We start from the raw sequence: 57,671 nt of genomic DNA on the forward strand, positions 1-57,671 counted from the left end.
CGGATCGGAATCGGTAGCGAGCATGGGAATCGGACGAATCGGGTAAGCAGACAGTGAATGGTGCGCCCGCGCAACAGTTGCGGGCATCGAGACGCCGGCATTGTAGCGTGCCGGCCCGCAGGCCACCGGACGCGTCATCGGTTTCGAACTCGCCCGAATTTATCCCGACGGAGCTAAGTCGAGTATCAATCCCGGACAGCCGTGTACTGTCCATTTCGGACGAGTATGCCCGTCAGAGCGGCCCAACACCGGGGCCCCCAATTCCGCCGTATGCTCCGCGACAGGTTGAGATTCATCCGAATAGGCTATGTTTAGCCTATATGGTTGTCTGAGACGCGTCGGTGAAATTGCACAATCACTCCATGCCGACACCCGAAGAAAAAGCAGCGTTCTCGGAACGCCTGAAATTCGCCTTGCGGCGCAGCCCGGAGAAGGTCACCGGTGCGACGGAGCTCGCGAACCGATTCAATCTGCGTCACCGTGGTGCGCAGCCGGTTTCGCCGCAAACCGCCCACAAATGGCTGACGGGCCGCACGATTCCGACGCCGGACAAACTCGACACGCTCGCCGAGTGGTTGCGCGTCGAACTGCACTGGCTGCACTATGGCCCGTCGCCGAGCGTGATCGAGCACACGACGCCGCAACCGTTGCCGCGTGACGAACGCTATCCGCCGACGCCCGAGACGATCGAACTCGCGTCGAAGATCGAGGCGCTGCCGCCGCATCAGCGTTACCTCGTCCAGGAACTGATCGAGCAGTTCTACGGCGGTGACGCGAAAATCGAAGCAAAGAAGGCCTGAACGGCGGCGGCCAACATACGCACGCGCCGCCGCGCCACCCGCCGGAAATGAAAAAGCCGCATGGATCGCACCATGCGGCTTTTTTACGTGCATCGCGAGCGGCTCACCGCCCGCGTGTGTCACGAGCGTCAGGCCGGCTTCTTCTTGACGCCGCCGAGCTTGCGCGTGATGTAGTACTGCTGTGCGATCGACAGCACGTTGTTCACGACGTAGTACAGCACCAGGCCGGCCGGGAAGAAGAAGAACATCACCGAGAATGCGATCGGCATGAACTTCATCATCTTCGCCTGGACCGGGTCCGGCGGGGTCGGGTTCAGGCTCGTCTGCACGAACATCGACACGGCCATCAGCACCGGCAGGATAAAGAACGGATCGCGCTGCGACAGGTCGTGGATCCACAGAATCCACGGCGCGCCGCGCATTTCGACCGACGCGAGCAGCACCCAGTACAGCGAGATGAACACCGGGATCTGGATCACGACCGGCAGGCAGCCGCCGAACGGATTGACCTTCTCGGTCTTGTACAGCTCCATCAGCGCGGCGTTCATCTTCTGCGGATCGCTCTTGAAGCGTTCGCGCAGCGCCTGCATGCGCGGCGTGATTTCCTTCATGCGCGCCATCGACTTGTAGCTCGCGGCCGACAGCGGGAAGAACACGGCCTTGATCAGCACCGTGAGCAGCACGATCGCCCAGCCCCAGTTGCCGACGAGCCCATGGATCTTCTCGAGCAGCCAGAACAGCGGCTTCGCGATGATCGTCACCCAGCCGTAGTCCTTCACGAGCTCCAGGCCCGGCGCGATGCCTTCGAGCATGCGCTCCTCTTCCGGACCGGCGAACAGGCGCGCCTGCACGTCGGCCGACTGGCCCGGCGCGATCGCGGCGACCGGCTGCTTCACGCCGACGCGATACAGCGTCGGATCGATCTTTTCAGCGTAGATGTCGCGCTTCGCACCCTGCTGCGGAATCCAGGCCGACGCGAAGTAGTGCTGCACCATCGCGACCCAGCCGTTGTCGGCGGAGGTCACGTAGTCGGCCTTGTTCTTGTCGAGATCGCTGAAGTTGATCTTCTGGAAGTGCTTCGCGTCCGTATAGACCGCCGGCCCGAGGAACGTATGCGAGAACATCGGCGTTTCGACGGCCGTGTTGTCGCGCACCAGTTCCATGTAGACCGTCGGCGTGACCGGTGCCGTGCCGACGTTGTCGATCTTGGTGTCGACGCCGATCACGTAGCTGCCGCGCGTGAACGTGTAGGTCTTCACGACCTTCACGCCGCCCTTCACCGGCGACTCGAACGACAGCTTCAGCGTGTTCTGGTCGCCCGTCAGCGACGTCGGGCCCGCATTGACCTGCGTGTAGACGTCGTTGTGGTTCGGGAAGTCGCCGCCGAGCAAGCCCGAGCGTGCGAGGTACGTGTGGCCGGCCGTGTGGTCGAACAGCGTGATGTACAGGTCGGGCTGCTTGCCGTCGCCCTGCTTCTTCAGCGTCAGCTTCGCGAGCGTGCCGCCGCGCGTGTCGATTTCGCCGTCATACACGTCGGTCGAGAACTTCACGAGCTGCGCCTGTGCGGCCGGTGCCGTCGTCGACGGTGCGGCGCCCGCTGCGGCGGCAGGCACTTCACCTGCGGTCGTCGTCGTCGCGCCCGTGCCCGATGCACCGCCGGCAGCCGCGGGGGCCGTCTGCGTTGCGCTCGGGAAGAACATCGACGGGCGTCCATGGGACCGCTGCCAGTTGTCGTACAGCATGACAGCTGACATGAAGAAGATCACCCATAGGACGGTGCGTTTGATATCCATGCGTTGTCTCAGAGTCGATGGGACCGCGCGTCGGCTTCGCCGCGAGCGCGAGTGTCGGAGTTGGGCGGCGGGACGAGGTCGATGCCGCCCGCGGAAAACGGATGGCATCGGCACACGCGCCTGACGGCGAGATACGTGCCGCGCGCGGCGCCATGATACTGGATTGCCTCGCGCGCGTAATCCGAACAGGAAGGATAAAAACGGCAACGGTTGCCGAGCATAGGGCTCACGGCAACCTTGTAGAAGCGCAGCAAGGCGATCAATACCGTTTCCATACCTTGGGCGGCGCCGTTCGACGCCGCGTCAAAACCGGCCGGGCGGGCGCGAACGCCGCACCGGGCACGGATGCGTCACTCGGACGCGGGCTTCGACGCCCGGCGGGCGATCTCCCGGACCGCCCTGTCGAGCAGTTCGCGGATTTCGGCCGCACACATCGCCGCGAGCGGGGCGGAAGCCGCGCTCGGCAGCGCTTTCTTGTCGAAGCGCGTGTGCTGCCGCAGCAGCAAGTCGTAACCGGCGAATTCGGCCCGGCGCAAGCGAAACGCGTCGCGCGCCAGCCGCTTCACGAGATTACGGGTTACTGCACGCGGCGCATACTTCTTGCCGACGACGAGCCCCAGGCGGGCAGGCTGGCCGGTCGGCTTGCCGTAGATCACGAAGTGCGCGGAGCGCCGCCAGGGGCGCAAACGAAAAACGGATGAAAATTCATCCGTTTTCAGAAGTCGCGCAGCTTTCGGGAAGGCGGCTTTCGTCTGCGACGGATTCGCACCCGGCTCGACGGTACCTTCCGCAGGACTGCGGACGGCGGACACAGCGCGCAACCTGCCTTAGATGGCGAGGCGCTTGCGGCCCTTCGCGCGGCGAGCGTTGATGACCTTGCGGCCACCTGCCGTCTTCATGCGGACACGGAAGCCATGGGTGCGCTTGCGGCGCGTCACGGACGGTTGGTAAGTACGTTTCATGATGTTCTCACTTGTTCGAGAATGTCGAAATTCAGGGGACCGCGTGCCCTTAACCGGAGGCATTCGGGCGAACGCAATCGCCGGGAATACAGGATTGGTTTTCGCGGAACCCGCTATTTAAACCGTTTTTCCGTTGACGGTCAATACTTTAGGAGTCGATCGCCTGTGCCGGCCCACTCCGATCCGGCCCCGCGACCCACAATCACAGCCTGTGGATAAGTCCCGCTGTGGCCGCGTTTGGCGTTAGAATCTCGCCTTATCTCCAAGAATCCCGCACGCCGCTTCGGCGCTCGCCTGCCTTTGCACGACTGTGACGCAGGCGTCCGAGGCACGCTCGCACGACCGCTTCGGGCCTTGTTGCGCAACCGCGACAAGGGCGCCGGCGAGCCGCACTGTGCACGCAAAAAACGACAGTTACTTGATGAACGAATTCTGGCAACACTGTTCCGCACTGCTGGAGCGCGAGCTGACGCCCCAACAGTACGTGACGTGGATCAAACCCTTGGCCCCGGTGGCCTTCGATGCGTCGGCGAACACGCTGTCCATCGCCGCGCCGAACCGCTTCAAGCTGGACTGGGTCAAGAGCCAGTTTTCGGGTCGGATCTCGGATCTGGCCCGAGAATTCTGGAACACGCCGATCGAAGTCCAGTTCGTCCTCGATCCGAAGGCCGGCATGCGCAGCGCCGCCGCCGGGGCAGCATCGGCCGCCCCGCGCGCGCCGCTGGTCCCGACCGGCCCGGCCGCGACGGTGGCTGCGATCGCCGCCAACCTGACCGCGAATGCTTCGGCTGCGCCCGCCGCGCCGGCTGACGTGCCCATGACGCCGTCGGCGGCCGCCGCGCACCACCTGAACGCCGACGACGCCGACATCGACCTGCCGAGCCTGCCCGCGCACGAAGCGGCCGCCGGCCGCCGCACCTGGCGCCCGGGCCCCGGTGCCGCGCCCGCGAACGGCGGCGAAGCCGATTCGATGTACGAACGCTCGAAGCTGAACCCCGTGCTCACGTTCGACAACTTCGTGACCGGTAAAGCGAACCAGCTTGCACGCGCCGCCGCGATCCAGGTCGCGGACAACCCCGGCATCTCGTACAACCCGCTGTTCCTGTACGGCGGCGTCGGCCTCGGCAAGACCCACCTGATTCACGCGATCGGCAACCAGTTGCTGCTCGACAAGGCCGGCGCGCGGATCCGCTATATCCACGCCGAGCAATACGTGTCCGACGTGGTGAAGGCGTACCAGCGCAAGGCGTTCGACGACTTCAAGCGCTACTACCACTCGCTCGACCTGCTGCTGATCGACGATATCCAGTTCTTCTCGGGCAAGTCGCGCACGCAAGAGGAATTCTTCTACGCGTTCGAGGCACTCGTCGCGAACAAGGCGCAGGTGATCATCACCAGCGACACGTATCCGAAGGAAATCTCGGGCATCGACGATCGCCTGATCTCGCGCTTCGACTCCGGCCTCACCGTCGCGATCGAGCCGCCCGAGCTGGAAATGCGCGTCGCGATCCTGATGCGCAAGGCGCAGTCGGAAGGCGTGAACCTGTCGGAGGACGTCGCGTTCTTCGTCGCGAAGCACCTGCGCTCGAACGTGCGCGAGCTCGAAGGCGCGCTGCGCAAGATCCTCGCGTATTCGAAGTTCCACGGCCGCGAGATCTCGATCGAGCTGACCAAGGAAGCGCTGAAGGATCTGCTGACCGTGCAGAACCGGCAGATTTCGGTCGAGAACATCCAGAAGACCGTCGCCGACTTCTACAACATCAAGGTCGCCGACATGTATTCGAAGAAGCGCCCCGCGAACATCGCGCGGCCGCGGCAGATTGCGATGTACCTGGCGAAGGAACTCACGCAGAAGAGCCTGCCCGAGATCGGCGAACTGTTCGGCGGGCGCGATCACACCACCGTGCTGCACGCCGTGCGCAAGATCGCCGACGAGCGCAGCAAGGACGCGCAGCTCAACCACGAGCTGCACGTGCTGGAACAGACGCTCAAGGGCTGAGCGCGCGAGGCGCGCTTGATAATTCGGCCTCCGCCCCAATTTAAGGGGGGCGGTTCGGTTTTAAGGCACAATACAGGTTTGACCGCCCCGGTGCGGCGGGCCAAGAGCCCGGCCGGCGGGGCGCTGCGAGGCTGCTGCGCTGCAGGCCGTTACTCAACGAAGGAACTCTATGCAACTGGTCAAGACCGAACGAGACACACTCCTCAGGCCGCTGCAAACGGTCAGCGGCATCGTCGAACGCCGCCATACGTTGCCGATCCTCGCCAACCTGCTGATCACCAAGAACGGCCCGGACGTTTCATTCCTGTCGACCGACCTGGAGCTGCAGATCACCACGCGCGCCGATTTCGGCGTCGGCGGCGACCAGGTGGCCACCACCGTCGCGGCCCGCAAGCTGCTCGACATCCTGCGCGCGATGCCTGACGGCCAGGTTACGCTGTCGCTCGCCGACAAGCGCCTCACCGTTCAATCGGGCAAGAGCCGCTTCGCACTGCAGACGCTCGCGGCCGACGAGTTCCCGACCGTCGCGCAGGCCAAGGATTTCGGCGCGACCCTGACCGTCCCGCAGAAGTCGTTCCGCCAGTTGCTCGGCATGGTGCACTTCGCGATGGCGCAGCAGGACATCCGCTACTACCTGAACGGCATGCTGCTCGTCGTCGACGGCGACCAGCTGATGGCCGTGGCCACCGACGGCCACCGCCTCGCGTTCTCGTCGATGAAGCTCGAAGGCGGCACGTTCGGCCGCCAGGAAGTCATCGTGCCGCGCAAGACGATTCTCGAGCTGCAGCGCCTGCTCGAGGACATCGACGACACCGTCACCATCGACATCGCGCAGACCCAGGCCAAGTTCACGTTCGGCCAGGTCGAGCTCGTGTCGAAACTCGTCGAGGGCAAGTTCCCCGACTTCCAGCGCGTGATCCCGAAGGCGCACAAGAACACGTTCGAGATCGGCCGTGAAGAGCTGCAGCGTTCGCTGCAGCGTGCGGCAATCCTGACCTCGGACAAGTTCAAGGGCGTGCGCTGCATCATTGCGCCGGGCCAGCTGAAGATCATGTCGACCAACGCCGATCAGGAAGAGGCGCAGGAAGAACTCGAAATCGCGTACCAGGGCGATACCGTCGACATCGGCTTCAACGTCACGTATCTGCTCGACGTGCTCGCGAACCTGAAGGTCGACACCGTGCAGGTGAGCCTCGGCGACGCCAGCTCGAGCGCGCTGATCACCGTGCCCGAGAACGACGAGTTCAAGTATGTCGTGATGCCGATGCGCATCTGACGCGCTCGACATCACAACACACACCAGGGGGCGGCAAGCCCCTTTGGCGTTTTTATGGCGAACTGACAACCCGTCCCTTTGGCGCCTTTTCGGCGCTTCGGGCAGGCCAGGAAACTGGAGCGGCCGGCGATTTCCCTCGCTGAAACGCACCGCGCCGCCACGAGAGTGGCCTCGCAGAACCGGAAGATATCCATGAGTGAACAGCACAATTCGCAACCCGATAACAGCAGCTACGGCGCCTCGTCGATCCAGATCCTCGAAGGTCTGGAAGCGGTGCGCAAGCGCCCCGGGATGTACATCGGCGACACGTCGGACGGCACCGGTCTGCACCACCTCGTGTTCGAGGTGCTCGACAACTCGATCGACGAAGCGCTGGCCGGGTACTGCAACGACATCCACGTGACGATTCACGCCGACAACTCGATTTCCGTGATCGACAACGGCCGCGGGATTCCGACCGACGTGAAGATGAACGACAAGCACGAGCCGAAGCGTAGTGCTGCTGAAATCGTGATGACGGAGCTGCATGCGGGAGGCAAGTTCGACCAGAACAGCTACAAGGTTTCCGGTGGTCTGCACGGCGTGGGCGTGTCGTGCGTGAACGCGCTGTCGAGCTGGCTGCGCCTCACCGTGCGCCGTGACGGCAAGAAGCGGTTCATGGAGTTCCATCGTGGCGTCGCGCAGGATCGCGTGCTTGAGATGGTGGACGGCGTGGAAGTGTCGCCGATGCTGGTGACGGGTGACACCGAGAACCGCGGCACCGAAGTGCACTTCATGGCCGATCCGACGATTTTCGGCACGGTCGAGTATCACTACGACATCCTCGCGAAGCGGATGCGCGAGCTTTCGTTCCTGAACAACGGCGTGCGGATTCGCCTCACCGATCTGCGCTCGGGCAAGGAAGACGATTTCGCGTTCGCCGGCGGTGTGAAGGGCTTCGTCGAGTACATCAACAAGACGAAGACCAACCTGCACCCGACCGTTTTCTTCGCCAACGGCGAGAAGGATGGCGTGGGTGTGGAAGTCGCGATGCAGTGGAACGACAGCTACAACGAGAACGTGCTGTGCTTCACCAACAACATTCCGCAGCGCGACGGCGGCACGCACCTGACCGGCCTGCGCGCCGCGATGACGCGTGTCATCAACAAGTACATCACCGATAACGAAATCGCGAAGAAGGCGAAGGTCGAAACGACCGGCGACGACATGCGCGAAGGGCTGTCGTGCGTGCTTTCCGTGAAGGTGCCGGAGCCGAAGTTCAGCTCGCAGACGAAGGACAAGCTGGTGTCGTCCGAAGTGCGCGCGCCGGTTGAAGAAGTCGTCGCGAAGGCGCTGGAAGAGTTCCTGCTCGAAACGCCGATCGACGCGAAGATCATTTGCGGGAAGATCGTCGAAGCCGCGCGTGCGCGTGACGCAGCACGGAAGGCGCGTGAGATGACGCGCCGCAAGGGTGTGCTCGACGGCGTTGGTCTGCCGGGCAAGCTCGCGGACTGCCAGGAGAAAGACCCGGCGAAGTGCGAAATCTACATCGTCGAGGGTGACTCGGCAGGTGGGTCGGCGAAGCAAGGGCGTGACCGGAAGTTCCAGGCAATCCTGCCGCTGCGCGGCAAGGTGCTGAACGTCGAGAAGGCACGCTACGACAAGCTGCTGTCGTCAGAGCAGATCGTCACGCTCGTGACCGCGCTTGGGTGCGGCATCGGCAAGGAAGACTACAACCTCGACAAGCTCCGCTATCACCGCATCATCATCATGACCGACGCGGACGTCGACGGTGCGCACATCCGGACGCTGCTGCTCACGTTCCTCTATCGCCAAATGCCGGACATGATCGAGCGCGGGTACGTGTATATCGCGCAGCCGCCGCTTTACAAGATCAAGGCGGGCAAGGACGAGCGGTATCTGAAGGACGACGTGGAGCTCAACGCGCATATGCTGCGGTTGGCGCTGCAAGGGTCGGAGCTGATGCCTGGTGAGAATGCGGCGGCGATTTCCGGCGATGCGCTTGGGGAGCTGGCGCGGTCGTATCTGCTGTCGCAGAGCGTGATCGAACGGTTGAGCCGGTTGTATGACCCGGCCGCGCTGGAAGCGGTCATGGACGGCGTGGTGATCGACCTCTCCAACGAGGCTTCGACGGAGGCTTCGGCGAAGGCGCTGCACGCTGCGTTGCACGACGAGGCTTTGAAGAACGAAGTTCGTGTCGTGCCTTCGTATGACCCGGTTCGCGAACAGCGGTCGCTGCATGTCGAGCGTACGCATCACGGCAATGTACGGGTTTCGGTCATCGACCAGGAATTCCAGCACACGGCGGATTATCAGCAGCTCGTGACCACCGCGAATACGTTCAAGGGGCTCATCGGCGAAGGTGCGGTCATCAAGCGTGGTGAGCGCAGCATAGCTGTGAACGACTTCAAGAGCGCGATGAAGTGGCTGCTTGCTGATGCGGAGCGGAACGTCTCGAAACAGCGGTATAAGGGGCTGGGAGAGATGAACCCCGAGCAGCTGTGGGAAACAACGATGGATCCGGCTGTGCGGCGCCTGCTGCGCGTGCAGATCGAAGATGCGATTGCTGCGGATGGGATCTTTACTACCCTCATGGGGGATGATGTGGAGCCGCGGCGGGCGTTTATCGAGAGCAATGCTCTGCGGGCCGGCAATATTGATGTCTAACGCAGTCTGCTTCTAATCGTATAGATATAAAAAATGAGGCCCATGAGTTAAAAAACTCATGGGTCTTTTCTATTAATAAATGAGTTTCACGATAAAACCTGAACACCCATCCCAATGGGATGGTCAGCTTAGTGAGGGGAAATTAAATTACTTCCACCGATTCAAATTTTTGATACAAAGAAGCAAGATCCTTTACCCCATCGGCTTATACACAACGCTGTCCGTCGCTCAAGCGTTCGGAGCAAGCCGTTTGAGATCAATGAGATGGGCCTGGGCTTGTAAACTTTCGGCGCGTCGCGTTTACTCTCGCTTTTTGCGGTGCGACACGTGTCGCCGTCAGCCACGCGTCAAGCGGCATGCTGTAGGCGGTAAAGCTCGTTTTTGCCTTGTCACGCGCTACGGTCGCAAGATGGACCCGGGGTGGTCTCAAGAATCAAGTGCAACGTTTAGCCAATCCGGCGGCAGTCAATTCCATCGCCATAGCCTCTTCAGGGGTTTTCCAGTTGAGGGTTTGGCGAGGGCGGCCGTTCATCAGTTTGGCAATGTCGTTCAATTGCATCTGGGTGACGCCTGACAGGTCGGCCCCCTTGGGCAGAAACTGGCGCAGCAGGCCGTTGGTATTTTCGTTGCTGCCCCGTTGCCAAGGGGCGTAGGGATCTGCGAACCAGATGTCCAGATTCAGTCGTTCAGCCAGCTCGACATGACAAGTCATTTCCGATCCACGATCGTACGTCAGGCTCTCACGCAGAAAGGCCGGGAGCTTCTTCATCTGGCGCGTGAACCCCTCCAGTGCGTCCTGGGCCGTACACCCATCCATGCGGCACAGCACGACGAACCGGGTCTTGCGCTCGACCAAGGTACCGACGCAGGAGCGATTGAAGGCGCCTTTGATGAGATCGCCTTCCCAATGACCGGGCCATTGGCGCGTTTCGATTGCCTCGGGTCGATGGATGATGCGCAGTTCTTCCGGTACAAAGCTCTTGCGGGCCAACGTCTTGCGCGCGTTGCCGCGCACCGGCTTGTTCTGGCGCAGGGCCTCGATCATCGCCTGCTTCAAGCCGCCGCGGGGATGGGTATAAATCGCCGCGTAGATCGTTTCATGACTGACGCGTTGCTCGGGATTATCTGGATGCATCTCGCGAAGTTTGGCAGCAATTTGCTGCGGCGACCAGCGCCGATAAACCAGGTCGTGATGCACTTGCCAGTACAGCGCGCTTCCTGTTGCCAGCTTCGCCGGACGCCGACTTCGCTCGCGGCGCGCCCGGTAGGCTCTAGCCGCGCTCGTGGCGTCATAACAGCGAGACGATTCCGTACGATTGCGTGCCAGTTCTCGCGTGATCGTCGACGCGCTGCGACCAAGCAGCCTTGCAATCGCCCTGACGCTCGTGTTTCTGGTCCTCTCGATCATGATCGCCGCGCGCTCTTCGGCGCTCAGATGCTGGTATTTCGTCATTGCAACACCCTACCTCATCCAAGGTGTTGCACTTGAAACTAGAGTCTAAGCTGTCCCAGTCTGGTCCGGCGAATCCGTAGCCCGGGGACTAAAAGAAGGGATAGCGGGTGGCAAGGCGGAAGGAGTACAGATCGCATTCGATCAGAGGGGCTTCGGTCATCAAGAATGTTTCAAGCATCCTTGGGCCAGATGGGCCACGTTGTACAGCATCGTCAAGATCACAAAGCATATCGGGACGCAGACATGAGTGCATCGATTCGATCCAGAAAAGCACTTCTTATTCAAATAGCGACATTTTCTCTAGGTTTGAGCGCTTGCACAAAGAATAATTTTTCGGAGTACGTTATGAATATCCCCGGGATGAATGATACCCGTCCATGGTGCATCGGCCGATTTGCTCTAGATCTTCCCAGAAATATCGATATATATAACCAGCAGTTCAAGTACATGGATTATACAATTGAGACTACCCGAGACGTACAGAAACAGTCATTTGCACAACAAGTTGATGCCAGGGAGAAGGAACTGAGAACGTCGCTTCGAATGGATATGACCGATGTTCCGAACACAACAAATAACGTCTGGCTTAAGGAGACGATTCGACCGAGCGACGATACGCGGCTCTTCATTTTCAGAAATGCAGACACACCCTCCATCGATCTTCCGTACAAAGCTGAGGGATATGCCTGGTCCAGCGATACCCTGTTCACTCTGAAGACCCTCATCGGTGCTCGATACGACGACGAGAACCTGCAAGTTGCTGGTCAGATTCTTCGTCACATCACCCCGCGGCGGGACTGGGAAGTCCCCGCAGACGGAGCGTTCTGCTTCAATGGAGGTGCGATCGGCGGCAAACCATTCCGAGGCTTCGACGCCACTTTATCAGTCGCACTCGTGCCGGGTACCGCATCCGTTTTCGTCGTTAAACTGCGCGAGTCAGTCGATGTCGATCGGCAAGCATCGCTGCTTGATGGGCTCCCCGCATTCGAGATCCAACTGAAATCGCTGACGGGTCGCTACAAGATCCTGCGAAAAGGCAAACGCCAGTTCGCCGGTATGCAGGCAGAGGAACTGCTGATGGCAATCAGCGAAGACGGCGTGCAGAAATATCACTTCTATCTGCTCGCTCCTGGCGTCGAACGCGACCTCTCGAAACCTCACACGGCGATTCAGCTGCTTTTCGGTGCAGCGCCCGATTCGATTACATCGGCGTCGGAGGCCACCTCTCCCGTCAACGAAGCGCAAGCGATTCAAGCATGGGACACGGTGCTGAACAGCTTCCACTATCGTGGCCCCTCGACCAAGTGAATCGGAGGCCTCCAAGTGAAGCGCTATGACATCCTGAAGGGCGACACCACGACGGCGGGCGGCTTGATCGAGGGCGGCGATGACAACGACCTGATCGGCGCCCGAGAACAGGCTTACGAGGGCGATCCAGTCTCGTGTCCTGCATGTCAGACGGTAGGCAAGATCGCATGTGATGGGCCACGCATCCGCACCAGCGGACCGGACGGACGCCAGGCGGCGCTAAGTGATGACTTATGCGTCTGCCAGTGTTCACCGGCGCCGCGTCTGATTGCTTCGCAGATCTCGTCGTTCATCGAAGTCTAAACCCGCCCGACAGATTTCCTGCGGCAGAAAATCCGAGCCACAAATGCAAAAACCCCCGCCTGTTCGGGCGGGGGTTTCTGGCTTAGGGAGCCTGACGATTACCTACTTTCACACGGGAATCCGCACTATCATCGGCGTAGAGTCGTTTCACGGTCCTGTTCGGGATGGGAAGGGGTGGGACCGACTCGCTATGGTCATCAGGCAAAGAGGGTTGTTGCGCTGCTTCGCAGCACAACCAATCTTGGAAGAAGCAGTAATTCAGGTTGTGTGTATCACACACGAGAATCCAACTTGTCCGACGCGCTCTCTAGCGCGAAACAGACTTGTTATAGGATCAAGCCTTACGGGCAATTAGTATCAGTTAGCTGAACGCATTACTGCGCTTACACACCTGACCTATCAACGTCCTGGTCTCGAACGACCCTTCAAGGGGATCTAGTCCCCAGGGATATCTCATCTTAAGGCGAGTTTCCCGCTTAGATGCTTTCAGCGGTTATCTCTTCCGAACATAGCTACCCGGCGATGCCACTGGCGTGACAACCGGTACACCAGAGGTTCGTCCACTCCGGTCCTCTCGTACTAGGAGCAGCCCCCTTCAAATATCCAACGCCCACGGCAGATAGGGACCAAACTGTCTCACGACGTTTTAAACCCAGCTCACGTACCTCTTTAAATGGCGAACAGCCATACCCTTGGGACCGGCTACAGCCCCAGGATGAGATGAGCCGACATCGAGGTGCCAAACACCGCCGTCGATATGAACTCTTGGGCGGTATCAGCCTGTTATCCCCAGAGTACCTTTTATCCGTTGAGCGATGGCCCTTCCATACAGAACCACCGGATCACTATGACCTGCTTTCGCACCTGCTCGACTTGTCGGTCTCGCAGTTAAGCACGCTTATGCCATTGCACTATCAGCACGATTTCCGACCGTACCTAGCGTACCTTCGTACTCCTCCGTTACGCTTTGGGAGGAGACCGCCCCAGTCAAACTGCCTACCATGCACTGTCCCCGACCCGGATCACGGGCCAAGGTTAGAACCTCAAACAAACCAGGGTGGTATTTCAAGGACGGCTCCACCGAAACTAGCGTTCCGGTTTCATAGCCTCCCACCTATCCTACACAGATCGGTTCAAAGTCCAATGCAAAGCTACAGTAAAGGTTCATGGGGTCTTTCCGTCTAGCCGCGGGTAGATTGCATCATCACAAACACTTCAACTTCGCTGAGTCTCGGGAGGAGACAGTGTGGCCATCGTTACGCCATTCGTGCAGGTCGGAACTTACCCGACAAGGAATTTCGCTACCTTAGGACCGTTATAGTTACGGCCGCCGTTTACCGGGACTTCAATCAAGAGCTTGCACCCCATCATTTAATCTTCCGGCACCGGGCAGGCGTCACACCCTATACGTCCACTTTCGTGTTTGCAGAGTGCTGTGTTTTTATTAAACAGTCGCAGCCACCAGTTTATTGCAACCCCTTCACCCTCTGCGCGCAGGCGCATCAAGCTACAAGGGCGTACCTTATCCCGAAGTTACGGTACCAATTTGCCGAGTTCCTTCTCCCGAGTTCTCTCAAGCGCCTTAGAATACTCATCTCGCCCACCTGTGTCGGTTTGCGGTACGGTCATCGTTAGACTGAAGCTTAGAGGCTTTTCTTGGAACCACTTCCAATTGCTTCGCTCCCTAAGGAGCTCGCGCCACACCCTTGAATTACGCACCCGGATTTGCCTAAGTGCCTTCTCCAATGCAGCGACCGGGACTTCCAACACCCGGACAACCTTCCGCGATCCGTCCCCCCATCGCATCTAACAATGGTGCAGGAATATTGACCTGCTTCCCATCAGCTACGCATTTCTGCCTCGCCTTAGGGGCCGACTCACCCTACGCCGATGAACGTTGCGTAGGAAACCTTGGGCTTACGGCGAGGGGGCCTTTCACCCCCTTTATCGCTACTCATGTCAGCATTCGCACTTCCGATACCTCCAGCACCCTTTACAAGGCACCTTCGCAGGCTTACGGAACGCTCTCCTACCATGCGAGCAAAGCTCGCATCCGCAGCTTCGGTATATAGCTTAGCCCCGTTACATCTTCCGCGCAGGACGACTCGATCAGTGAGCTATTACGCTTTCTTTAAAGGGTGGCTGCTTCTAAGCCAACCTCCTGACTGTTTTAGCCTTCCCACTTCGTTTCCCACTTAGCTATATTTGGGGACCTTAGCTGGCGGTCTGGGTTGTTTCCCTCTTGACACCGGACGTTAGCACCCGATGTCTGTCTCCCGTGATTGCACTCTTCGGTATTCGGAGTTTGCTATGGCGGGGTAATCTGCAATAGACCCCCCAACCATGACAGTGCTCTACCCCCGAAGGTGAGACACGAGGCACTACCTAAATAGTTTTCGGAGAGAACCAGCTATTTCCAGGTTTGTTTAGCCTTTCACCCCTATCCACAGCTCATCCCCTAACTTTTCAACGTTAGTGGGTTCGGACCTCCAGTACGTGTTACCGCACCTTCATCCTGGCCATGGATAGATCACCTGGTTTCGGGTCTACGCCCAGCAACTGAACGCCCTATTCGGACTCGCTTTCGCTACGCCTGCCCTATACGGTTAAGCTTGCTACTGAACGTAAGTCGCTGACCCATTATACAAAAGGTACGCCGTCACCCCTTACGAGGCTCCGACTGTTTGTATGCATGCGGTTTCAGGATCTATTTCACTCCCCTCCCGGGGTTCTTTTCGCCTTTCCCTCACGGTACTGGTTCACTATCGGTCGATCACGAGTATTTAGCCTTGGAGGATGGTCCCCCCATCTTCAGACAGGATTTCACGTGTCCCGCCCTACTTGTCGCACACCTAGTTCTTTCATACTGTTTTCGCCTACAGGGCTATCACCTGCTATGGCCGCACTTTCCAGAGCGTTCGGCTAACAATACAAATAAAGAGTGCAAGGCTCATCCCATTTCGCTCGCCACTACTTTGGGAATCTCGGTTGATTTCTTTTCCTGCGGTTACTTAGATGTTTCAGTTCACCGCGTTCGCTTCACATGGCCTATGTATTCAGCCATGGATACTCCAAAAGGAGTGGGTTTCCCCATTCGGACATCTACGGATCAAAGCTCGTTTGCCAGCTCCCCGTAGCTTTTCGCAGGCTACCGCGTCCTTCATCGCCTGTGATCGCCAAGGCATCCACCACATGCACTTGTTCGCTTGACCCTATAACGAGTCTGTCTTGCGACAGTCGCTACAGGTTGAGTTCTCGCGTTGTGCCGTATTCCAATTGAGTCAAACATAGAGTTCGAATCATCTTGAGATACATCGATACAATCACAACCCGGATAACTTCCACGTCCATCTCAAGACGCTTCCGCTATCCAAATTACTTACTTCTTCCAGATTGTTAAAGAACGACAGCCGATACATACTACGTATCCTCTGACTGGCTCAATCGCCAATGACAAGGACTCGAACAACGCTTCGTTCGAACGCTTGTCATTGAAGATTGGTGGAGGCAGACGGGATCGAACCGACGACCCCCTGCTTGCAAAGCAGGTGCTCTCCCAGCTGAGCTATGCCCCCATGAGTACAGATTGCCTCAGGGTGTACCGCCGGCTAAGACGGTGGTGGGTCTGGTTGGATTCGAACCAACGACCCCCGCCTTATCAAGACGGTGCTCTAACCGACTGAGCTACAGACCCCTGAGTCTGTCTTTAAATTTACAGCCGATAAGCGTGAGCGCTCAACTTGTGCGAGAAGCTCTGGAAAGGAGGTGATCCAGCCGCACCTTCCGATACGGCTACCTTGTTACGACTTCACCCCAGTCATGAATCCTACCGTGGTGACCGTCCTCCTTGCGGTTAGACTAGCCACTTCTGGTAAAACCCACTCCCATGGTGTGACGGGCGGTGTGTACAAGACCCGGGAACGTATTCACCGCGGCATGCTGATCCGCGATTACTAGCGATTCCAGCTTCATGCACTCGAGTTGCAGAGTGCAATCCGGACTACGATCGGTTTTCTGGGATTAGCTCCCCCTCGCGGGTTGGCAACCCTCTGTTCCGACCATTGTATGACGTGTGAAGCCCTACCCATAAGGGCCATGAGGACTTGACGTCATCCCCACCTTCCTCCGGTTTGTCACCGGCAGTCTCCTTAGAGTGCTCTTGCGTAGCAACTAAGGACAAGGGTTGCGCTCGTTGCGGGACTTAACCCAACATCTCACGACACGAGCTGACGACAGCCATGCAGCACCTGTGCGCCGGTTCTCTTTCGAGCACTCCCGCCTCTCAGCAGGATTCCGACCATGTCAAGGGTAGGTAAGGTTTTTCGCGTTGCATCGAATTAATCCACATCATCCACCGCTTGTGCGGGTCCCCGTCAATTCCTTTGAGTTTTAATCTTGCGACCGTACTCCCCAGGCGGTCAACTTCACGCGTTAGCTACGTTACTAAGGAAATGAATCCCCAACAACTAGTTGACATCGTTTAGGGCGTGGACTACCAGGGTATCTAATCCTGTTTGCTCCCCACGCTTTCGTGCATGAGCGTCAGTATTGGCCCAGGGGGCTGCCTTCGCCATCGGTATTCCTCCACATCTCTACGCATTTCACTGCTACACGTGGAATTCTACCCCCCTCTGCCATACTCTAGCCTGCCAGTCACCAATGCAGTTCCCAGGTTGAGCCCGGGGATTTCACATCGGTCTTAGCAAACCGCCTGCGCACGCTTTACGCCCAGTAATTCCGATTAACGCTTGCACCCTACGTATTACCGCGGCTGCTGGCACGTAGTTAGCCGGTGCTTATTCTTCCGGTACCGTCATCCCCCGGCTATATTAGAACCAAGGATTTCTTTCCGGACAAAAGTGCTTTACAACCCGAAGGCCTTCTTCACACACGCGGCATTGCTGGATCAGGCTTTCGCCCATTGTCCAAAATTCCCCACTGCTGCCTCCCGTAGGAGTCTGGGCCGTGTCTCAGTCCCAGTGTGGCTGGTCGTCCTCTCAGACCAGCTACTGATCGTCGCCTTGGTAGGCCTTTACCCCACCAACTAGCTAATCAGCCATCGGCCAACCCTATAGCGCGAGGCCCGAAGGTCCCCCGCTTTCATCCATAGATCGTATGCGGTATTAATCCGGCTTTCGCCGGGCTATCCCCCACTACAGGACATGTTCCGATGTATTACTCACCCGTTCGCCACTCGCCACCAGGTGCAAGCACCCGTGCTGCCGTTCGACTTGCATGTGTAAGGCATGCCGCCAGCGTTCAATCTGAGCCAGGATCAAACTCTTCAGTTTAAACCTGTTACTGTTTTCGGTTCTTTCGAACCGGTCGCTCACTCAAAGCTGACAGGTATATGAATCACTTCATAAACCTGACTTACTTTAGTGTGAGACTCTTGATACTTTCGCTATCTGATCCGAGGATCAGCTCGCGGCCATCAAGCGCCCACACTTATCGGCTGTTAATTTTTAAAGAGCGTTTCTGCGAGGAACTTCGTGTTTCTCAGCAGCGCTGCGTTTTCAGCAGCAGAGAAGCGAGATTATGAACCGTGTTTCTCAGTTCGTCAACAACTTTTTTAACTGCTTCGTTGCGACGGCTGGGGTTCAACTCCGTGTGCGCCGGGGCTCTACAACCCGCCCTCAACCGCACCGCTTCCCTTCTTCTCCCGCGCTGCGTTTCCGTTAGCGCGAAAGAGGCGTGATTCTAAGCACCCCACCCCGTCTCCGCAACCCCCTTTGTGAAATTTTTTTGACGCGCGGTGCCGGGGGCCGCTGAGCCTCGCCAATGGTCATATATAAGCGACACGGCAAGCGCAGCCTCGGTCGCCCGAGAACAGCTCCGCCGCAGCGAACGCAACCTCCCGTCGATTACCGCCCCACCATCGCCCTCACCACGCCGTCCCGCCGAATCAGCCCGTGATACAGCGCCGCGGCAAAGTGCGCGAGGAACGTCGCGAAGAACAGATAGGCCAGCACGCGATGCGCGACCCTGAGCCAGGCGAACGTCACCGGATCCGCGGAAACAATCGCCGGCAGTTGCACGCCGCTGCCCAGCGTCACCGGATACCCGCCCGCCGACAGCATCGCCCACCCGATCAGCGGCATCGCAAGCATCAGCGCATACAGCATGAGATGCGACCCGTGCGCGGCAACCTTCTGCCACCACGGCAGATCATCGGGCAACGCTGGCGGCTTCGACAGAATCCGCACCACGATCCGCACACACACCAGCACCAGTACGGCAATACCTAGCGGCTTGTGAATCGCCACCAGAACCTCATGCCGCTCAGAAACAGACGCCACCATCCCCACCCCGATGAACAACATCGTGATGATCATCGCGGCCATCACCCAATGCAGCACCCGCGCCGGCAAGCTAAACATCGTCGAAGCCTTCATCACCGTCCCTCCCCACTCATACGCGCCACGCCTGCCACGCCGGCCTCTTCACTCGTCCTGCGCAGATACGAATCCGCATAGGCAGCCGACCGCGCCGCCAGCAACGGATCCCCCGACACCTGAATCCCCTGCGGCAGCACCGTCGGGTCGTAATTCACATCTCGGCACGGCCCGCTGTCCTGCGCCTCCACGCGATCGAGCACGAGCGTCCCCGCGTCGATCGTCGTGCGCTGAGCGGGCCAGACCTTCGTCGCGTCGTCCACCGGATCGCCGGGTTCAGCCAGCGTGACCAGCAGCTTCCATTTCTGCGCGCCGTCCGCGATGCGCCGCGTCAGGTCCTGCTGCAACACGTTCGGATCCGCAGCCGTCGCGACATCCCCGGCGCCGGCCGTCTGCTCCGGCACGACGCGCCATCGCACCGCCTGACGCTTGCCCGCCGCGTCGACGAAGTAAAACGCGTTCAGCCCGTAATAGCTTTCGGTGACGTAGCTCGCGCTCGGCTTCGCACCCTTCACCCATGCGCGGAACGCGGCCGTCTCCGGATGCGCGCCGAAAAATGCTTTCACCTTCGCCGGATCGGGCTTGCCCGTCGCCGGATCCGGTAGGGTCGCCAGCAACTGCGCGTAGAACGCCTTCGGCGTCGCCACCGGAAACACCGGCATCGCGTTCATCCCGGTCCGCCATTGCTGGCCGTCCGGCGCTGTAAGCTTCAGCGCGAGGCTGCGGATCGGCACGCTGCTGTCGGGCGCGTACGGATTCCCGCCCGGCAGCGCGAACCGCCCGACCACCGGCGTGCGCACGGCCTTGAAGAACGGCGCGACCGAATACGCGCTCGCGGCGCCGTTGCCTTCGAAGTAACCGGTCACGCACACGCCCTTCGCATGATTGCGCCGGAAGCCCGGGTGAATGCCGCCGCCGGCCGTCTGCAGCGCATCGACGAGCCGGTGCGGGGTCAGACGCGCCGGCGCGAGCCATCCGCCGACATACCCGAACGCGACGGCCACGCCGGCCACCGCACCGCCGATCACGGCCCAGCGCCACCACCCGCGCCCGGGCTCCCGCGGCGGCGAAGAAGAAGATTGCTTCATGGATGCACTCCCGATCGTCAGATCATTGTCGAACGGGCGTAGGACGCCGCCCGCGCTGCTTTATTCCATGAAGAAATTTTTTGTATGCTGACGGAATAGGCGGCGCCGACCGGCGTCCTACGCGGCATCTCCACGCTTATCGGCTAGCGCCAGGCCATGCCCCCAAACGCCCTCGACGACGACGCGTTGCGCGAACTCATCCCCAGGCTGCGACGCTTCGCGCTCTGGCTGGCGCGCGACGTCCACGCGGCCGACGATCTCGTCCAGTCGACGCTCGAGCGCGCGCTGTCGCGCTGGACGAGCCGCCGCGACGACGCATCGCTGCGCAGCTGGCTCTTCACGATCCTGTACCGGCAGTTTCTCGACGGCAAACGCAGCGCGAAACGCTACGCGTGGCTGCTCGGCCGGATCCGCACGGACGACGAGCCGCACTGGCCTTCCGCCGAGCGCGAGGTAGCCGCGCGTGCGACGCTCGAAGCATTCGGCCATCTGTCCGACGAGCAGCGCAGCCTGCTGCTGCTCGTCGCGGTCGAGGGCTTCACGTATCAGGAAGTCGCCGACCTGCTCGACGTGCCGATCGGCACCGTGATGTCGCGGCTCTCCCGCGCGCGCAAGGCGCTGCGCCAGCTCAGCGACGGCGAGCTTCCCGCTCCTTCTCTCCGCTTGATGAAATGAACAACCTCCGTCCCGACGAACACGATCTCCAGGCCTATGTCGACGGCCAGCTCGACGACGATGCGCGCGCCGCGGTCGAGCGATATCTCGCGCTGCATCCGGAGAGTGCGGAACAGGTGAAGCAATGGCAGCAGGATGCGCAGCGGTTGCGGGCCGCGCTGGAAAGCGTGCGGATGCCGGGCGAGAACCCCGAGCTCGATCCTGCGGCGATTCGTGCGCGGCGGGCGGAGCGCTCGCGGATGCGGTTCGCGATGGCCGCTTCGTTCGTGTTCTGTATCGGGCTCGGGACCTTCGGAGGGTGGCAGGCGCGCGGGTGGAACGCGCCGCCGGCGGTGGCGCCGATGAGCGATGCGGTCGAGGCTTACCGGATGATGGTGGTCGATCAAACCGCGAAGGTGGATTACCGGCCGACGCGTGCGGGAGATTTGCAGGGGTGGCTCACCCGGCGCGTCGGCGCGTCGGCGAAGCTGCCGGATTTGAGCGCGGCGGGATTCAGGCCGATCGGCGGGCGGTTGTTTACGACGGACAGCGGGGCCACGGCTGCGATGGTGCTCTACGAGGACGATGGCGGGCGAACGCTGAGCTTCTATCTGCGGCCCGCGGAATCGCAACATCGGCTGCTGCCGGCCGGGCAACGCGTGGATGGCGCGTTGCTGGCGCGGTATGGTTCGGTGAACGGGCTCAACTATGCGGTGGTCGGGCCAGCCGGGAGCCTCGGGGAGAAAGCGGTCGTGCAGGCGCTCGATCAGCAGACTTGAGTGATGCGATGCGCGGCCTCACAGGCCCGGCATTTCCGATGCGGCCGTCCAAGTAGCTGATCATGCGGGCAGCACAATCATCGGTGCATCCGCACACCGTTCAAGCGCACAGCGATTGGAGTCTGTTCGGAGCCTGTTATCTACATCGGACGGAGGACTCGATGTCTTGATCGAACATCGCCGCCCTCGCCTTCGTCGTTCACAGCATTTCGAGTAACTTCCGGGTTGGATGTCCACATCCAGTGCGGGTGCTTGCGCTCACCGGTGCGGCGCACAGCGTTTCGAGTGAGTTTACCTTCGGGATATCCACATCCTGAACGTTAGTGCTATCGTTTTCCCGCCTGTCAATCGACCCAACGCCTCGAAACGCTCAAAGCCCCGTCACCAAAGCCTCGCAGCGTGATGGGATCATCCATCGACGGAGCGCTCACTCTTTCATTGCACAGCATTTCGATTGATTCCGGCGCGGGATTATCAACAAGCTTTTCAACATGACGCGCAGCTCGGACAACTGAACGCGTCGAGTCTGCACGTATCGTGAAACGCGCTACGCACGCGGGCCACGAGTGTGCCACGGCGTTTTCGATCTGGTTTGCGGTAATTGCCCACATCCATTGCTGCGCGCTCGAGATCCTCCATTCCTGCCTATTCTTCAGCGCTTCGGCTGCTTCGTCTTCCCCGCCACCAGCAAATGTCCGTGCCGCTCGCAGAAACACTCGTCATGCCATCCGTAATGCGGATCGGTGCAGACCGAGTGCCGCACATGCGGCAGCAGCGTGAGCGCGTGCAGATGAAGATCGTCGCGCAATGCCGCGAATATGCCACCCTTCGTCGGCCAGTCGGCACGCACGGGAGACTCCGGCAAGACATTGCCAAGCCGCAACTCGTCGCGAATGATCGCATCGAGGTCTTCGCATAACAACGCCGGCTGCATGAACGCCATGATCGATTTGCTCCGTTCACATCAGTTCGGTTCGATCACGTACTGATCGGGACCGTGCCACGCAATCGACCGGTGACGACGACAGCGACGTTCCCGGCGATATCCTTCACCAGCGTTTCATTGGCAGGCTATTCATTGCAGGCGTCCTTCGCCGAACCTCATCTCTAAACTCAAATCTCCTTGCCTGGGATCGTAGCGAAACTCCGCTCCCCCTTGAACACGGCTCGACTCGAGCCTCTGTGGGATGCCCGCTCACCACAGCCAGCTCAGACCACTTTGCGATCGTCCGAACGATCTTCGACTTTGTGATGCTGACGTCGAGAAGGTGAATCGCATCGTGAACGCAGGCGATTCTACAGACCTGCCGTTCGCACATTGGCCGAAGGCCTCACAGCCTGCCGATTCAGGTATCCCGCCACCGTATGCAGTGCATATCCTGCTCGAATCACAGTCGGCGGACTGTGCTTATCCAAAGGTGTTAACAGAGTTCGTATACATACGTAGTGATAGTTAACAAGCGCGCCGCCTCACAGTGGATAACCTCCGTAACGTCCTGAATTTACAGCGTGAAGCGGAATGCATAACCACAGGCAATGCACACGAAAAGCTCTGTGCAGCACAGAACAACTTTTCGTCGATTCACGGCCGCGCCAACATATCCTCAATCGTTCCACTGTGAATCCAGAGGCTTGTCGGACGGTTATCCATAGAGGGCTGTGGATAAGTTTCGTCGCAAGTCGGTCCGCTATCGAACCACGGCAGTCAGGTACAGCCCGCCGAGGATCATCGCGACGCCTCCCCATTGCGCATACGACACACGTTCGCCGAAGAATACGATTCCGGCCAGAAAGACGAGCACGAACGTGAGCGCGGTAAACGGATACACGACGGTGAGCCCTGCCTTGCTCAGTGCGAAGATCCAGAGCACCGTGCCCGCGCCGTAGCAGAGCAGCCCGAGTGCGACCCACGCATTGATGAATTCAGCCAATGCGTGGCGGCCGTCGGCACCGACCTTGAACGCGATCTGGCCGGTTGCAGCCAGGAACACGCCGGTGAGAATGAGAAGGTAGACGGACAGTTTCACCGGTCTTCCTCAGTGCGCTTCAATCGGTTGGCGACCATGCGGCTCTTCAGAATCGCGATGCCGGTCTTCACGCGCACCGGCAGCCAGCGCAGCATGAACTTTCGCACCTTGTAGCCGGGCGGCGACACGTCCGGTACGCCCGAACTGCCGTCGACGCGGTGTTGTCTGATGGCGTCCGGCAGCCGTTCCACTTCGTCGGCGGCAACAAAAAAGAGCAGGTTGTAGCGGTACCAAGGTTCGATGCGGGTGTCCGCGGCGATCAGCGGCCGTACGAAATCGAACAGCAGGTAGCCGCGCTGCGCGAACAGGTCGCGCCAGAACCCGTAGCCCTGTTCGTTGATGTGGTTTTCGCCGCCTTGGCCGGGTACCGCGGCGGAAAACAGCACATGCTTGCCATGCCGGACGAGATTGTCGACGAGCATCTCGCTGGATGCCTTCGGCACGTGCTCGCCGACTTCGAGGCACTGGACGAGGTCGAACGACCGCTCGAGATCGAAGCGCTTCGAAATATCGGCCGGCACGAAGTGGGCGTGATCGAACAGCAATACCGAACGATCGACATAGTCGCCGTCGATGCCGGTCACGTCCTGCACGCCGAGCTCGCGGTGCACGCTGAGCCACGCTCCGGCGCCGCAACCGACGTCGAGGATGCTCGCGGGCCTCAGCATTGCATTGATGCTTGGCAGTACGCCGCGCGCGGACCGTACCGATCCTTCGCGCTGGTACCGGTAGAACGTCTCGTCATACGGCCGCGGCGTATCGTCCGCGATGAATCCAGGTGGCATCGCAATCTCCCGATGGCGCGATCGGTGCATGACGTGGCGCGACGCAACGCACCTCATGCGGCGGCACTGCAATCAATCGCCCCGACAAGCCTGCTTCTCATACACCGACCATTCGCCTGCCGTCTTCACGCGCACGACGCGACAGTCCGGATTGGCGAAAAACGCATCCGGCAGCGGTGTTTCGGCGCGGACGAAGAAATACCGGTACAGGCGCCCCTGGTGCCGCTGCCAGTTGAAGTGCCGGTACAGCTGCTGCGGCGAGACGTCGGATGGCCCGACACCGGGCAGCCGGTCGAGCCGAAAGCGGACGATCTGCGGCGGGAACCGCGCGGCATTGAAATCGACGAAACCACGATGCTCGGCCTGATACCAGACCGCAAAGTTCTCGTAGACGAACGGATTATCCGCAGCCACGCTCGCCCGGTCGACGATGATCGCGAGGCCGCGCTGCGCCGGTTCGATCGCGTTGGCGACCCGGTCGAAATCAGCGCTCTCGTCGGCGAAGCGCAGCACACGCACGCCTTGCTGCGCGATGAAGCCGATGCAGATTCCGGCAAGGATCAACTGCGCCATCAGCGAGAGCCATGGCGTCTCCCCTCGACCGGGTTCCGCCGGCATGGGTGCCTGGAACATCAATGCATAGAACGGAAACAGGAACAGTGCGAAGCGCGGAAACAGGAAGAACGTATTGATCGCGAACAGCGGCACGCCGAACCAGACAACGGCCATGACGATCGCCGGTACATAGGTGGTAACGTGTCGGTTTGCCTTCGACGCCATCAGGAGCGGTGCGGCGGCGATCAGCAGGGACGCCAGCAGTGCACTGTCGTCGGCGGTAGTACCCCAGGGATACATCGCGGCCGCAAACATTCGGAACAGTGGATTGATGGTCCAGATCACGGTGAACGGATACATCGGTGCCAGATCGACATCGCGATGCAAGAGCGCGTACAGCACCGTGACAAGAGCGAGCACCGCATACGGCCACGCGGCGAGCAGTGCGCGCGGAAACATGCGGGGCCGGCGCACGAGCAGGAACAACCCGCCGATCGCGTTCGCGAACACGAAGATCAGCCCGTGCGAGAAAAACAGCGCAAGATTGACGAGCGCCAGTACAGTGCCGCGGCGAGAGGTCGGCTGCTCGGCATAGTCGAGCGCAAGCGTAAGGAAGATCATCGCGATCGGCGCGGCGACCAGGTACGAATAGAGGCCGAATTCATACGCGAAGCCGAAGAACCCGGGCACGCACAGCCAGTCGAGGCGCGGGTCGGTACTGAGACGCCGGCGCAGCGCGATATACGCGGCGACGAATCCGTAGAACGACAGGGTCAGCATGACCTTGAACGCGGCAGTGACCGGCATCACGAACGACAGTGCTGCCGCCGCGCCATAGCCGAGCAGGTAGGGTGTAAACAGGTTGATCCGCAGCAGTGGCGCCCAGGGCGACTGGCCGAGCAGCATGTCGTGCAGCGTTGCGACCTGTGCCGCGTGCTGCGGAAGATCGACCATTGGCGGGTGCGGTGCGAGCCAGAACAGCAGGCCGGCCGCCGCGACCGTCGCAACGAACAATGCACGCAACGCGCGATCCACCGCGCGACGTGGCCACGCGCGCGGCAGGCGGCCGCTTACCGTGCTGTCATCCATCGCGCGAGTCCCCCGTGTGAGATACCGATGCCGCTAGCCTCGTGCCGGATCGTTGCGGCACAGGACCGATTGCCCGTCATAGCGTCTTCTCGACGATGAAGCGCGGGCGCTGCTTCGTCTCCGCATAGATCTTCGCGACATAGCCGCCGATCACGCCGAGGAACAGCAACTGCAGGCCGCCGAGAAAGTACATCGGGATCACCGTGGACGCCCAACCGGGCACCGAGCGGTCGGTGAACAGCCGGATCGACAGCGCCCAGATGCCGAACACGGTCGAGGCCAGCGCGAGCAGGGCGCCAACGTACGCGCTCCATTGCAGCGGCTTGGTCGAAAACGACGCGACGCCGTCCGATGCGAGCAAGATCATCCTTGCCAATGGATATTTGCTTTCGCCGGCGAAGCGCGGTTGCCGGTCGTACCGGACGATCGCGGTACGGAAGCCCAGCAGCGGCACGATGCCGCGCAGGAACAGGTTGACCTCGCGGAAGCCGCGCAATTCTTCGATTGCCCGGCGGCTCATCAGGCGGAAATCCGCGTGATCCGGCAAGATGTCCACGCCGAAGCGGCGCAGCAGCCGGTAGTAGCCGCGCGCGCTGACGCGCTTGAAGAAGCCGTCGCTGTCGCGACGCTGCCGCACGCCGAATACGATCTCGGCGCCGGATTGGTATTCGCCCAGCATGCGCGGAATCGCGTCGAGGTCGTCCTGGAGATCGGCGTCGAGACTGATCAGCACGTCGCCGTTCACTTTCATGAGGCCGGCAAGCAACGCATTCTGGTGCCCGTGGTTGCGCGACAGCTTGAGGCCATGGATCCGTGGATCGGCGGCATGGAAGCCTTCGATCAACGACCAGGTCCCGTCGTGCGAACCGTCGTCGACGAATGTCACGCCGCTCGAGCCGTCGACGATACCGTCGCCGGCAAGCCGGTCGAGCAGGATCGTAAGCCTGCGTACGGTTTCCGGCAACACGGCTTCTTCGTTAAAGCAGGGAATCACCAGATTGAGCGCGACCATACCCACCCCGATATCGTTACGCGTATGTTGCGGCTTGTCGTCGTCACGAGAAGCTACCGGTCCGTGCAATATGTCGGGCAGGTCGTGCATCATGCGCGCCTGTTCCCGGTGACCGGGTCGAGCCGGTTCCTGCTCTTGATTATCGTTCGCAACCCCGGACCCGGATTCGCGACGAATCCATTATGACTTAACGTGGTCCGGGCCGGTGAGACGTCGCAGTGAGGATGAACCCGCATGCGATCGCCGTTTGCCTCAAGCACCGCGCAATCCCGAACGCATCCCCCCGATTCAAAAAATTTTCACGAAGGGGCTTGTGCTCCTCGAAAACCCTCTCTATAATTCGCGGCTTCTTAGGCTCGTAGCTCAGTTGGTTAGAGCACCACCTTGACATGGTGGGGGTCGTTGGTTCGAATCCAATCGAGCCTACCAACGAACAAAATGAAGGGGTCCGGCAGCGCGAATTGCCTACAGGCAATCCGGCTCGCCAAACATACGAACGCCACGCGGCAACATCGCGTGGCGTTTTTATTTTTGCGGCCGAAACTGCGCATGCATGTGCACGGTGCGTCGTGCGATACACGCATCGCAATCAGCCGGCGACAGGCAAAGCAGGGCGCGGAGAAGGGGCAGCAGGCGCAATGTGCCTACCGGCCACCCTCAGTGCAGATGCTTCAACTTGTCAGGATTCCGCACGACATAGATCGCGACGATCTTCCCATCCTCGATCTCGAGCGCGGTAGTCTGCAGCTCGCCGTCGGCTTCCAGCGTGACGAAACCCGGCAACCCGTTGATGAACCCGGCCCGCACGAACTTCGACGCATGCGTGGTGAACAGCTCGGCCAGGTACTCGTGCACCTTCATCACACGTTCGAAGCCGATCACCGGCTTGCCCGCGGCCGCGCGCTTGCCGCCGCCGTCGGAATGCAGGCTCACGTCCTCGGCGAGCATCGCGCCGAGCGCGCGCATGTCGCCGCTGCGTGACGCCGCGAAGAACGCCTCGGCCAGCTCGATCCCGCGCTGCTTCTCGACATGGAACCGAGGCCGCGCCTCGCGCACATGCGTACGTGCGCGCGCCGCAAGCTGCCGGCATGCGGCCGGGTCGCGCTGGATCGTCGTCGCGATCTCGTCGAACTCGAGGCCGAACACGTCGTGCAGCAGGAACGCCGCGCGCTCCAGCGGCGACAGCCGTTCGAGCGCGAGCATCAGCGGCAGCGTGACGTCTTCCTGTGCATCTTCCTCGACGACCGGCTCGGGCAGCCACGGGCCGATATAGGTCTCGCGCTGGTGCCGCGCGGACTTCAGCTGGTCGAGGCACATGCGCATCACCATGCGGCGCAGGAACGCCTCGGGCACGCGCACCTCGGTGCGATCGACGTCCATCCAGCGGATGAACGCCTCCTGCACCATGTCCTCGGCATCCGCGACGGAACCGAGCATCCGGTACGCGACGCGGATCAGTGTGCGACGCAGCGGGTCGAAGCTCGCTGCTGCGTCAGCCCGGTCTTCGGCACTGCGCGCGGCCGGATCGAGGTTCGTCATCAGGCCACCATCTTCGCCGCCGCAGCCTTCGCTTCGGCCGGATCGACCCACAGCCCGAAGCCGACGGCAAGCCGGTTCCAGCCATTGATCACGTTGATCATCAGCGTGAGTTTCACCTGTTCCTCCTGGCTGAAGTGATCGTTCAGCGCCGCATACGCGGCCTCGTGCGCGGCGTGGCCCTCCGACAGCCGCGTGAGCGCGTCGGTCCAGCCGAGCGCCGCGCGTTCGCGGTCGGTGTAGCAGGGCGCTTCGCGCCACGCGGCCAGCAGGTTGATGCGCTGCTCGGTCTCGCCTTGCTCGCGCGCCTCGACGGTGTGCATGTTAAGACAGTTCGCGCACGCGTTGATCTGCGATGCGCGGATCTTCACCAGCTCGATCAGCGTCGGCTCGAGGCTCCCGGCCGCTGCGACCGATACGGTCATCCAGCTCTTCATCAGCGCGGGGGCGGCGGCAAACGGATTGAGTTTCGCAGTCATGGTCCTTCTCCTTTCGTATGGGTTCCATTGATATGACGAGCGAGCCCCCAGGGCGTGTGACATCGATGCGAAAAATTTTTCAAAAACCGGGAAACGTGCGAAGGCATGAGCCGCTGACAATCGGGCGGGCGGCCGCGATACCAACGCGCGGATCGAGACCGATATCGTCTCGGTCGTCCCGCACACCGGACATTCGACCAGCCGCATGGCGCCGTTGCTCCGGCGAACCCGAGCCATCGACCTTTCATCGGAGCAGCGCGGCTGTCATGAGGCGTCGGTAGTGCGCACGTGCAGGCATGCACATTGCGTTCCTTCCTCCTTCCGTTACCGAGCCTCGCCATGACGGGCATCGACGGTTCGTCACGCCGACGATCGGCGCATGGCGAATGCTTTCATTTTTCTTTCGTGTTGGTTTCGTCCGAAATCCGATTCGCGACGTTCACATTTCTGGCCCATACTGTTCTGCATGGGCAGATGGAGTGACGCCGCATCAGCGGCCCGGCGCGCGCGCCGGCTGCCCGACGACGCAGCAACGAAGGTCGCACGTCAGCCGCGCGCATCCGAGCGCAAGGCTTTCCCTTTTCCGGCAACGCAACGCAGCGAATCGCGACGTGGACGGTAAACCGATGAGCCTCCCTGCATCCCAGCTTCAGCGCCGTTACCAGGACGTGCGCGCCCATAGCGTCGCATTGACCGCGACGCTGTCCGCCGAAGACCAGGCCGTGCAGTCGATGCCCGACGCGAGCCCGGTGAAATGGCATCTCGCGCATACGACCTGGTTCTTCGAAACCGTCGTGCTGATGCGCCGCGTGCCGGGCTACGCGCCGTTCGACGACACGTTCCAGTTCCTCTTCAATTCCTATTACGAAGCGCTCGGCCCGCGCCATCCGCGGCCGCAGCGCGGGTTGCTTACGCGTCCGTCGCTCGACGAGGTGCATGCGTACCGGCAGTACGTCGACGAAGCGATGCTGCGCGCGCTCGATGGAGCCGACCCGGCGTTGCTCGCGGCGATCGCGCCCGAGATCGAGCTGGGCCTGCATCACGAGCAGCAGCATCAGGAGCTGATCGTCACGGACATGCTGCATGCGTTCTCGTGCAACCCGCTGAAGCCCGCGTTCCGGCCGCGCAGCGGCGCCGGCACGCACGCCGCACTGGCCGCGGGCGATGCGGGCCCGTTGCGCTGGCTGCATCAGCCGGGCGGGCTCATCGAGATCGGCCACGACGGCGACGCATTTTCGTTCGACAACGAACGGCCGCGCCATACGGCGCTCGTGCGCCCGTGCGAGATCGCGAACCGTCTGGTGACGAATGCGGAATTCGCGGCCTTCATCGCGGAAGGCGGCTACGAACGCCCTGAATACTGGCTGTCCGACGGCTGGGCAACGGTGCAGCGGGAAGGGTGGTCGGGGCCCGCCTACTGGATTCCCGACGATGACGGCAATGCGAAAACCGTCCATGCATGGTGCGCGTTCGGCCTGCACGGCGTGGAGCCGCTCGCGCCCGATGCGCCCGTGTGTCACGTGAGCTTCTACGAAGCGGCCGCGTACGCGGAATGGGCCGGCGCACGCCTGCCGACCGAATTCGAATGGGAAGCCGCGTTCGGCACGAACGGCATTCAACAGATGCTCGGGCATGCATGGCAGTGGACGCGTTCGTCCTACGAGCCGTATCCGGGCTTTCGGCCGCTCGCCGGCGTCACTGCCGAATACAACGGCAAGTTCATGGTTGGCCAGCAGGTTCTGCGCGGCAGCAGCATTGCGACGCCGCCGGGGCACGAGCGGCCGACGTACCGCAATTTCTTTCCGCCGGCCGCGCGCTGGCAATTCACGGGAGTGCGACTTGCGCGAGACGTCTGACCTGACGGCCACGAGCGGTGGCCTGCAACCCGCCCGCGATGCGCGGCCGAGCGCGTTCGAGCGCGACCTGATCGACGGACTGTCGCGCACGCCGCGCAGCATTTCGCCGAAATACTTCTACGACGCGGCCGGCTCCGCGCTGTTCGACCGCATCTGCGAACTGCCCGAGTACTACCCGACGCGCACGGAGCTCGGGATCCTGCGCGATCGTGCGGCCGAGATCGTTCGGCGCGTCGGCCCGCATGCGGACATCGTCGAGTTCGGCGCGGGCTCGCTCGAGAAGATCCGCGTGCTGCTCGACGCATGCGCGGACAACTGCGCGAACGCGCCGGCGCGCTACGTGCCGATCGACATCTCGGCCGACTACCTGCACGGCGCGGCCGCGCGGCTGCGTGCCGCATATCCGTGGCTCGACGTTGCGCCGATCGCGGCCGACTACACGAAGGCCGACCAGCTGGCCGAGCTGACCGAAACGCCGCGCCGGCGCATCGGCTTCTTCCCCGGCTCGACGATCGGCAACTTCTCGCCGGAGGAAGCCGACGCATTCCTGCGCGATGCCGCGCGGCTGTTGCGCGGCGGCGGCCTGCTGGTCGGCGCGGATCTCGTGAAGGACGAGCGCACGCTGCATCACGCGTACAACGACGCGCAGGGCGTGACCGCGCAGTTCAACCTGAACCTGCTCGCCCGCGCGAACGTCGAGCTCGGTTCGGACTTCGATCTCGACGCGTTCTCGCATTGCGCGTTCTACGATCGCGAGCGGCAGCGCATCGAGATGCATCTCGTCAGCGATATCGCGCAGACGGTGCACGTGCGCGGCCACACGTTCCGCTTCGAGGCCGGCGAACGCATCCATACGGAGAACTCGCACAAGTTCACGATCGACGGCTTCCATGCGATCGCGCGGCGTGCGGGCTTCGAGCCCGACACCGTATGGACCGATGCGGACAACCTGTTCAGCGTGCACTGGCTGCGCAGCGTCGACGATATCCGTGCGTAACGCCGTGACGAACCGCTCGCACGGCGTGCGTGCGGTTTGCATGCTGCATGCATCGCCGGCCCGATCTTCGGCAAAAATTCCCGCCTTTACCGCTTCGATGCGCCGTTGCAACGACACGTCGAAGCGCTCGTCGCCCTTGCCACGCAAGGCTTTGCGCTCATTCGTAAACGTCCGTTACCGGTCTCGCAGACCGGTTTCACCTGTGTCGGCGCCCGGTGTCTAGACTCCGAACCGTATTCACATGAAGCACGACACGTGCAGGGAGTCGCCAGATGAGCAAGAAACTTATTCTCGGTGCAGTTCTCGGTGTAGCGGCGCTGGCAGCATCGGGCGTCGCATCGGCCCACGTCGACCTGTCGGTCGGCGTCGGTGTGCCGGGCGTCTACGCGGCGCCGGCGCCCGTCTACGTCGCGCCGCCGCCACCGGTGATGTACGCGCCGGTGGGTTACCGCGACGACGGCTGGCGTGCGCGCGAATGGCGCGAACACGAATGGCGCCGCCGTGAATGGCGCGAGCATGAGTGGCGCGATCGCGGCGACCGTGGCGGCTGGCGCGGCCGCTGGGATTGAAGCCCGGCGACCGGATCACGAGAACCCTGATCACGACGACAAGAGGAGAGTGATCGCATGATGCCCATTCGACACATCAGGTTGTGCGCAACCGCCGCTGTCGTTGCGCTCGCAACGATCGGCAGCGCGCACGCAGCGGGCTGCATGAAGGGCGCGGTGGTGGGCGGCGTCGCCGGCCACTATGCGGGACATCACGCCGTGGTCGGCGCGGTCGGCGGCTGTATCGTCGGCCACCACATGGCGAAGAAGCACGAGCAGGAGTTGGCCGCGCAGCGCAAGGCCGCCGCGCAGGGCATGCACCCCGCGCAGTAAGCGCAATCGTCGACGGAGCGGCGCCGCGGCGCCGTTTCCGCCTTTCATCTTCCTTTTCTCACGGCGGCCGGCCCCGCATTTCGCGCCCGAGCCGGCCTTTTGCAAATTGGTCTGACGAATACGCGCCACGCGCGCCGTTACGATCATTTACAACGCGGAATCGCGCGAATTTTCAGCGTTCCTAGAATGCAACTACACAAACGCGCTCCAGGGAGCAAACAATGAAAACGCAACGATATCTGTCCGTGCTGGCAGCCGCGCTATTCGCACTCGGCGCCGTTTCCGCGAATGCAGCGGCCGGCGGCAATGGAGGCGGTGGTGGTGGCGGCAACGGTGGTGGCCACGGCGCAGGCGGCATGGGCGGCAACGCGGGCGGCATGTCCGGCGGCCATATGAGCGGCGCAGCGCTGAGCAACTCGAACGGTTTCCGTTCGGGCGACCGCGACAAGGGCCTCGCGCGAGCGGCCGATCGCTCCGACACGATCGCCGATCGTGCGGGCACGCAGCCAGGCCGCGGTCATGGGCATACGCACGGCCATACCGCACATGCCTCGACGTCGACGCATCACGCGCATCGCAACGCGTTCGGTCACACGCTGTAAGTACGGCATACGCATCCGGGAGAAAGGGCGCTTCGGCGCCCTTTTTTCATGACCGTCGTACAAGGGCTGTCGCATGCCCGCCTCGCATCGACCCCGATTTGCAACCAGCCGTAACCACGCGCACAAACGCATCAGGATACGAATCGCTTTCATGCGAATGACAGGCGGATTCGTCGCGCAGAACAGGCATCGCAGGCGCGTCGAGGCTCGGTCCATCAAAAAAGGGCGGCTCGTCGCCGCCCTTCGTTTTCAGCGTCCCGCGCCCGCCAGCGGCGCGGCGGCTGCAACCGGCTCGAACAACGCATCGGCCTGCCTGACGCGCACGAATCGCGCGGCGTCTTCCCCGTCCACCAGCGCGCGGAAATGCGCTTCGCCGCACGCGAGCTTCGCGCGCTCGTGCTCGGTCGTCACGTTGCCGTCCGCATTCGGCGTATCGACGACGAAATACAGCCGCTCGCCGCCATCCTGCTCCGCCAGCACCGCCCAGTCAGGGTGATAGCTGCCGAGCGGCGTCGGCACGCGGAACCACGCGGGCAGCTTCGCGTACAGCTTCACGCCGTCGTGTGCTTCCAGCGCATCGGCAAACGCACGCTCCGCATCGGTCTCGCACACGACGGCCTCGTGGATCGACTTGCGCGCATCGGGCCGCAGGTTGCGCAGATAGCCGGTCAGCGCCTCGCTCTCGAACGATTCGAGCGCATGCACGTGGCGTTCGCCGAGCTTGCGGTACGCGATGCCCGCGACCAGCGCGAGCCGCTTGCAGCGGTTGATCGCATCGGCGGCCACCGCGATGAACTGCTGCGGATTCACGCGAAAATCGTCGAGCCGGCCGCTGTCGGCCAGGATCGTCGCGAGCGAGCGGCGCGTGAGCTGCGTGCGATCCTGCAGTTCGGTGAGCAGGTCCGGCAATGGCAGCTCGCCTTCGTCGATCAGCACCGTGCCGGCGCCGGCCACCTCGATCGCCTCGATGCCGGACTTGCCGATGTCGATCTCGGCCTTGCGCCACTGCAGCCGCGCGCGTGCGATGTCCGGCGCGTCGCGCAGCGCGGCCGTGCAGTCGCGCACGAGCTTCGCGTTGTCGAACTCGACGCTGTACACGGTGCGATGGCGGATACGCTCCCACAGTGCGCGGAAGTCGTCACCGAACACGACAACTTTGCCCGATGCATCACGCCGCAGCGCGATCGCGCGGCGCTCGTCCGCATTGCGCACCGCGAAGCGGCCCGACAGCTTGCGCAGTGTCGCGACGATCGGCGCACGCAGCATCTCGAACGCATCCGGCAGCACCAGCGCGCTTTGACGCAGCACATCCTTCAGCCGGTCGAGCACCTTGCCCTGCGCGTCGACGTAGCCCTGCTCGTGCAGGTGGTTCCACAGGATGCGCGACAGCTCGATGCCGAGCGCGTGCGCGGGCCCGTCGCCTTCCTGCACCGGCAGCGCCGCGAACTGGTGTTCCTCGACGATCCCGAAGCGGATGCCCGTATCGGCCTCGATTTCCTTCTGCAGGTTCTCGGCGAACGACTCGTAGCGCTCGGTCGCGATCACGGTGAGCGTGTTCACGCCCGCATCGCGCACGCGTTCGCCGTCCTGGTCGACCGCGAGGCGCAGCCCGCGGCCGAGCGTCTGGCGGCGCTCGCGTTCGGTCTGGATGTCGCGCAGCGTGCAGATCTGGAATACGTTCGGGTTGTCCCAGCCTTCCTTCAGTGCCGAGTGCGAGAAGATGAACTTCAGCGGCGTGTCGAATGACAGCAGCGCTTCCTTCTCGCGCATGATGAGCCCGTACGCGCGCTCCGCGTTCTCGCGGGCCGCGGCGCTGCTCTCGCTCGTGTCGGTCCAGCCACCCTTGCGGTCGATCGAGAAGTAGCCGTTGTGCGCACGCTCGACCTCGAGCGCGACGTCGACGCCGTCGAACAGCGCACGGTAGGCCGGCACGCGCGCCGCACGCGCATATTCCTCTTCGAAGATCAGCGCGTAGTCGCCCTTCACGGGCACCCCGTTCTCGTCGTAGCGGCGGTAACGCTCGACCGAATCGACGAAGAACAGCGACAGCACCTTCACGCCGCGCTCGGCCAGGCGCAATTCCTTGTCGAGATGCTCGCGGATCGTGCGGCGGATCATCTCGCGCTGCACGGCGAGCGTGTCGATGTCGCCGAACGCCTCGCCGAGCGACAGGAACGCCTCGCCTTCCGGATGACGCAGCTCGACGTATTCGGCGCCCTTCACCGCATGGACTTCGCCGACTCGCAGCCCGGCATACAGCGCGCGCTTCGTCAGGCGTTCGAGATCGTCGCCGTCGGTCGCCGACACGATCTGGCGCTTCACGCCGGCCGCGGTCGCGACGTCGAGCTCGATGCGCGCGCTGATCGCGCCGCGCCGGTTCGACACGCCGACGAGCCGCACGTACGGCTTGTTGTGCGCATCCTCGACGATCGCCGATGCGATCTCGATCTGCTTGACGAGCTTGCGCTCGTACGCGTCGACCGCATCGAGCCGGTACACCATGTGGTGACGATCGACGTGCGTCGCCGAATAGCGCAGCGTGCAGAGCGGCGCCATCGCGGCGAGCGCTTCGCGACCGCGCCCCTCGAGCCCGCCGTCGACGCTTTGCGGCTCGTCGACGATCACGATCGGCCGCGTCGCGCGGATCAGGTCGATCGGCTTCTCGCCGCCGGTCTTCTCGCTGTCCTTGTAGAGGTTGTTGATCTCTTTCTTGTTGATCGCGGCAACCGTCATCACCATGATCTGGATCGCCGCACTCGCCGCGAAGTGGCGCACCTGGCCGAGCTTCGCGGAGTCGTACAGGAAGTAGTCGTAGGGTACGCCCGCATACAGCGAGCGGAAATGATCCTCGGTGATCGAGAGCGTCTTGTGCACACCTTCCTTGATCGCGATCGACGGCACGACGATCACGAACTTCGTGAAGCCGTAGCGGCGGTTCAGCTCGAAGATCGTGCGCAGGTACACGTAGGTCTTGCCGGTGCCCGTCTCCATCTCGACGGTGAAGTCGCGCGAGCCGGGCAGGCCGGACGGCGGCAGCCCGCCGCGCAGCTGCACGTCGGCAAGATTGCGCGCGAGCGCGTCGTCGGTCAGCGACAGCCGGTTGCCGACGCCTTGCTCCGACACCGCGAAGCCGAGCGAGCCTTGGGCCGCAGCCGTCGTGCCGGGCGCGGCGTTGGCGAGCACGCTGAAGTCGCCGCGATACGATTCCTGGCCGCGAAACAGGTCGCAGACGGCGTCGATGGCCTCGCGCTGGTAGTCGAGGTCCGCTTCGAAGTGCAGCCGCATCACAGGCTCCGCACGCGCTTCACGCCATGCTGTTCGAGCAGCGCGGCGAGATTGAGCTTTGCGACGTCGTCGACGAAGCCGCTGTCGCGGAACAGGCACGTGACGTCGCGCGTCGCGCCGGTCGCATCGAGCAGCTCGACGATGCCGTCGGCGAGCGGGCCCGCGTCGTCGCGCGAAATGCGCGCATCGAAGCACGCGACGATCGAGCGGCCGATCAGGTGCACGGTCTTGCCACCAACCTGGTGATGCTCGACCGGCGTGCACAGATCGAGGCCGAGCTTCAGCGTCAGCTCGGCGAGCAGGTCGTCCTCGGTGCGGCCGGTCTTCACGTGTTCGACGGATGCGAAGAGCGCGTGGTCGAAGTCGTCGCGGCGCGGATCCCACTCGATCACGTTGGTCGTGTCGAGCCGGTACACGCGGAAGCCGAGGTCGCCATAGCTTTCCGGATAGTCGCGCGCGACCTGCTGCGCGGTGCGGCGCAGGCGTTCCTTCGTGATTTCCGCGAGCGTCAGCGGCTTCTTCAGCTTCGCGCAGAAATCGGCGGCTGCGAGCTGCGTCTTGTCGCGGCGGTCGAGCGCCTCGGGCAGCTGCACGAGGATGTAGCGGCGCGCGCCGCCGTCGGTCGCGTTCACCTGCATTACCGCGTGGCCGGTCGAGCCGGAGCCCGCGAAGCAGTCGAGCACGATGTCGTCGCCGCGCGTGCACCAGCCGATCACGGCTGCCGCGAAATCGACCGGCTTCGGCAGGTCGAACGGGATGCCGAGCGTCTTGAGCAGCGCGTCGTCGGAGCCGGCGAACGGCAACACCGACGGCACGTTCTCGTACATGTTCTCGTCGAGGTAGTAGATCCGCTGCGGCTGCGTGGTTTCGTCCGCGCCGAACTCGATCTGGCCGCGCTCGATCAGCGCCTGCATCGTCGCGGGCGGGTTGCGCCAGCCGCGCGCCGGCATCGCGCACGGCTTGCCGGTGACCGGGTGGATCAGCGGCGTGAAATACTCTTGCGGCGCCTTCTTCTTGTTCGGCCAGGCCATCGACACGAGGCGATACACGCGTCCGTCGGCCGACAGCCGGTCGTACATCACCTCGCCGCCGGACAGGTTGGTCTGCGCCTTCATCCACGCGCGGTATGCCTTCTGCGCGTCCTTTGCGTTGCCGCTGCGGTACACCGCGTCGTGCGCGGCATCGAGCATGCGCTGCGCGTTGCGCTTCGGGCGCTTCAGCGGCGCCTGCTCGAGCAGCGTCTCGGCATTGCGCGCGAACAGCACCAGCGATTCGTGCTGGTACGCGACGCCGCGCGCATCGCCCTTCGGATTGCGCTTGTCCCACACGGCGACACCGAGCTCGTTCTCCTCGCCGAAGATCTCGCGCAGCATCAGCACGAGTGCATGCACCTCGTGCTCGTCGATGTGCACGGCGATCAGCCCTTCGTCGGACAGCAGCGCGTGCGCGAGCTTCAGGCGCGGATACATCATGTTCAGCCAGTCGGTGTGGAACCGGCCGTTCGCCTCGGTATTGGTGCTGCGCTTCACGCCGCCGTCGGTCTGGCCCGTCATCGCCAGGTAGTGGCGGATGCTGTCGCTGAAGTCGTCCGGATAGACGAAATCGCTGCCGGTGTTGTACGGCGGGTCGATGTAGACGAGCTTCACCTTGCCCGCATAGCTCTTGTGCAGCAGCTTCATCACGTCGAGGTTGTCGCCCTCGATCACGAGATGGCGCGTGTCGTCCCACGCGACGCTGTCGCCGGGGCAGGGACGCAGCGTGCCCGTCGACGGCGTGAGCGCGGCCTGGCGCGCGCTGCGCTTGCCGTGCCAGTGGAAGCCGTAGCGCTCGTCGGCGTCGCCGACGGTGCGCTCGCCGACCAGTGCCTTGAGCACGTCGACGTCGACCGACGCGCCGTCCGGGCCTTCGGTCACGAGTTCGGGGAACAGCGCCTTCAGGCGCGCGACGTTGTCGGCGGTGAAATCCGTCGACATCGCCTGCGGGCTCGCCGCATCGAGTTTCTGCATCGTTTTTTCCATCGGAGCCCGGCCGCTTGCGCCAGGACGTCGGGCGCACTCACGGCACCGGCGGCAATGGCCACCCGGGCAAACCCGAAACGCTAGCGAGTCGGTCGGCGCAGGTCAAGCACCGATGTGAGGCGATCGTGCGCGCATCGGCCGCGATCGCCCGCCCCACGGGCCGCAAGCGGCTTCGGGCCGGTTGTCGCGGCACGCGCCCCACGGGCGTTTTCCGGGTATCCCGGGCGGGTCCAAATCGACGAAAAAAAGGGCACGGTCGGCGCGGTGTGCCGGCGTGCCCGCATGGAGAGTCCCGAACGGAGGGAGCGGCGGGGCGCGGCGCGCCCCGGCCGCACGGTCAGAAGCGCGTGCGGATGCCCGAAGTCAGTTCGAGCTGGTTCTTCGCGCCGAACGTCGACGACACCGTGTAGCCGCCGTGCAGCTTCATGTAGTCGCCGGCGAGGTACAGCTCGGTGCGCTTGCTCAGGTGATAGAACACCGACCCGTAGATCGTTTCCTTGAAGCCGTTGCCGACGCCGTTCGTCAGGCTGAACGCGCCGAGGTTCGCGTTCGGGACGAAGCCGTCCGAGTTGTACGCGGCGTTCTTGACCCGCATCTGCTGGTAGCCGAGCTCGTAGTCGAGCGCGCCTTTCGGCGCGATCTTCATCGACACCGTCCACGAATCGTCGTGACGCTGGCCGAGCGAGCCCTGGTCGCCGTTGTAGCGGAAATAGCCGGCGTTCAGGCGCACGATGCTGAACGCATAGTTGCCGCCGACCGAGAACGTCTGGTTCGTGAAGCCGCCGTTGTTTACGTGGTTATAGAAGCCCGATACGGCGAACGGTCCGCCGTTGTAGCCGAGCGCGACCTGGTATGCGGAACCGGTCGCGAACGCGGTCGAGTTGCTGAACTGGTAGCCGGCGCTCGCGAAGATGCCGTTGCTGAACAGCTTCTTCCACGCGAGGCCGTTGTTGTAGCGCGTGCCGGTCGGGCCGGCCGCGTAGAAGATCATCTGCTTGAAGTTGTTCGAATTGGTCCAGCCGCCTTCCTCGGTCGTGAGCTTCGCGGAGCCGTACGCGTCGCCGTAGATCGCCGATGCATCGCGCGCGATCGTGTTCTGGAAGCCGGCCGTCAGCTTGCCGAAGCGCTCGTCCTCGACGCCGACCCACGCGTCGCGGTCGAAGATCTGGCCGTTGTCTTCCATCTGGCCGTTCGCAACCACGTATTCGCTTTCGAGGCGGAAGATGATCTTCGTGCCGCCGCCGATGTCTTCAGCGCCTTTCAGGCCCCAGCGGCTGCCGCTGAACCACGGCTCGCCTTCGTTGCCCATCCCGATCACGTGATTGCCGTTCGCGTCGGCGTGAGTCCGGTAGGTCGGGAAGCTCAGGTCCATCAGGCCGTACAGCTGCACGCTCGACTGCGCATGCGCCTGGGTGCCGGCGCACAGGCCTGCCGCCGCGATGGAAAGGGCAAGGGTTTTTCGTTTCAAGATCTTCTCCTCCGAGCTACCGCATTGAAATCTGTTCGTTGGCAGTACGTAATGTATGCCGGATGTTGCCGGCCACAGCGAGAGGGCCGACGTGTAGCATCGTAGAGGGGGCAATCCTTCACGCCGCTTTCCCTAAGGAAAGAATCGGATCGGTGAAAACACCGAACGCGCAATAATCGAGAATCGGGCAGGCGGCCAGTCGAATGCGAGCCGGACGGCAACCTTCAGCCTGCCCGCATTACGTTATACGAATTGATGTGGAGGGACGGGGCGTCAGGCCTGCACGCCCTTCGCGCGCAGGATATAGCCGAGCCCGCGCAGCGTGATGATCTCGGCCGTGCTGCCCGCGAGATGCTTGCGCAGCCGGTGGATGTAGATGTCGATCGCATCCGCGCTCGGCTCGTCGTCGAGCGCGAACACGCTGTCCATCAGCCGCGCCTTCGACACCGTCTTGTTCTGCTGCAGCATCAGCGTTTCGAGAATCGCATGCTCGCGGCGGCGCAGCGCGAGCACCGTGTCGCCGCAGCGGAATTCGCGCGTGCCGAACGCATAGACGAGATCGCCGCATACGAGTTGCGTCGTGCCGACGCCGGCCTGCCGGCGGATCAGCGCGCGGATTCGCGCAACCAGCTCGCGCGATTCGAACGGCTTGACCACGTAGTCGTCGGCGCCCGCGCCGAAGCAGTCGACCTTGTCGTCGACCGAGCCGTGCGCGGTCAGCATCAGCACCGGCACGTTGTCGTTGCGGCGCCGCAGCCGCGCGAGCACTTCCTTGCCGCTGATGCCGGGCAGCCGCATGTCGAGCAGCACCGCATCGTAGCGCTCGGTCTTCAGGACCGAGTCCGCGCGCTCGCCGTCGCCGACGCAGTCGACCGCGAAATCCTCGCCGCGCAACAGGTTCACGATCCAGTGCGCGAGTTCGGCGTTGTCTTCGACGAGCAGGAGTTTCATGGCGACTTCATCTCTTCAATCATAGGCGGGCAGCCGCACGGTCACGACGATCCCGCGATTGCCGGACCCCGGCGCGAGCGACACGCTGCCGCCGTGCGCCTGCGCGATCTCGCGGACGATCGCGAGGCCCAGGCCCGAGCCTTCGGTGTCGGCCGACACGCGGTAGAACCGCTTGAACACGTGCGGCCGCGCTTCGGCCGGAATGCCGGGGCCGTTGTCGACCACGTCGAGCACGACCGTGTCGCCGTCGCGCCGCGCGCAGACCGTCACGCAGCCGCCGGGCTGCGTGTAGCGCACCGCATTGTCGACGAGGTTCATCACCAGCGCGGTCAGCAGGCTGTCGCTACCCGCGACGTCGAGCCGTTCGCCGAGGTCGGCGCCGAGGTCGATGTCGCGCCGCTGCGCGAGCACGATCGTTTCCTCGAGCACGCTCGACACGACGGCGGCGAGATCGACGCGATGCGTGAGCAGCGTCGACGGCGTCGCTTCCGCGTGCGCGAGCAGCAGCAGCTTGTCGGTCACGTCCGCCATCTTGCGGCTGCTGCGCTGCATGCTGTCGAGCACGGCCGCGAGCTCGCGGTCGTCGTGGTCGCGCTGCCGCGCATACTGGATCTGCGTGTCGAGCACCGCGATCGGCGTGCGCAGCTGGTGCGCGGCGTCGGCGATGAAGCGGCGCTGCGTGGCCGTGTGCGTATTCAGCCGCGCGATGCACTGGTTGATCGCGTCGACGATCGGCCGCAATTCGTGCTGGAGCCGCTCCGGGCGGATCGGCTCCAGCTCCATCGGCCCGCGGTCGGCAACGTCGTCCTTCAGCTTCATCAGCGGGCGCAGCTCGAGCGTGAGGCCGAGATAGACGAGCACGATCGCGAGCACCAGCATCAGCGACAGGCGCACGAGCTGCGGCCGCCAGATCGTCGCGACCATCGCGTCATACGAGCGCGTCGTCTTCGCGACGACCACCGTGACCGTCTCGACCTGCCCCTCGTCGTACAGCTGGCGATCGTAGGCGGTCGCGCGCAGCGGCACGCCGTCGAGCGACGTGTCGTACAGCGTCGGCTCGACGCCGTGCTGCGCCGGCACCGCGAGCGTGGGATTGCCCGCGAGCAGCCGGTCGTGGCCGTCGATCACCTTGTAGAACACCGAATCGCCCGACGGCGACTCGAAGATTTCCAGCGCGGCCGGCGGCACGTCGGCGACCGGCAGCCCGTTGCGCCATTCGACGTCCTCGCCGATGGTGCGCGCGGATGCGACGAGCGCGCTGTCCTGCACGAGCGCGGCCGTGCGCCGCGCGGTGTCGTACGACATCGCGCCCGCGATCAGCACGAAAGCCGCGAGCGGCAGCAGCAGCCACCACAAGAGCCGCCCGCGCAGGCTGTGCGCCATTCCGTCTCCTCAATGCCGAACCGCGCCGGGGCAACCGGCGCGGTTCGGGCGTGTCATCCGATGCGTGCGCTGCTCTCAAGAAAACGCCGGGCCGCCCCAAGTTTTCTTGACCCCCTCGGGGGGCCTGGCGCGAAGCGACAGGTTTGGGGGCGCTCAGAACGCGGCGGGGCGCCACTTCAGCAAGCGCTTCTCGACCCAGGTCAGCAGGTAGTCGGCGGCCAGCGCGACCACGGCCAGCACGATCATCGCCGCGAACACGCCGCTCGCGTTGAACGCGCCTTGGGCGGTGGAGATTAGCAGGCCGATGCCCTGCTTGGAACCCAGGAATTCGCCGACGACCGCACCGACCAGCGCGAAGCCGAAGCTCACGTGCAGGCTCGCGAGAATCCAGCTGAGCGCGGACGGAATCACGACCGACGTGGTGATCTGCCGGCGCGACGCGCCGAGGATCTGCGCGTTCGCGATCAGGTAGCGGTCGGCTTCGCGCACGCCCTGGAACGCGTTGCCGAACACGACGAAGAACACCATCACGACGGCCAGCGCGATCTTCGACGCCATCCCGAGGCCGAGCGCGATCACGAACACCGAGCCGAGCACCACGCGCGGAATCGAGTTCGCGATCTGGATGTACAGGCCGAACACGTCGGCCATCAGCTTGTTGCGGCCGAGCACGATCCCGCAGATCACGCCGGCGACGGAGCCGATCAGGAAGCCGATCGCGGTTTCCTCGAGCGTGACCCATACCTGCGTGAGCAGCGGGCCCTGCGACGTGCCGTTCACGAACCAGTCCTGGATCTGCTCGAAGATCAGCGACGGCATCGAGAAGAAGAACGGATCGATCCACTTCAGCCGTGCGGCGAGCTCCCAGCCGCCGAGCACGACGACGAGCACGGCGATCCGCAGCGTGACGATCAGGTTGCGCCGGCGGCGCAGCCGGCGTTGCGCGGCGCGCTCGTCGTCCTCGAGCGTCGTCGCCGGAAGGGCGGTAGTGGGAAGCGTCATGTCGGTCATGCTCCTGTCCTTGCTGTGTCTTGCCATTGCCTGTCGTGAGGCGTGTGCGTCAGCCGATCTGCACTTCTTCGCGCAGGTCGTGCCAGATGTCCTTGGAAATTTCGATGAAGCGCGCGTCGTAGCGCACTTCCGACATGACGCGCGGGCGCGGCAGGTCGATCTCGTACACGCGCTTGAGCGTCGCGGGGCGCGCGGTCAGCACGAACACGCGGTCGGCGAGCGCGATCGCCTCCTCGAGATCGTGCGTGACGAACACGACCGAGCCCTTGTTCGCGGACCAGAGCTGCAGCAGCTCGTCCTGCATCAGCGTGCGCGTCTGCATGTCGAGTGCGGAGAACGGCTCGTCCATCAGCAGGATTTCCGGCTGGTTGATGAAGGTCTGCGCGAGCGCGACGCGCTTCCTCATCCCGCCGGAGAGCTGGTGCGGGTAGTGCTTCGTGAACTTGTCGAGGCCGACCTTGCGAATCCATTCCTCGGCCTGCGCGTACGCGACGTCCTTCGAGCGGCCGCGAAACAGCGGGCCTGCCGCGACGTTGTCGATCACGTTGCGCCACGGGAACACGGCGTCGGCCTGGAACACGAAGCCGATGCGCGGGTCGATCCCGTCGACCGGGCGGCCCATCACGCGCACCTCGCCGGACACCGGCTTGAGCAGCCCGGTGATCAGGTTCAGCGTGGTCGACTTGCCGCAGCCGGTCGGGCCGACGATCGCGATGAACTCGCCGCGCGCGACGCTCATGCTGAAGTCGCGCAACGCGACGGTGGCCTTGCCTTCCGGTGAAATGAAGCGGCACGACACATTGCGAAACTCGATCGCCGGTGTGCTCGGGGAAACTGCCTGGTTCATCGCATTCGTCCTGCGGGTGAAGAGGGCGCCGCATCGTGGCGACGCCGGGCCGGTCAGCCGGGCCGGAACGGGGAACGCACGGCGGCGGGATCGCCGCCGCCGGCGCCTGTACCGGGATCGATTACTTCGCGTTCACGAAATCGTTGGTGTAGGTGCGCGCCAGGTCGATATGCTTGCCCTTCACCGACGGGTTGAACGCCGACAGCACCTTCAGCACGGTCGCCGGGCCGTCGGCCGGCATCTTCGCGTCGGCCGTATACATCGGCAGCGACGCCTTCAGCGCGGCCACGTACAGGCCCTTGTCCTTCTGGTAGTCGGCCGGCATCTTCGCGGCGATTTCCTCGGCGCTGTGCGTGTGGATGAACTGCATCGTCTTCGCGAACGCGTGTGCGAGCTTGGTGGCTTCCACCTTGTGCGAATCGGCCCATGCCGACTGCACGTACAGGCTCGCGGCCGGATAGGTGCCGCCGAGCGCGGCGCGCGTGCCGTCGACGGTGCGCATGTCGACCATCACCTTCGCGTCGCCCATCTTCTCGAGCGCTGACACGGTCGGCTCGGTCGTCATCCCGGCGTCGATGCGACCCTGCTTGATCGCGGCGATGAAGCTCGCGTCGGCGCCGACCGGCAGCATCGTGTACTGCGTCGACGGCACGCCGTGCTGCAGCGCGAGGTATTGCGTGAGGAAGCTCGTCGACGAGCCGAGGCCCGTCACGCCGAGCGTCTTGCCCTTCGCGTCGGCCATCGACTTGAAGGTCGGCGCGGCCTTGGTCGACACCATCTCGACCTCGCCCGGCACCTGGCCGAACACGGCGATCGCCTTGACTTCCTTGCCCTTGCTCTGCAGGTCGATCGTATGGTCGTAGAAGCCGACGACGGCCTGCACGGCGCCCGCCAGCAGCTCGTTTTCGGCGTCGACGCCGGCCGGCTGCGACAGCAGTTCGACGTCGAGGCCTTCGGCCTTGAAGTAGCCGAGCTCCTGCGTGAGCCGCGCGGGCAGGTAGATCAGCTTCGCGATCCCGCCGACCATGATCGTGATCTTGCCGCCGTCGTCGGCGAAAGCGGGGTGAGCGGCGAGCGTGCAGCTCAGGCTGGCTGCAACGGCGAGGGTGCGCAGGATGGGTCGCATCGGGGTCGTCTCCTTCGTTGTATTCGTATGGCGCGATGCTTGCTGCATCGTCCTGACGAGTATAGGAAGGCGAAACCTTCTGCAACCTTTCGTGGGGGGACGATTCCTTTAGGGGTTTTCCATAGACATAAAGCAACAGCGGCTTTCCGCACGGTCCGTGACTTCCGCCGCGACAGACGACCTCGTCTCGAAAATTGATGCGTGTCGTGTGCCGAGGTAGAAGGAATTTTTCATTCCTCTTACGGAGCCACGTCATGCGGGATGCGCAAGACCGCGACATGGTGCGTCTGGGCGACAGCACCGACCACGGCGGCAAGGTCATCGAAGCGACCGACGAGTTGAAGCACCTTGGAATTGCCGTCGCGCTGGACGGCCACGGGGTGACGTGTCCGACATGCGGCGGCGTTTTTCCGCTGTTGGCAAGCGGACCGCGTACACATCGTGGCCGGCGTGTTGGTTACCACGGCGACAAGACCGGTTGCGGCGCAATCGTCATTGGCCAGCTGGCAATTGGGGCGGAATAAATGGCGATTTTTACTCAGAATCGCACACTGTCCATCGCGGGTGCGTCGTTACCGACCTATGGGATGGACGCGCTGCCGGTCTTCGTTCCAGTGCGGTTGCAAGGCACCGAAACCATCGGCCGTCTCGATGGATGCCGCTATCTCGTCACGTTGCGAACCGACGACGCCTATGCGGTCTCCCCCAGTCGCACGGCCGATCTCGATCTGGACAAGATAGTCGGCACTGAAGTGACGGTGTCGATCCAGCTCGAAGGCAAAGGGCAGTTCACCCAGGGGTTGGCCGGCGCCGCCGGACTCGGCAACATCGGCGCGGGAACGCGCGAGATCAGCGGATTGGTCGAAGCGGCACGGCTTGCCGGACAGGATCGCGATTCGATCCTGTACGAACTGGAGTTGCGCCCGTGGCTCTATCGCGCAACGCTGACGCAGGACTGTCGCCTGTTCCAGGATATGACCGTGGTCGACATCACCGACGCGGTACTCGCAAAATACCCGTACCCCGTCGACAAGCGTCTGGGTGCATTCCGGGGCGTCTATCCGACACGCGATGTGCAGCGACAGGCGTTTGAATCGGACTGGGCATTTCTGCAACGCCTCTGGGAAGAATGGGGAATCTGGTGGTGGTTCGAGCACGACGGCGGCCATCATCGCCTGGTTCTATGCGACTCGATGGGCGGCCATCAACCGCACGGCGCGGCCTACGAGACGCTCCGTTATCTGCCGCCCGATGGTCAGCGTATCGATGAAGAACACATTCACACGCTGTCCGTGACCAGCCGACTGACGCCGGGCCGCGTGACCGTGACGGATTACGACTACACGCGCCCGTGTGCCGATCTGGCTGCCACTGAGGAAGACCCTCGCCCGACCGCCAGCGCCGACGGCGAGATATACGGTTGGGGCGATTACAGTCAGCCGCTCGCGGGCGCGCAAGGACTAACGGGGCAACCGAACGATACGGAGCGCGAGGCGCGGCACTTCGCGCGCGTGCAGCTCGAGGCGCAACGCTGCGCCGGGCGGCGTGCGAACGGACAAGGACATCTGCGCGGCCTCACGGTCGGGCATACCTTTACGTTGACCGGCTATCCGCAGCAGGCGGCGAATCGTGAATACCTCGTCGTATCGTGCGCGCTCGATATCGAGGACATCGCGGGGCGCACCAGCAGCGCGCAGCCCTATCGCGTTGACGCGCAATTCGAACTGTTGCCGACGAACGAGCCGTTCCGACTGGAACGCAGTGTCCGCAAGCCCGTCATGAGCGGGCCGGAGAAGGCCATCGTCGTCGGTCCCGCCGGACAGGAAATCTGGACGGACCAATACGGCCGGGTGAAGGTGCAATTCGCCTGGGACCGGCAGGGCCGGCACGACGAGCATTCCGGTATCTGGTTGCGGGTGCTGTCACCATGGCAGGGCGTGGACATGGGCGCGACGTTCATCCCGCGCGTCGGTCATGAAGTCGCGGTGTCACACTACTATGGCGACCCGGATTTGCCGGTGATTATCGGCAGTGCCGTCAACGCATTCCGCCAGCCTGCGTTGGACCAGCCGCACAATCACGCGATATCGGTGATTCGCGGCCGGGAATTCCACGGCACCGCATCCGGTCATCTCGCGATCGACGATACGCGGGAACAAATCCAGACGCAGATTGCAAGCGATGCCGGTACGTCGCAACTCAGTCTCGGCAACATCCGGCGCGTTACGCGAAAAAAGGGGCGTGCGGATGCGCGCGGCACGGGCTTCGACCTTCGCACCGACGATTGGGGCGTGGTGCGAGCGTTGAGGGGTTTGCTTGTGTCGACGGATGGTCAACCGGGCGGTCCCGGCCATGCAAAGGACGCCAAAGAGGCCGTCGGCCGGCTGACGCAGGCGCGTGAGCTACAGGAAAGCCTGTCAGGGCTCGCGCAACGACACGAAGCGCAGCAGTACGAAGCGGATCAGGGCGAGGTCGCGAAGGCGGTCAAGGCACGCAACGATGCGATCAGGGGCAATCCGCCCAGCGCAGGAAACGACTTCCCGGAGTTGACGGAACGCGACATTGTGCTCGCGGGATCGGCCGGCTTCAGTCTGGCGTCGGAGCGCACCGTTCATCTGGCGAGTAACGAGGACATCGCAGTAACGGCGGGGCGGCACGTTGGCTTTGCCGTCGGCCATTCGTTGTTCGCGAGCGTGTCGAACGCATTTTCGTTATTCGTGCACAAAGCGGGCATGGCGCTCGTCGCCGCAGCGGGGAAAGTGCGTATCGAAGCGCAGACCGACGGTATCGATCTGCGCGCGAAACAGGCCATCAACGTCGAGAGTACGACCGACAGCATTCAGCTTCATGCCGCGAAGGAAATCGTGCTGCACGCTGGCAATACGCAGGTGCGGATCAGTGACCAGGGCTACACGGTCCACACGGCGGGCGAGCACACGATCCATGCGGGCAGTCACCAGACAGAGGGGCCGAGGGGAAAGGGCGGCGGTTTCCCGCCATTTCCGAAGTCAGGGCCGGGCCAACTGGAGGTCCTGCGTCACTACGTGACGGATTCCGCGGTCGAGAAAAGCACCTTCACGGTCACCGACAGCCTCGGTGCGCAACATAGTGGGACGCTCGACGCGTCGGGCCGTGCCGTGGTGAACGGTCTTGCCGCAGGCGCCGTCACCGTCGCTTACGGGCGCGATCCACACGATCCTTGGGATGCTTCGAGCTATCTCGAACAACCCCGCTGGCAACCGGAAGGCCTCGCCTGACCAGCCTTCCTCGACCTTTCCCCTATTCCAATAACAACATGGCCGACAAACCACCGACCATTCCGCGCATCGATGCTGCGATCGTGCCGCTCGACCGCGTTCATTTCGCCGATCTCGAAGCCGGCGCATCGCAATTCGACAACTGGCTGCGCACGGCCAGCGGCGGATACGTGACGCTCGAGCGGATCAAAGAGGTATCGGCAGCGCTGCCGGTGGCGGGCAACATCATTGCCGCCATCGACGTTTGCGGTGACATCTCGACGCTGATCCAGGGCCGTAACGTTCAGCCGCGCACCGAGGCGGAGCGCATCGAACGGATTCTGGATTGGGCAAATCTTGCGATCAATCTGATCGGCGTGATGCCGATTCCGCCCGGTACGACTGCCGCGCGCATGTCGCTGCGTCCGACGCTGGGGCTGGTGCGGCAGGCCGTCAAGCAGGGTGCCAAAGATCTCGCCACCGCGTCGGTAGCCGTGATCGCCGGGCACTTCACGGCAACGCTGATGGGCGAGCTCAAGCCTTTCGTCGAGGAGGCGAAGGCGAAGCTGGTCCAGATCCTGAGCGATGCGGGTCAGGAAGCCGAGAAACGGATGACCCAGTTGGCGGATGGTCTGGACGCGTTGGCGTCGGGGCGACTGACGGATCCGAGCGAGAACCTGAAGGCGGCACGCCAGAACGTGTCGCGCGTCTCGGGCAGTGCGTTGCTGCACGATCCGACGCAAACGTTGGATGACTTGTTCGGCGCAGTGTGGGAGGTCTACAAGGCCGGTGCTAAGACGGGGGTGAACGTCCTCGTTTCGCTCACGCCCGCCGAGGCTCGAGCGACGGTGCGCAGCTTGGCCGCCGACATTCGCGCCAGCATCCCCGACGTCAGGAAGCGGATCCAGAGCCTGTCGAGCGAAGACGTCGGGACGGTGATGTACATGCTCAACATCCTGATTCGTGCGATCCAGGTGTATGAGCAGAAGAAACATCATGTTGGGGCAACGGTCGACAGCAACAAGGCCAACCAGGCGAAGCGCAAGGAGAGCGGTGCGCAAGTCACCAACCTCTCCCGTGAAGCCAAGCCTCAAAAGCCGGGGCCGGGGTGCCTTTGTGAGCCGGGGCAACCTCCTGCACGCGTGGGGCGCGCAATCGGGCTGGCGCTAGGGGACGAATCGTTCGCGCATACCGACTTTGCGTTGCCGGGCGTCATCCCGATCGAATGGACGCGCGCGTATCGCTCGAACTTCGGTGCGCACGATGCGCAGGGGCCGCTCGGGCCACGCTGGACGACGTTGTATCACGCGGCGTTCGAGGCGAACGGCGACGGGTTCCTGTACCACGATGCGCAGGGACGCACGATCGCCTATTCGTCCCTGCCACTTGCGCAGGCGCACCACGATGCGCGCGAATCGTGCACGCTCACGCGCGAGAGCGCCGATCGCATCCGCGTCGTGCGCGGCGAGACGCTGACGGAGACCTACGAACGACACGGCGTGCACTTCCGATTGACGCGAACCGAGGATCGCTCGGGCAATGCAGTCACGCTGACGTGGGCGGACGATCTGCTGGCCGGGATCGAGGCTGCGGGCGTACGCATCGTCTTGAGCCATGATGCGGCAGGCCGCATCGTGCGACTCACGCAACATGACGCCGCCGGCGCAGCGATCCGCCCGCTCGCGCATTATCGTTACGACGACGCAGGCGATCTGGTCGAGGCGACCGACGAAAACGGCGCATCGTGGAGTTACGCGTACTCGCACCACCTCGTGACGCGCTACACGGACCGCACCGGATGCGGGATGAACCTGGAGTGGGACGGCACGCATCTTGACGCGAAAGCGGTTCACGAGTGGGCAGATGGCGGCACGTTCGACACGCGGCTGACATGGCACGAGCGGCTGCGGCTGACTTTCGTGACCGACGCACTCGGCAATACGACCCAGCATTACTACGACATCGACGGCTACGTGTACCGGATGGTCTATCCGGACCACACCGAGGAATGGTTCTTCCGCGATGCCGCGAAGCACGTCACGCGGCACGTGTTCCCCGATGGCACGGCGGAGTCCTTTACGTGGGACGACGCGGGGCATCTCACTTCGCACACGCAGCAGGACGGCCGCACCGCGTATTACGTGTACGACCGTCATGGCAACCTGACCGGTCTGCAGGATCAGGAGGGCCACCGCTGGGAGCGCTACTACGACAGCAAGGGGCGTGTGGCCGAGGCGCTCGATCCGCTCGGTCGCGTCACGCAGTACGAATACGATCGCGCGGGTTTGCCGGTTGCGATCACCGATCCGAAGGGGGGCACGACGAAGATTGCGTGGCGGCCGGACGGGCAGATCGCGAGTTACACCGACTGTTCGGGCAAGACCTCGACGTGGAAATACGACGAACGCGGTCGGCTGGTGGAGGCGAAGAATGCGGTGGGCGAGGCGACCCGCTATGGCTATGAAGCCGGGCAGATCGCTTCGGTGACGCGGGCAGACGGCCAGCGCGAGACGTTCGAGCGCGACGCCGAGGGCCGCTTGCTTACGCATCGGGATGGACTGAATCGCGAGACGCAATATCTGTACACGGCAGCTGGCCTGCTGTCGCAACGTAAGAATGCACGAGGCGACACGCTGGAATATGCGTGGAACCCGCTCGGCCAGATCATGACATTGCGCAACGAAAACGCGCGCGAATACCGGTTCGGCTACGACACCTTCGGACGGCTGACGAGCGAGACGGATTTCGATCAGCGCGAGACGCGGTATTACCGTGATTCGGGCAGCGGTCTTGTGATCAATCGGCTGGCTGGCGGCGTCATGCAGGCGTTCGACTACGACGCGATGGGACGGCTCGAGCGCCGGCGCGGCTGGCTGGCGCAGTTCACTGACCGGGGACAGGTGTTCCTGATGCCGCAGGGAGAGGTTCAGGTCGAGACCGAATCGTTTCAGTATGACGGCTTCGGGCGACTGCTGACGGCGAAGAATCGGCAATCGCGGGTGCGGCGCTTCTACGATCCGGTTGGCAATTTGAGCCGGGAACATCTGGATCTGTCCATCTACAAAGAAGACTACGAGTTCGTCTGGCGGCACGAGTACGACGATGTCGGCGCGCGCATTGCGACGACGCGGCCGGACGGACGGCGGGTCGACTGGCTGACCTATGGCTCGGGCCATGTGCACGGACTGATGCTGGATGGCCGGAGCATCGCGCACTTCGAGCGGGACGATACGCACCGCGAGACGCTGCGCGAGATGGGCAACGGGTTGAAGCAGGCGACGGAATACGATCAGGGTGGCCGGTTGGCGCAGCAGACGCTGCAGGGCACGAGCGGCAAGGTGATGGAGCGGCGCTACCAGTACGATACGGCGGGCCAGCTCGTGCAGATCTCGGACATGCGCCGGGGCGAGATCGAGTATGCGTACGATCCGCTCGGACGGCTCACGCGTGCGCAGTCGTCGCTGGGTGTGGAGGCGTTTGCGTTCGATCCGGCGAGCAATATCGTGACAGCGACGGAACGCGACGAGCACGGCATCGGCGTGCTGGGCGACAAGCAGGCGACGCCGCTGCTGGACAATCTGCTGAAGGAGTACGCGGGCACGCACTACGTGTACGACCAACGCGGCAACCTGACGGAGCGCAAACGTAACGGCGAACATACGACGTTCGGCTGGAACCCGTTCGACCGGATGGTGAAGGCGAGTGACCATCGCATGGAGGCGACGTATGTGTACGACGCACTGGGCCGGCGGATCGTCAAGCTGACCGAGCCACAGGTGCCGCACTTGTACGGTGCGGGCAGCGGCTGGCGCGATGCGGAGCGCCAACGGTTGAAGCAGGAGCACGGGTATGGCGTGACGCTGTACGGATGGGATGGCGACACGCTGGCATATGAGACGTCGTGGGAGAAGCGCGAGACGACGCACTACGTGTACGAGCCGGGTAGTTTCACGCCGCTGGTGCGGGCGGTGGGTCCGGCGGTGCTGCGTGAGGGTGAAGGTGCGGTACCGGTCGTTACCTCGATCGCGTACTACCATTGTGATCAGATCGGCACGCCGCAGGAGGTGACGGACGAGGCGGGTGAGGTTACGTGGTTGGCGCGGTACAAGGCGTGGGGCGAAGCGAAGGAGGTGATCAGCGAGGCGGCCCGTAAGGTCGGGATCACGAATCCGCTGCGGTTTGCGGGGCAGTATTTCGATCGCGAGACGGGGCTGCATTACAACCGGCATCGGTACTACGATCCCAACACCGGACGCTTCATTAGCAAGGATCCGATCGGGCTGGCGGGCGGCTTCAATGTCTGGCAGTACGCGCCCAATCCGGTTGGGTGGGTTGATCCGTTAGGGCTTTCTGCGGCATCCGATCTACCTCGCGTGAAAGGACGAAGTGCGCCACGTGTAGGATCGGTGCTGAATGATGCGGGCTTTGCCAAAACGAAAGACAATGGCGTGAATGAGACTTGGAAGCATGCGGATGGATCGGAGGTTCGGGTTCATAAATACGGAAACAAGTGCCCTTGTCCTTATAGATCGGGAAATAACGCGCATGTCCACAAGGAAGATCCCGCTGGGAATCAACTTAATGATCGTGGGCTTGTATCACTAGATCCAAATGAAACGCACATTGGTATCCGTAACCCTGCTGATCTGCCAGCCGTTCGAGGGAGGCCGCACGGATCATGAGCTACGAATATAGATTGGTGTTTGACGACGCTGCTTCAGCGCAGCTTGTCATCGATTCACTGAAGTCGAGTGACGCCTGTGTCAAGGCGCAAGCTCAGGAAGTCTGCCTGAAGGACCGGGACCTACAGACGTTGGCTGAACATGATGCTAGGTTAACCAAAGTGAGTGATCGAGCGCTATGGCTGGAAGTTAATTTTAGATCGCCTAATTTGTACAATTTAGTGCAAGGAGCATTGGGCAGCAGGGTTGTTAGATGCTTCGAAGATGGGGATTGGGACGATGAAGTAACGCTGAAGGAGGCGTTTCGCATCAAGTCCAGTAACTAACTACAAGGGCCGCTGTCGCGGCCCTTGTAGTTATCGATGTTGGCGGTGATCCGGGGAGATGGTGATCTGCTCGGCCTGTTTTACTGCGGGAGCGATCTGCGCGGCGGTAATGGTGAGCTTGCCGTGTTCAACGTGAACGTGGAGCTTCTGGCCGGCTGGAAGCCGACAGCGAAGCGGCCCGCAAGACCGGGATCTGCGGTTTGCAGGACAGTATTTCGATCGTAAGACGGGGCTGCATTACAACCGCCATCAGTACCATGCTTGGCCAGCGGCCACTATGTATCAAAAGGTTCGGTGACGGGAGAAACGCCAGCCACACCCCTATGCCTTGCTCTTTACCTCCATCCCCCCAACACCCGCCCCATCGCATCAAGCCCCATGTCGAACAGGTGCGACACGAACGGCACGAGGTTCGGGATCATCAGTTGCACGAGCAACAGCCCGACCAGCATCGTGACCGGAAAGCCGATCTGGAAGATGCCGATCTGCGGCGCCGCGCGGTTCAGGATCCCGAGCGCGAGGTTCGCGATCAGCAGCGCCGCGACCACCGGCAGCGCGAGCAGCAGCCCCATCTCGAACACGGTCGCGCCGAACGCGGCGAGCGTGCGCCAGCCGGGCGCGTGCAGCAGGTCGGCCGACACCGGCAGCGTCTGGAACGACGCGGCCAGCGCCGCGAACACCTGCAGGTGACCGTCCACCGCGAGGAACGCGAGCATCGCGATCGCGTTCAGGAAGCGGCCCATCACCGGCGTCGCGCCGCTCGAATGCGGGTCGAAGAAGGTCGCGAAGCCGAGCCCCATCGACAGGCCGATGAAGTCGCCGGCCGCCTCGACGGCCGCGAACACGAGTTGCATCGTGAAGCCCATCGCGACGCCGATCAGGAACTGCGTGACGACGATCCAGATGCCCTGCGCGGAGAACACGGTGACGCCCGGCATCGCGCCGAGCGTCGGCGCGACGACCAGCGCCATGAATGCCGCGACGCCGATCTTCACGCGCACCGGCACCGCCGCGTGGCCGACCACGGGCGCCGTCGCGACGAGCGCGAGGATCCGCACGAACGGCCACAGGAAGGCGGTCAGCCAGCCGTTGAGCTGCGCGTAGGTAACCGAGAACATCGCGGTGGAGCGGGGCCGGGCGCGCCGGTCAGCCGGCGCCGAGCGTCGCGACGTGCAGCAGCGTCTGCCGCAGGTAGTCGAGCATCGTCGTCAGCATCCACGGGCCGGCGATCACGAGCGTCGCGGCCACCGCGAGCAGCTTCGGGATGAACGACAGCGTCGATTCGTTGATCTGCGTCGCGGCCTGGAACAGGCTCACGACGAGGCCGACCGCGAGCGCGACCAGCAGCAGCGGGGCGGCCAGCAGCAGGCCGACCATCATCGCCTGGTGCGCCAGCGTCATCACTTGTTCGGGCGTCATCGCGCGTTTTCCTCCGCTTACGTAAAGCTCTGCGCGAGCGAGCCGATCAGCAGCTGCCAGCCGTCGACCAGCACGAACAGCATCAGCTTGAACGGCAGCGACACGGTGGACGGCGACACCATCATCATCCCCATCGACATCAGCACGCTCGCGACGACCATGTCGATGATCAGGAACGGGATGAAGATCGTGAAGCCGATCTGGAAGCCGGTCTTCAGCTCGCTCGTGACGAACGCGGGCACCAGCAGCGACAGCGGCACGTCTTCCGGGCCCTGCATTGGCGCGGCCTTCGAGATCTTCGCGAACAGCGCGAGATCGGTCTCGCGGGTCTGCTTCAGCATGAAGGTCTTGAACGGCGCGACGCCGCGCTGCACGGCCTGCTCCATCGGCATCGAGCCGTCGGAGAACGGCTTGTAGCCGTCGGTGTAAGCGCGGTCGAGCACCGGCGACATCACGAAGAAGGTGAGGAACATCGCGAGGCCGACCAGCACCTGGTTCGGCGGCGTCGTCGCGGTGCCGAGCGCCTGGCGCAGCAGCGACAGCACGATGATGATGCGCGTGAAGCTCGTCATCATCAGCAGCATTGCCGGCAGGAACGACAGCATCGTGAGCAGCAGCATCGTCTGCACGCTCAGCGAATAGGTGGTGCCGCCGTTCGGGCCCGGGCTCGCGTTGAACGCGGGCAGGCCGGCCGCCTGCGCGCACGCGAGCGCGGGGGCGAGGCCGAGGATCAGCACGGGCGCGAAGCGCGCCGCGCGACGCAGGAATTCGTGTTTCATCGGAATGCAGGAACGGAAAGAGGGCGCGACGCCATGTCAGCGGTCCTTGCCGCGCCCGAAGCGCTTCGCGGCTTCGCCCGCGAGCGCGTCGCGAAACCGCGCGCCGAACGTGCCGGGCTGGCCGCGTTCGACGGACGCCGTGCCGGCGGGGACGTCGGGCAAGGCCGACGTCGGCGCCGCCGCCGAGCCGGCCGGCAGCGTATGCAGCAGCCGCACATTGCCCGGCGCGACGCCGAGCACGAGCCAGGTATCGCCGATCTCGACGATCGTCGCGCTTTCCTTCGCACCGAGCCCGATGCTCGACACGACCTTCAGCGGGCCGCCGCGCCGCGCGGGCTGGAACCCGAAGCGGCGCGCGAGCCATGCGCAGCCGAACACGAGACCGATCACGACCGCGAGCCCGACGAGCGTCTGCAGCACCGCGCCGACGCCGAGCGACGGCGCGGCCGAGCCGACGATCACGCCCGACGCGATCGCGCCGGCGTTGTTCACCGCGTTCATGTCGGCGGCGCCGGCCGGCGCGCATGCGAGCGACGCGGCAACGGCCAGCGCCGCCGCGATCGGGAGAAGGCGCACGCGGCGGCCGGACTTCACGACGTTCATCGATTCAGCTTCCGGATGCGTTCGGCCGGCGTGATGATGTCGGTCAACCGGATGCCGAACTTGTCGTTGACGACCACGACTTCGCCCTGCGCGATCAGGCAGCCGTTCACGAGCACGTCCATCGGCTCGCCGGCGAGGCCGTCGAGCTCGACGACCGAACCCTGCGCGAGCTGCAGCAGGTTGCGGATCGCGATCTTCGTGCGACCGAGCTCCACGGTCATCTTGACCGGGATGTCGAGAATCATCTCGATGTCGTTGTGCGTCGAACTGGCCGCGGCCTTCGACAGCGGCTGGAACACGCCGGCGCCGGTTGCGCCGGCGTGCACCGGCTGCTGGTTCTGCTCGGCGAGCGCGGCGGCCCAGTCGTCCATGCCCGGATCTGCTTGCGCGGCGGCAGCCGATTCCGCGAGTGCCGCGTCGGCGAGTGCCTGCGGGTCGAGATCGTGCGTCTGGTTCAGCTCACTCATATCCACCTTCCTTCATCGTGTCGCCCGCGCTGATCATCTTCTGCACGCGCAACGCATATTGACCATTGAAAATGCCGTAGCCGCATTCCATCACCGGCACGCCGTCGACCTTCGCGATGATCGTGTCGGAGATCTCGAGCGGCAGCACGTCGCCCGTACGCAGGTTCAGGAGCTTCTCGAAGTTCGTCGAGATCTCGGCGAGATCCGCGGTCAACTCGACCTCGGCAGCCTGCACCTGCTGCGACAGCACGCGCACCCAGCGGCGATCGACTTCCAGCGCCTCGCCCTGGATCGGCGAGCTCAGCACGTCGCGGATCGGCTCGATCATCGAGTACGGCATGCAGATGTGCAGCGTGCCGCCCGTCGGCCCGAACTCGATCGAGAACTGCGTGACGATCACGATCTCGTTCGGTGTCGCGACGTTCGCGAACTGCGTGTGCATCTCCGAGCGCACGAATTCGAACTGCAGCGGCCGCACGCTCTTCCACGCGGTCGTGTAGTGCTCGAACACGAGGTTCAGCAGCTTGCCGATGATCCGCTGCTCGGTGGCCGTGAAGTCGCGGCCCTCGACGCGCGTGTGAAAACGCCCGTCGCCGCCGAACAGGTTGTCCACGACGAAGAACACGAGGTTCGGGTCGAACACGAACAGCGACGTGCCGCGCAGCGGCTTCACGTGCACGAGGTTCAGGTTCGTCGGGATCGGCAGGTTGCGGGTGAACTCGCTGTACTTCTGCACCTTCACCTGGCTCACGGAGATTTCCGCCGTGCGCCGCA

Annotated in this window: 46 protein-coding genes, 3 tRNA genes and 3 rRNA genes (2 of these 52 only partly in view); 18 read left to right on the forward strand and 34 right to left on the reverse strand. The window is 63.1% G+C overall.

All coding sequences use genetic code 11. The features are described 5' to 3' along the window. Window positions 1-24, reverse strand: partial view of a tRNA uridine-5-carboxymethylaminomethyl(34) synthesis GTPase MnmE gene (gene mnmE, locus AC1Z3W_RS36215; RefSeq protein WP_057924669.1) — the beginning only. The gene continues 1,371 nt to the left of window position 1, outside the view; the window shows 24 of its 1,395 coding nt (coding positions 1-24); it begins with the start codon at window positions 22-24; its stop codon lies beyond the left edge, outside the window. 338 nt (window positions 25-362) lie between these two features. On the opposite strand from mnmE, the gene AC1Z3W_RS36220 reads away from it, so the two are divergent. Further along, window positions 363-800, forward strand: a complete 438-nt coding sequence (locus AC1Z3W_RS36220) for a helix-turn-helix domain-containing protein (RefSeq protein ID WP_057924670.1) — start codon at window positions 363-365, stop codon at window positions 798-800. Between the two features lie 128 nt (window positions 801-928). Here the strand turns inward: AC1Z3W_RS36220 and yidC are convergent, their stop codons facing one another. The 4 genes from yidC to rpmH all read right to left on the reverse strand — a co-directional run bounded on the left by yidC (window position 929) and on the right by rpmH (window position 3,555). Next, window positions 929-2,593 carry a membrane protein insertase YidC gene (gene yidC / locus AC1Z3W_RS36225; RefSeq protein WP_057924671.1) on the reverse strand — a complete coding sequence of 555 codons (1,665 nt, stop codon included), beginning with the start codon at window positions 2,591-2,593 and terminating at the stop codon, window positions 929-931. A gap of 8 nt (window positions 2,594-2,601) precedes the next feature. Then, complete coding sequence (yidD, locus tag AC1Z3W_RS36230; RefSeq protein ID WP_006750110.1) at window positions 2,602-2,868, reverse strand: membrane protein insertion efficiency factor YidD; 267 nt, start codon at window positions 2,866-2,868, stop codon at window positions 2,602-2,604. A 75-nt stretch (window positions 2,869-2,943) separates the two neighbouring features. Further along, the gene (gene rnpA / locus AC1Z3W_RS36235; protein WP_006756936.1) at window positions 2,944-3,405 is read right to left on the reverse strand and encodes a ribonuclease P protein component; all 462 of its coding nucleotides are present in this window, start codon (window positions 3,403-3,405) and stop codon (window positions 2,944-2,946) included. Between the two features lie 15 nt (window positions 3,406-3,420). Further along, window positions 3,421-3,555: a 50S ribosomal protein L34 gene (gene rpmH, locus AC1Z3W_RS36240; protein ID WP_004198824.1), complete on the reverse strand. Its 135-nt coding sequence runs from the start codon at window positions 3,553-3,555 to the stop codon at window positions 3,421-3,423. Between the two features lie 421 nt (window positions 3,556-3,976). Between rpmH and dnaA the strand changes: the two genes are divergently transcribed. From dnaA to gyrB, 3 genes are all read left to right on the forward strand, one after another. Beyond that, window positions 3,977-5,554 carry a chromosomal replication initiator protein DnaA gene (gene dnaA, locus AC1Z3W_RS36245; RefSeq protein WP_221624176.1) on the forward strand — a complete coding sequence of 526 codons (1,578 nt, stop codon included), beginning with the start codon at window positions 3,977-3,979 and terminating at the stop codon, window positions 5,552-5,554. Window positions 5,555-5,723: 169 nt separating this feature from the next. Further along, complete coding sequence (gene dnaN / locus AC1Z3W_RS36250; protein WP_006756934.1) at window positions 5,724-6,830, forward strand: DNA polymerase III subunit beta; 1,107 nt, start codon at window positions 5,724-5,726, stop codon at window positions 6,828-6,830. 192 nt (window positions 6,831-7,022) lie between these two features. Further along, window positions 7,023-9,497, forward strand: a complete 2,475-nt coding sequence (gene gyrB, locus AC1Z3W_RS36255; protein ID WP_483509466.1) for a DNA topoisomerase (ATP-hydrolyzing) subunit B — start codon at window positions 7,023-7,025, stop codon at window positions 9,495-9,497. A 433-nt stretch (window positions 9,498-9,930) separates the two neighbouring features. Here the strand turns inward: gyrB and AC1Z3W_RS36260 are convergent, their stop codons facing one another. After that, window positions 9,931-10,950 carry an IS30 family transposase gene (locus AC1Z3W_RS36260; protein WP_483507661.1) on the reverse strand — a complete coding sequence of 340 codons (1,020 nt, stop codon included), beginning with the start codon at window positions 10,948-10,950 and terminating at the stop codon, window positions 9,931-9,933. Between the two features lie 345 nt (window positions 10,951-11,295). On the opposite strand from AC1Z3W_RS36260, the gene AC1Z3W_RS36265 reads away from it, so the two are divergent. Continuing rightward, window positions 11,296-12,258 (forward strand): T6SS immunity protein Tli4 family protein, encoded by a 963-nt coding sequence (locus AC1Z3W_RS36265; RefSeq protein WP_483509467.1) that lies wholly within the window; start codon window positions 11,296-11,298, stop codon window positions 12,256-12,258. Between the two features lie 15 nt (window positions 12,259-12,273). Then, window positions 12,274-12,561: a PAAR domain-containing protein gene (locus AC1Z3W_RS36270; protein WP_175825807.1), complete on the forward strand. Its 288-nt coding sequence runs from the start codon at window positions 12,274-12,276 to the stop codon at window positions 12,559-12,561. Between the two features lie 89 nt (window positions 12,562-12,650). Here AC1Z3W_RS36270 and rrf read toward each other — a convergent pair. The 7 genes from rrf to AC1Z3W_RS36305 form a co-directional block, all read right to left on the reverse strand. Continuing rightward, window positions 12,651-12,763 (reverse strand): 5S ribosomal RNA (gene rrf / locus AC1Z3W_RS36275). A 128-nt stretch (window positions 12,764-12,891) separates the two neighbouring features. Continuing rightward, window positions 12,892-15,773: ribosomal RNA gene (locus tag AC1Z3W_RS36280) — 23S ribosomal RNA — on the reverse strand. A 287-nt stretch (window positions 15,774-16,060) separates the two neighbouring features. Continuing rightward, window positions 16,061-16,136: transfer RNA gene (locus AC1Z3W_RS36285), tRNA-Ala, on the reverse strand. Between the two features lie 42 nt (window positions 16,137-16,178). Continuing rightward, window positions 16,179-16,255 (reverse strand) — tRNA-Ile (locus AC1Z3W_RS36290). Between the two features lie 64 nt (window positions 16,256-16,319). Further along, window positions 16,320-17,852 (reverse strand): 16S ribosomal RNA (locus AC1Z3W_RS36295). The 16S, 23S and 5S rRNA genes sit together here with 2 tRNA genes alongside, the layout of an rRNA operon. A gap of 573 nt (window positions 17,853-18,425) precedes the next feature. Beyond that, window positions 18,426-18,956: a cytochrome b gene (locus tag AC1Z3W_RS36300; protein ID WP_175826466.1), complete on the reverse strand. Its 531-nt coding sequence runs from the start codon at window positions 18,954-18,956 to the stop codon at window positions 18,426-18,428. After that, a complete protein-coding gene (locus AC1Z3W_RS36305) occupies window positions 18,956-20,044 on the reverse strand; it encodes a catalase family peroxidase (protein WP_175826465.1) in 1,089 nt (362 codons plus the stop codon). The genes AC1Z3W_RS36300 and AC1Z3W_RS36305 overlap by 1 nt, the downstream gene beginning before the upstream one ends. Window positions 20,045-20,200: 156 nt before the next feature. Here AC1Z3W_RS36305 and AC1Z3W_RS36310 point away from each other — a divergent pair, with 156 nt between their 5' ends. Then, window positions 20,201-20,719, forward strand: coding sequence for an RNA polymerase sigma factor (locus tag AC1Z3W_RS36310; protein ID WP_057928021.1), 519 nt, complete (start codon window positions 20,201-20,203; stop codon window positions 20,717-20,719). Then, window positions 20,716-21,477: an anti-sigma factor family protein gene (locus AC1Z3W_RS36315; protein ID WP_057928020.1), complete on the forward strand. Its 762-nt coding sequence runs from the start codon at window positions 20,716-20,718 to the stop codon at window positions 21,475-21,477. Before AC1Z3W_RS36310 ends, AC1Z3W_RS36315 begins: the two co-directional genes overlap by 4 nt. Window positions 21,478-22,129: 652 nt before the next feature. Here AC1Z3W_RS36315 and AC1Z3W_RS36320 read toward each other — a convergent pair. The 5 genes from AC1Z3W_RS36320 to AC1Z3W_RS36340 form a co-directional block, all read right to left on the reverse strand. Next, on the reverse strand, window positions 22,130-22,420 hold the full coding sequence (locus AC1Z3W_RS36320; protein WP_124834734.1) for a hypothetical protein: 291 nt from the start codon (window positions 22,418-22,420) through the stop codon (window positions 22,130-22,132). Window positions 22,421-23,165: 745 nt separating this feature from the next. Next, the gene (locus AC1Z3W_RS36325; protein ID WP_175826464.1) at window positions 23,166-23,504 is read right to left on the reverse strand and encodes a DMT family transporter; all 339 of its coding nucleotides are present in this window, start codon (window positions 23,502-23,504) and stop codon (window positions 23,166-23,168) included. After that, entirely contained in the window at window positions 23,501-24,289 is a 789-nt protein-coding gene (locus AC1Z3W_RS36330; RefSeq protein ID WP_175826463.1) for a methyltransferase domain-containing protein, read from the reverse strand. The genes AC1Z3W_RS36325 and AC1Z3W_RS36330 overlap by 4 nt, the downstream gene beginning before the upstream one ends. A 72-nt stretch (window positions 24,290-24,361) precedes the next feature. Next, window positions 24,362-25,933, reverse strand: a complete 1,572-nt coding sequence (locus AC1Z3W_RS36335; RefSeq protein ID WP_483509468.1) for a hypothetical protein — start codon at window positions 25,931-25,933, stop codon at window positions 24,362-24,364. Between the two features lie 76 nt (window positions 25,934-26,009). Continuing rightward, window positions 26,010-26,945 (reverse strand): glycosyltransferase family 2 protein, encoded by a 936-nt coding sequence (locus AC1Z3W_RS36340; RefSeq protein WP_175826461.1) that lies wholly within the window; start codon window positions 26,943-26,945, stop codon window positions 26,010-26,012. Window positions 26,946-27,297: 352 nt separating this feature from the next. Between AC1Z3W_RS36340 and AC1Z3W_RS36345 the strand changes: the two genes are divergently transcribed. Next, a tRNA-Val gene (locus tag AC1Z3W_RS36345) sits at window positions 27,298-27,374 on the forward strand. Window positions 27,375-27,602: 228 nt separating this feature from the next. Here AC1Z3W_RS36345 and AC1Z3W_RS36350 read toward each other — a convergent pair. Beyond that, window positions 27,603-28,484: a sigma-70 family RNA polymerase sigma factor gene (locus AC1Z3W_RS36350; protein ID WP_483509469.1), complete on the reverse strand. Its 882-nt coding sequence runs from the start codon at window positions 28,482-28,484 to the stop codon at window positions 27,603-27,605. Further along, complete coding sequence (locus tag AC1Z3W_RS36355; protein ID WP_057928018.1) at window positions 28,484-28,960, reverse strand: carboxymuconolactone decarboxylase family protein; 477 nt, start codon at window positions 28,958-28,960, stop codon at window positions 28,484-28,486. The genes AC1Z3W_RS36350 and AC1Z3W_RS36355 overlap by 1 nt, the downstream gene beginning before the upstream one ends. 626 nt (window positions 28,961-29,586) lie before the next feature. Here AC1Z3W_RS36355 and egtB point away from each other — a divergent pair. The 5 genes from egtB (at window position 29,587) to AC1Z3W_RS36380 (ending at window position 33,296) form a co-directional block, all read left to right on the forward strand. Beyond that, a complete protein-coding gene (gene egtB / locus AC1Z3W_RS36360; RefSeq protein WP_483509470.1) occupies window positions 29,587-30,816 on the forward strand; it encodes an ergothioneine biosynthesis protein EgtB in 1,230 nt (409 codons plus the stop codon). Beyond that, window positions 30,800-31,813, forward strand: coding sequence for an L-histidine N(alpha)-methyltransferase (gene egtD / locus AC1Z3W_RS36365; protein ID WP_483509471.1), 1,014 nt, complete (start codon window positions 30,800-30,802; stop codon window positions 31,811-31,813). The genes egtB and egtD overlap by 17 nt, the downstream gene beginning before the upstream one ends. A gap of 272 nt (window positions 31,814-32,085) precedes the next feature. Next, window positions 32,086-32,382: a hypothetical protein gene (locus tag AC1Z3W_RS36370; RefSeq protein WP_057928015.1), complete on the forward strand. Its 297-nt coding sequence runs from the start codon at window positions 32,086-32,088 to the stop codon at window positions 32,380-32,382. 57 nt (window positions 32,383-32,439) lie between these two features. Next, window positions 32,440-32,694 carry a hypothetical protein gene (locus AC1Z3W_RS36375; protein WP_175826456.1) on the forward strand — a complete coding sequence of 85 codons (255 nt, stop codon included), beginning with the start codon at window positions 32,440-32,442 and terminating at the stop codon, window positions 32,692-32,694. Window positions 32,695-32,915: 221 nt separating this feature from the next. Further along, window positions 32,916-33,296, forward strand: a complete 381-nt coding sequence (locus tag AC1Z3W_RS36380; RefSeq protein WP_483509472.1) for a hypothetical protein — start codon at window positions 32,916-32,918, stop codon at window positions 33,294-33,296. Window positions 33,297-33,545: 249 nt separating this feature from the next. On the opposite strand, the gene AC1Z3W_RS36385 is transcribed toward AC1Z3W_RS36380, so the two are convergent. The 8 genes from AC1Z3W_RS36385 to AC1Z3W_RS36420 all read right to left on the reverse strand — a co-directional run bounded on the left by AC1Z3W_RS36385 (window position 33,546) and on the right by AC1Z3W_RS36420 (window position 45,385). Next, complete coding sequence (locus AC1Z3W_RS36385; RefSeq protein WP_057928012.1) at window positions 33,546-36,581, reverse strand: type III restriction-modification system endonuclease; 3,036 nt, start codon at window positions 36,579-36,581, stop codon at window positions 33,546-33,548. After that, window positions 36,581-38,599 (reverse strand): site-specific DNA-methyltransferase, encoded by a 2,019-nt coding sequence (locus AC1Z3W_RS36390; RefSeq protein ID WP_483509473.1) that lies wholly within the window; start codon window positions 38,597-38,599, stop codon window positions 36,581-36,583. The genes AC1Z3W_RS36385 and AC1Z3W_RS36390 overlap by 1 nt, the downstream gene beginning before the upstream one ends. Before the next feature lie 337 nt (window positions 38,600-38,936). Continuing rightward, entirely contained in the window at window positions 38,937-40,067 is a 1,131-nt protein-coding gene (locus AC1Z3W_RS36395) for a porin (RefSeq protein WP_057928010.1), read from the reverse strand. Window positions 40,068-40,340: 273 nt separating this feature from the next. After that, entirely contained in the window at window positions 40,341-41,018 is a 678-nt protein-coding gene (locus AC1Z3W_RS36400) for a response regulator (RefSeq protein ID WP_057928009.1), read from the reverse strand. Window positions 41,019-41,033: 15 nt separating this feature from the next. Further along, window positions 41,034-42,401 carry a sensor histidine kinase gene (locus AC1Z3W_RS36405; protein WP_124834740.1) on the reverse strand — a complete coding sequence of 456 codons (1,368 nt, stop codon included), beginning with the start codon at window positions 42,399-42,401 and terminating at the stop codon, window positions 41,034-41,036. A gap of 153 nt (window positions 42,402-42,554) precedes the next feature. Then, window positions 42,555-43,403, reverse strand: a complete 849-nt coding sequence (locus AC1Z3W_RS36410) for an ABC transporter permease (protein ID WP_057928034.1) — start codon at window positions 43,401-43,403, stop codon at window positions 42,555-42,557. 58 nt (window positions 43,404-43,461) lie between these two features. Then, window positions 43,462-44,259 (reverse strand): ABC transporter ATP-binding protein, encoded by a 798-nt coding sequence (locus AC1Z3W_RS36415; RefSeq protein ID WP_006491292.1) that lies wholly within the window; start codon window positions 44,257-44,259, stop codon window positions 43,462-43,464. A gap of 121 nt (window positions 44,260-44,380) precedes the next feature. Then, a complete protein-coding gene (locus AC1Z3W_RS36420; protein WP_483509474.1) occupies window positions 44,381-45,385 on the reverse strand; it encodes an ABC transporter substrate-binding protein in 1,005 nt (334 codons plus the stop codon). Window positions 45,386-45,639: 254 nt separating this feature from the next. Here AC1Z3W_RS36420 and AC1Z3W_RS36425 point away from each other — a divergent pair, with 254 nt between their 5' ends. The 4 genes from AC1Z3W_RS36425 to AC1Z3W_RS36440 are packed head-to-tail and all read left to right on the forward strand — an operon-like array spanning window position 45,640 to window position 53,629. Then, window positions 45,640-45,909, forward strand: a complete 270-nt coding sequence (locus AC1Z3W_RS36425; protein ID WP_124834742.1) for a PAAR domain-containing protein — start codon at window positions 45,640-45,642, stop codon at window positions 45,907-45,909. Further along, window positions 45,910-48,642 carry a type VI secretion system Vgr family protein gene (locus AC1Z3W_RS36430; protein WP_483509475.1) on the forward strand — a complete coding sequence of 911 codons (2,733 nt, stop codon included), beginning with the start codon at window positions 45,910-45,912 and terminating at the stop codon, window positions 48,640-48,642. A 38-nt stretch (window positions 48,643-48,680) separates the two neighbouring features. Beyond that, window positions 48,681-53,303, forward strand: coding sequence for an RHS repeat-associated core domain-containing protein (locus AC1Z3W_RS36435; RefSeq protein ID WP_483509476.1), 4,623 nt, complete (start codon window positions 48,681-48,683; stop codon window positions 53,301-53,303). Further along, window positions 53,300-53,629 carry a hypothetical protein gene (locus AC1Z3W_RS36440; RefSeq protein WP_483509477.1) on the forward strand — a complete coding sequence of 110 codons (330 nt, stop codon included), beginning with the start codon at window positions 53,300-53,302 and terminating at the stop codon, window positions 53,627-53,629. The genes AC1Z3W_RS36435 and AC1Z3W_RS36440 overlap by 4 nt, the downstream gene beginning before the upstream one ends. A gap of 335 nt (window positions 53,630-53,964) precedes the next feature. On the opposite strand, the gene fliR is transcribed toward AC1Z3W_RS36440, so the two are convergent. The 6 genes in view from fliR to fliM are tightly spaced (at most 36 nt apart) and all read right to left on the reverse strand, a layout consistent with a single transcriptional unit that may run on beyond the window. Beyond that, on the reverse strand, window positions 53,965-54,747 hold the full coding sequence (fliR, locus tag AC1Z3W_RS36445; RefSeq protein ID WP_124834746.1) for a flagellar biosynthetic protein FliR: 783 nt from the start codon (window positions 54,745-54,747) through the stop codon (window positions 53,965-53,967). A 28-nt stretch (window positions 54,748-54,775) separates the two neighbouring features. Then, a complete protein-coding gene (fliQ, locus tag AC1Z3W_RS36450) occupies window positions 54,776-55,048 on the reverse strand; it encodes a flagellar biosynthesis protein FliQ (RefSeq protein WP_006750427.1) in 273 nt (90 codons plus the stop codon). 17 nt (window positions 55,049-55,065) lie between these two features. Continuing rightward, complete coding sequence (gene fliP / locus AC1Z3W_RS36455) at window positions 55,066-55,827, reverse strand: flagellar type III secretion system pore protein FliP (RefSeq protein WP_124834747.1); 762 nt, start codon at window positions 55,825-55,827, stop codon at window positions 55,066-55,068. Window positions 55,828-55,863: 36 nt separating this feature from the next. Further along, a complete protein-coding gene (fliO, locus tag AC1Z3W_RS36460; RefSeq protein ID WP_483509478.1) occupies window positions 55,864-56,430 on the reverse strand; it encodes a flagellar biosynthetic protein FliO in 567 nt (188 codons plus the stop codon). Beyond that, window positions 56,427-56,897, reverse strand: coding sequence for a flagellar motor switch protein FliN (gene fliN, locus AC1Z3W_RS36465; RefSeq protein ID WP_124834749.1), 471 nt, complete (start codon window positions 56,895-56,897; stop codon window positions 56,427-56,429). The genes fliO and fliN overlap by 4 nt, the downstream gene beginning before the upstream one ends. Continuing rightward, a protein-coding gene (gene fliM / locus AC1Z3W_RS36470; RefSeq protein WP_057927999.1) for a flagellar motor switch protein FliM crosses the window boundary here: on the reverse strand, window positions 56,890-57,671 show its 3' portion. It continues 217 nt past the right edge of the window; 782 of the gene's 999 nt are visible here — the last part of the coding sequence; its start codon lies off the right edge, out of view; it ends in the stop codon at window positions 56,890-56,892. The genes fliN and fliM overlap by 8 nt, the downstream gene beginning before the upstream one ends.

The sequence above is a fragment of the Burkholderia sp. 10_S31 genome (genome assembly GCF_056930375.1).

Excerpts from the sequence above, each read along its gene's own strand:
- AC1Z3W_RS36350 (WP_483509469.1), bottom strand. The coding sequence starts at position 28,484 with ATGACGAACCTCGATCCGGCCGCGCGCAGTGCCGAAGACCGGGCTGAC.
- fliQ (WP_006750427.1), bottom strand. The coding sequence starts at position 55,048 with ATGACGCCCGAACAAGTGATGACGCTGGCGCACCAGGCGATGATGGTC.
- yidD (WP_006750110.1), bottom strand. The coding sequence starts at position 2,868 with ATGGAAACGGTATTGATCGCCTTGCTGCGCTTCTACAAGGTTGCCGTG.
- AC1Z3W_RS36335 (WP_483509468.1), bottom strand. The coding sequence starts at position 25,933 with ATGGATGACAGCACGGTAAGCGGCCGCCTGCCGCGCGCGTGGCCACGT.
- AC1Z3W_RS36435 (WP_483509476.1), top strand. The coding sequence starts at position 48,681 with ATGGCCGACAAACCACCGACCATTCCGCGCATCGATGCTGCGATCGTG.
- AC1Z3W_RS36260 (WP_483507661.1), bottom strand. The coding sequence starts at position 10,950 with ATGACGAAATACCAGCATCTGAGCGCCGAAGAGCGCGCGGCGATCATG.
- AC1Z3W_RS36425 (WP_124834742.1), top strand. The coding sequence starts at position 45,640 with ATGCGGGATGCGCAAGACCGCGACATGGTGCGTCTGGGCGACAGCACC.
- fliP (WP_124834747.1), bottom strand. The coding sequence starts at position 55,827 with ATGAAACACGAATTCCTGCGTCGCGCGGCGCGCTTCGCGCCCGTGCTG.
- fliN (WP_124834749.1), bottom strand. The coding sequence starts at position 56,897 with ATGAGTGAGCTGAACCAGACGCACGATCTCGACCCGCAGGCACTCGCC.
- AC1Z3W_RS36440 (WP_483509477.1), top strand. The coding sequence starts at position 53,300 with ATGAGCTACGAATATAGATTGGTGTTTGACGACGCTGCTTCAGCGCAG.
- AC1Z3W_RS36410 (WP_057928034.1), bottom strand. The coding sequence starts at position 43,403 with ATGACGCTTCCCACTACCGCCCTTCCGGCGACGACGCTCGAGGACGAC.
- AC1Z3W_RS36370 (WP_057928015.1), top strand. The coding sequence starts at position 32,086 with ATGAGCAAGAAACTTATTCTCGGTGCAGTTCTCGGTGTAGCGGCGCTG.
- AC1Z3W_RS36320 (WP_124834734.1), bottom strand. The coding sequence starts at position 22,420 with ATGGCGTTCATGCAGCCGGCGTTGTTATGCGAAGACCTCGATGCGATC.
- fliR (WP_124834746.1), bottom strand. The coding sequence starts at position 54,747 with ATGTTCTCGGTTACCTACGCGCAGCTCAACGGCTGGCTGACCGCCTTC.
- yidC (WP_057924671.1), bottom strand. The coding sequence starts at position 2,593 with ATGGATATCAAACGCACCGTCCTATGGGTGATCTTCTTCATGTCAGCT.
- AC1Z3W_RS36355 (WP_057928018.1), bottom strand. The coding sequence starts at position 28,960 with ATGACTGCGAAACTCAATCCGTTTGCCGCCGCCCCCGCGCTGATGAAG.
- AC1Z3W_RS36380 (WP_483509472.1), top strand. The coding sequence starts at position 32,916 with ATGAAAACGCAACGATATCTGTCCGTGCTGGCAGCCGCGCTATTCGCA.
- fliO (WP_483509478.1), bottom strand. The coding sequence starts at position 56,430 with ATGAACGTCGTGAAGTCCGGCCGCCGCGTGCGCCTTCTCCCGATCGCG.
- AC1Z3W_RS36315 (WP_057928020.1), top strand. The coding sequence starts at position 20,716 with ATGAACAACCTCCGTCCCGACGAACACGATCTCCAGGCCTATGTCGAC.
- AC1Z3W_RS36375 (WP_175826456.1), top strand. The coding sequence starts at position 32,440 with ATGATGCCCATTCGACACATCAGGTTGTGCGCAACCGCCGCTGTCGTT.
- AC1Z3W_RS36265 (WP_483509467.1), top strand. The coding sequence starts at position 11,296 with ATGAATATCCCCGGGATGAATGATACCCGTCCATGGTGCATCGGCCGA.
- AC1Z3W_RS36390 (WP_483509473.1), bottom strand. The coding sequence starts at position 38,599 with ATGGAAAAAACGATGCAGAAACTCGATGCGGCGAGCCCGCAGGCGATG.
- AC1Z3W_RS36400 (WP_057928009.1), bottom strand. The coding sequence starts at position 41,018 with ATGAAACTCCTGCTCGTCGAAGACAACGCCGAACTCGCGCACTGGATC.
- AC1Z3W_RS36305 (WP_175826465.1), bottom strand. The coding sequence starts at position 20,044 with ATGAAGCAATCTTCTTCTTCGCCGCCGCGGGAGCCCGGGCGCGGGTGG.
- dnaA (WP_221624176.1), top strand. The coding sequence starts at position 3,977 with ATGAACGAATTCTGGCAACACTGTTCCGCACTGCTGGAGCGCGAGCTG.
- AC1Z3W_RS36220 (WP_057924670.1), top strand. The coding sequence starts at position 363 with ATGCCGACACCCGAAGAAAAAGCAGCGTTCTCGGAACGCCTGAAATTC.
- rpmH (WP_004198824.1), bottom strand. The coding sequence starts at position 3,555 with ATGAAACGTACTTACCAACCGTCCGTGACGCGCCGCAAGCGCACCCAT.
- gyrB (WP_483509466.1), top strand. The coding sequence starts at position 7,023 with ATGAGTGAACAGCACAATTCGCAACCCGATAACAGCAGCTACGGCGCC.
- egtB (WP_483509470.1), top strand. The coding sequence starts at position 29,587 with ATGAGCCTCCCTGCATCCCAGCTTCAGCGCCGTTACCAGGACGTGCGC.
- AC1Z3W_RS36415 (WP_006491292.1), bottom strand. The coding sequence starts at position 44,259 with ATGAACCAGGCAGTTTCCCCGAGCACACCGGCGATCGAGTTTCGCAAT.
- AC1Z3W_RS36430 (WP_483509475.1), top strand. The coding sequence starts at position 45,910 with ATGGCGATTTTTACTCAGAATCGCACACTGTCCATCGCGGGTGCGTCG.
- AC1Z3W_RS36385 (WP_057928012.1), bottom strand. The coding sequence starts at position 36,581 with ATGCGGCTGCACTTCGAAGCGGACCTCGACTACCAGCGCGAGGCCATC.
- AC1Z3W_RS36340 (WP_175826461.1), bottom strand. The coding sequence starts at position 26,945 with ATGGTCGCGCTCAATCTGGTGATTCCCTGCTTTAACGAAGAAGCCGTG.
- dnaN (WP_006756934.1), top strand. The coding sequence starts at position 5,724 with ATGCAACTGGTCAAGACCGAACGAGACACACTCCTCAGGCCGCTGCAA.
- AC1Z3W_RS36300 (WP_175826466.1), bottom strand. The coding sequence starts at position 18,956 with ATGAAGGCTTCGACGATGTTTAGCTTGCCGGCGCGGGTGCTGCATTGG.
- AC1Z3W_RS36310 (WP_057928021.1), top strand. The coding sequence starts at position 20,201 with ATGCCCCCAAACGCCCTCGACGACGACGCGTTGCGCGAACTCATCCCC.
- AC1Z3W_RS36330 (WP_175826463.1), bottom strand. The coding sequence starts at position 24,289 with ATGCCACCTGGATTCATCGCGGACGATACGCCGCGGCCGTATGACGAG.
- AC1Z3W_RS36405 (WP_124834740.1), bottom strand. The coding sequence starts at position 42,401 with ATGGCGCACAGCCTGCGCGGGCGGCTCTTGTGGTGGCTGCTGCTGCCG.
- AC1Z3W_RS36420 (WP_483509474.1), bottom strand. The coding sequence starts at position 45,385 with ATGCGACCCATCCTGCGCACCCTCGCCGTTGCAGCCAGCCTGAGCTGC.